This window comes from Paenibacillus sp. NEAU-GSW1, assembly GCF_009737085.1.
GTDB lineage: Bacteria > Bacillota > Bacilli > Paenibacillales > Paenibacillaceae > Pristimantibacillus.
This window is the reverse complement of sequence record NZ_WOVL01000003.1, coordinates 57672-115342: the sequence shown is the minus strand read 5'-3', so window position 1 is coordinate 115342 and position 57671 is coordinate 57672. Positions and strand designations below refer to the sequence as shown.

The window sequence follows — 57671 nt, the reverse complement described above, 5'->3', positions numbered from 1 at the left end:
TCGCGCCATTGCGAGGCGGATTTGCTCTATAGTAAGATGTGGGGGCAGGACCTTCCGGCAGAGGGACAGCTATTATGTTGGCATCCGGATTGTTCAGCTTTAGGCTGTCCAGCGGCCAGTAACGCATCCAGTGAGGGCCAACGATAACACCGGCTTTACCTTGTGAGAATAAGGTAGCTGCCATTTCCTCATCCTGCCACATGGCCTCATCGGCAAAATATCCGGCAGATTTCCACTTTGTGAGTGTCATTAATCCTTGTTTCGCTTGCTCTTGAACGGAACCGTAGGACAGGTGTCCGCGTTCCACTTTGTTCCACTGGGAAGGAAGTGTCCCGTACATGCCGAAAACCCAGCTAATATCCGACATCCATGTATTGAATGAATGCTGCAAACTTACGGCGAGACCATAGGTGTCGTTCTTGCCGTTCCGGTCAGGGTCGCGATTCGTAAATGCGTCGAGGACTTCTTCAATTTCAGGCAAGGTTTTAGGAACGTCCAATCCTACATTTTTGAGCCAATCCTCCCTGATCCACATGATGGTATCGGAATTGTAATTATAATCGAGGATAGGGATTGCATAACGTTTCCCGTTGCGTATATAGGGATACCAGACGGAAGGGTCCTCTTGGAGGGCATCTTTCCACACCGGAGAGGCGTATTGGTCGATTAGTTCATCGACAGCCATAAACTGTCCGGAATCGATTAAGTCATGCACAATATCGGTTCTGACAGGGACGATATCGGGCATTTTCTTGCCGTTCAAGAGATGAAGCTTGAGTTTAGTCGTAAATGTGCTGTCAGGGGCTGTCCATAAATAATGGATATCGATTCCGAGATGTTCCCGCACCCACCGGAGATGCACGTTGTCTTCAATACGCTCCCCGTTCTTGAATTGAAGTGAAGGACTCAAACTGAATACGGTCGTCAATGCAGGTACCTGCGGTTGGTCCGATGGACGATTGCTGCTGGACAAGCGAGAATAAGAATAAGAGATAACTAACGTAAGTAGTACGGCAGCTATGAGTGTGATCGTGAGCTTGACCAAATTTCTTTTCATATATAGCCCCCCCTACTATTGTAGCATGGGCTACACAGGTATTGTATGTACTTTTATAAACATCTAAGTTTGACTCAACCTCATAATTCCTTCCGAGTCATGTTCATGATATGCTAGGGGACGAATAATAAAAAGAGGCGGGATTTCCATGCAAACTTTCGTTATGCTCGGCAGTATTATGATGGCTTTGGCTGTCGCCTTCGGCGCGTTCGGCGCACATGCGCTCAAAAGCAAGCTTGCCCCTGACAAGCTAAAGGTGTACGAGGTCGGCGTACTCTATCACATCGTGCATGCGCTAGGCTTGATTCTCATCGGGTTGCTTTCCAATAATTACCCGGGAGAACAGCTTATCCTAACAGCAGGCTGGTTTTTGGCAGCGGGAATTATTTTGTTCTCCGGCAGCTTGTATGTTCTGAGCCTTGTAAGAGCGCGATTTCTTGGTCCCATAACACCGCTAGGCGGACTGTCCTTCATGATCGGATGGGTGCTCGTCGTTATTGGCGTATTGTAGTTCCTAATATATTGGGGGTGTCCCATAAGTCATTAAAATGACGATGGGATCCCCCCTGTTTTATTTAGGTTAAACAGCAAACTGCACATTTCGTATTATTAGGTCAACCAGAATGTTCTGGTTGGCCTTTCTTTATGGCCGTTATACGATGGCGGTAGCCGTGAGAACGTCTGCACATTTGGGGCTATACCCCGTCATTTAAACTGTTCTCCCATTGCTACCATTGATCATGTTTGAGCTGGTAAAGGCAACGACCTCGCATCACAAGCGAAGCTATGGGTTTGGAACCATCGTGGGATTACGGCTAACCGAGGATTCCGCCGGTTTCTGCTTCGAGGCTTGCCGAAAGTCGGCCTAGAGGTCGGGTGGCTTTCATTTGCCCATCATTTGCTGAAGAAAGCTGCAAAGGATAACAATCTAAAAATAGCGTTGCAGGTCCGCAACGCTATTTTTATGAAATTCAACTTTTTTAATTTACTGATGCGAGCCATTTCTCAAGCGAGCGAACCTCTTTTGAGACGGCCCCTTTGGGTATTTTACGACGCCATTATTGTGATAGTTCCTTCTGGGGCATTGCACGACGAGCGCGATTTCTCAATAAAACGATAGCACAAGCGCCCGCGATCAAACTGGCAATGCCGACGAGATAAAACGATTGTTCAAACCCTTGGAGGAACATATCCGGCGCTATTTCGGGATTAGAGGCGCTGCTGCTGTGTTGAGAGACCAATGTGCCCGACAAGGCAACGCTGAAAACCGCGCTTAACTGCCGAAATGTGTTCGTGACGCCATATGCGGCGCCAACGCGTTCGGGCGGAACTGCCTCAATTAGTGCGATGGTCGATGCCGCTCCGATCAACGAAACGCCGATGCCGATGAGTGCAAGAGCCCAGCCGTACGTAAGGTAACTGCTCCCTTCTTTTAGTGCCGTAAGGGCGATAGCCCCGACTCCTACCATGAAGGTCCCCCAAATAATGAGCTTTAAATATCCGAATCGGGAAGCGATCATACTCCCTGCGAACGAAGCGACCATAATGCTGACCGTTAGAGGCAAAAACCGAATGCCTGTCTCCAGGGCAGAATAATGATTGATCGTTTGAAGGTATAGCGTCAATAGAAAGATGACGGTGTACATTCCGAAAAAGCCAAAGTAATTAACGGCGCATGCGACATTGAAAATTCGATTTCGAAAAAAATCGAGCGGGATTAACGGTTCCTTGCACCTAAGCTCCCAAAGCACAAAAAGACACAAGCAAATGATAAACGACCCAATAGCGAGCAAAATAGGAGGAGAGCTCCAGCCTAATGAGTTGCCCTCAATGCAGGCATAAGTGATCGCGGCGATTCCGGCAATAAACAGAATTTGCCCAGGGATATCCTGCTTCTGCTTTCGTTTCGTTCCCGTTTCTTTTAGGGAAAGAAACAAGACAATTGCGGCCAAACATCCAAACGGTATGTTGATCCAAAAAATACTTTGCCAGCCGAAATGCTCGACCAGGAACCCTCCTGCGACAGGGCCCGCCGCTAAGGCGAGTCCGCCAACGCCTGCCCAAATTCCAATTGCCTTTGCTCTTGCGGCAGGCTCGTGATAAATCCCTCTAATGATAGCCAATGAGACGGGAATCATCATCGATCCTGTTATGCCTTGCAGAGCTCTTCCTAGCCATAGAATGCCAATCGAAGGCGCAAACACGCAGAGCAGTGAAGCGAAAGTAAACCCTATTAAACCGGTAACGAACACTTTTTTATGACCGTAACTGTCACCGAGGTTCCCGGCTGTCAGGATAAGACAGGCAAACGTAATAGTATAGGCGTCAATTACCCACTGCAAACTGGATATGCCGACTTGCAAATCATCGCTTATGGAGGGAAGAGCGACATTGACGATCATCGAATCCAAATAAACCATAAAGATGCCAAAGCAAATAAAAAGCAATATGATGCTCCGGTTGTGAACCGGAGCTTGTGCCGCCTTCATGCCGATCATCCTTTCTTACAGCCATTATTTCTGATCCGGCAGCAATCGTGTTGCTATTCCAATGCGATTCCAGCTATTAATGGTGTTAATGGCCATAATCAGCACCATGAATTGCCGTTCATCAAATTGTTTCCTTACCTGCTCATACACTTCATCCGGCACTCCTGCTTCGGCTATAAGCGTCACAGCCTCGGTTAATGCCAGCACAGCACGCTCTTTCTCGCTGTAGAAGGGGACTTCTCTCCATACGGATAGCAAATAGAGACGCTGATCGGATTCGCCTAATTTCATTAAGTCTCTTGTATGGGAGTCCATGCAGTAAGAACAGCCGTTTATCTGGGACGACCGTAATTTGATCAATTCATATAGCGTTTTATCCAGTCCGCTTCCTTTTATAAACTCTTCTAGCTTTAACATCGTTTCGGTCGCTTCTGGGCAGGCTTTGTAATAATCAAATCGTTTATTCATGTTAATCTCCTCGTTTCGCATCATTTTTGGTCAATCATCTTTGAGACAATTCATGGCAGAATTTTGTGACAAAAATGACCGATTTGAAAAAAATAATACTGCCATCAGAAATGACGATTATATATAAAACACCACATCCGCCCGCGAATGTGGTGTTGTTCGTTTGTTATTTAGTGAGAGACAGGAAGTCACTTGGTTGACTAAAGGGTGCTGCAATCTCTTGATTAATCATGTTGAGCCGGTTTTGCTAGTCCGTTCAATTTTCCGCTCTTTATCTTTTCAACATCCACCATTCTTCCATTAAGCACAACGGAAGGAATGGACTGAATGCCGTATGATCTCGCTATATCTTTGAGCTCGGCAGTAACATTGCTTTGAGTTAGATCATACACGACAACTTCACATTTGGAACAAGCAAGTTCCTTTACCTGCTTGAGTAAATCTTCACATAAATAAGTGTCTGCAGTGAAAACTTCGATCTTAGCCATTTTTCACTCTCCATTGGATAAGGTTTGGATAATGAGGCAGTCGTTTTTTGAGGGATCGCGATCTGAATGAGATCGATCGACCACCAGCTCTAAAATGGATTTGAACTTGTTCAGTTGTTCGATTTTTTCTTCAATTCTGTGGATTTTATCAATAGCGAAGCATTGCATTTCCTCTATTGGGAAGTAGTCGGTTCTCTTGTAAATGGATAGAAGTTTCTTGATTTCTTCAAGGGTAAATCCTAAATCTTGCGCTCGTTTAATAAAGCCAATGTCGTTTACAGTTTCAGCAGAAAATATTCTGTATCCCGATTCGGTTCTTGAAGCTTCTGGCAGCAGTCCTCTCCTTTCGTAATAACGAATGGTTTCGTTATGAACGCCTGCTTTTTTGGCTACTTGGCCTATCGTGAAGCCACTCATTTTTTTCCTCCTCAGTTGTTAGTATGAACCCTTTACTTAGGTACAAAGTCAAGCGGATTTTTCGTTTTGTGATGAAAGCAACTGATCGAAATGCTTGCCCCCTTTGAGTTTCTATGTGTACTTATGATTCATTATATCTGCTGCAAATTCCTCTGCCTGCCTAGGGCAACATTATTGGCCATGGCTTCTTGACGAACAAGTCATGGAGAATTGCGGTATAAAATAGAAGTTTGCTATTTTCATCGAAGCAGCAGTTTCGTACAATCTATGTGGAGAACGCTGGCAGAGTCAGCAGGAACAAGGAGGGATTTTGTAATGAGTGACAACAATAATGGAGCGTCAGACAGAAGCCAAAGCGAAAGCTTTCCTCGTCCTGCAGCAACGGTTATGCTCCAAGGAACGGCGTCCGACGTCGGAAAAAGCTTGCTGACAGCGGCTTTTTGCCGGATTTTTAAGCAGGATGGCAAGCGTGTCGCTCCGTTCAAATCACAGAATATGTCGCTCAACTCCTATGTAACGCCGGATGGCAAGGAGATCGGCAGAGCGCAAGGAATGCAGGCTGACGCTTGCGGAATCGCGGCGACGACCGATATGAATCCGATCTTGCTGAAACCGAAGAAGGATATGGTGTCGCAGGTTGTCGTGCACGGCAAGCCGTTGGCCGATTTTGATGCGAGAGAATACAGGGAACGCTATTTGCCTGTGGCAGGGGCTATTGTTCGGGAGGCGTTTGCCCGTCTTCGGGATGCTAATGACGTCGTGGTGCTGGAAGGAGCGGGCAGTCCGGCAGAAGTGAATTTGAAGGATAAAGATATCGTCAATATGCGGCTTGCCGGATGGGTCGATGCTCCTGTGCTGCTTGTTGCTGACATTGATCGGGGCGGCGTGTTTGCTTCGGTCGTCGGTACGATGGAGATTTTGGAGCCGGAAGAGCGGGAACGGGTTAAAGGCATTATTATTAATAAATTTCGCGGGGACGTCTCTTTGCTGACGTCGGGGCTGGATTGGCTGGAGCAGCGGATCGGCAAGCCGGTGCTGGGTGTTGTGCCGTATTTGGAAGGGCTGCGGTTGGAGGATGAGGACGGCGCATCGCTGGATGCTAAAGGCTACCGTACGCGCGAGGCGGCGGAGGATGAGCTGGATATTGCCGTTATCCGGCTGCCGCGCATCTCAAACTTTACCGATTTTGACCCGCTGCAACAGGAGCCCGGGGTTGTTCTCCGTTACGTGCGCGATGTGCGCGAGTGGGGGGAGCCGGATGTCGTGCTTATACCCGGCAGCAAAAACACAGTGGAAGATTTGCTGTTCCTTAGGGAATCGGGACTTGAGTCATTGCTTCTTAAGCATATTCAAAAAGGCGGCAGAGCAGCGGGTATTTGTGCAGGCTATCAGATGATGGGCGATCGGCTGCTGGACCCGGACGGCGTGGAATCAGACCTGCCGGAGCTTGCCGGACTGGGCTTATTTCCGATGGAGACGGTATTTGCGAAGGACAAAACGACGGAGCGGGTGACGGGGAGCGTCACAATAGGCTTTGATGGAGCTGAAGCAGCAGTGGAAGGCTATGAAATCCATATGGGAAGAACAACTTTTACGCAGCCTGTTACGCAGCCGTTTCGCATCCGGCCGAGCCGACTGGAAGATGAGCCGGAGATGTATCACTCGGATGGGGCTATATCGGAGGACGGCCGGGTGTGGGGCACGTATATGCACCATATTTTTCATAACGACCGCTTTCGTCACAATTGGCTGAACGGGGTTCGGCGAAGCAAAGGATTGCCTTTATCCGAGTCCGAAACGCCGTTCGGCCTATTGCGTGAGCAAAGCTTCGACCGGCTCGCCGACCATGTCCGCAAGCATGTCGATATGGCTGCTATTTATAAAATGCTGCAAAGATGAATGCTTGCTTCTTCTTGCTTCTGTATCGAACAACCTCAACCGGATGCGGTTGCGTTAGCGAACCTCCTTCGCCATATAACGAAGGCAAATTCGCTATATTAGCTAGTTTGGTGCGGCCTTCAACCGGCAACGAACCGAGTTGCGCTATTCGTGAACGCAGATTCGCTGTTAGCGCAATTGGGTTCGTTATTGATTAGAACGGCGACTAGACTCACCCAATTAGCGCATTTGCATTCGCTAAACTGCGAACCTGCTTCGCTTTTTGCAGGAGCCATGGCAGGAGGCGCCGAAAGATGCATGAGCAGGAGGCATGGAAGGATGCCGTGGCAGGGCGTTGATGGATGTGTGGAAGAGTGCGTCGCGGAAGACGCAGTGAAACCCCGATAACTTCCCGCACAAACAAAGCCCGGCCTCACGAGGCCGGGCTCTTATTCATTTAAGGCAGATTGCTACTTTGCATTCACATCAGGCTGATGAATCCCGAACACATTGCCTTCGGTGTCCATGTAATACCCTTGCCAAGCCATACCGGGCAGCGCATGCTTAGGCAGTGCGACAACGCCGCCGAGCTTTAAAATTTTGGCTTCGACAGCATCGTAGTCTTCGATCCCCATCGTGCAGACGAAGCCATTCATAGCTTGTCCTGATTGCGGGGAGGCACCCATCCGTTTCATTAAAGCGCCGTTGATTCCAGGCTCATTTGCATCGCCGGTCACTGCGCCGAAGTAGGGTACTCCCGCATACTCGCTCCAATCTTCAAAGGTCCAGTCAAATACGTCGCCATAAAACTTTTTCGCGCGCTCCATGTCGTCTACGTGAACCTCAAAATGGATGATTCTTCCCATTACAACCTCCGATGGTTCGTCTTCTCTATTACTTTCTTTCAATAGGTTTGCCTTTCCTGCCCGGAAATAACCGTTGTGGGTCGGAGAAATGTTTGTTAGCTTCCGCGAATTATACTTGTTTAAGCGTCTCTTTTTTCTTGCGCCGCCTGTAAAAGAAAACGATCGCTGCATAGATTGCCGGGAATAGAAAGCTGCAAGGAGCTAATAAATGGTAAATGAAATATAGATGATCGAACATTTTCGGATACAGATACATGACGCCTCCAAAGCTCAGACCGAGTATGCACACACAGAGGAAGAAGATCCCGCCATACAACATCCATACGGACAGCTCTATCACAACGACAATCATGAAATGCCACATGAACCCTTTAGACTTGCTTGCTTTGATTTCCAAATGAAGAGCCTCCCATGCATGTTTCAAGTTCACGCTGCAACTAGTAAATAATTTACTATAATGAAACGATATGTCAACCTGTAATTGACTACATTCATCGTTTCAGCGGAGAATGCAACCGTTTTTTGTTCGAAAAGTGAGAACGAAAACCGTACCATAAAATGTAAAATAATCAAAGGAATTCACATCCTCTAATCGAATAGTAAATACGGAAATACAAAAAGCGTTAGGAGGTGAATAAAAAGCAGCAACAAGAATGACAGCGCTTACTTTATAGTAAGATACCAACAAATGATGGGGTGAATGGATTGAAAACAGTAAACAAGAAGTCCAGGTTGTCCATTTTTCTAATCGCAACGCTGCTGGTTGCGCTTTTCTCAACCTCGATGAGCGCCGCTGCGAAAGGGAATGAGAGCAACGGACCGGAGCGCGGCAATCATAGCGGGGGCAGTCAGCAAACGATGCAACAGTATGCAGAAGCGATGCAGCCTGGCTGGAATCTCGGCAATACGCTGGATGCGACAGGCGAAGATGAAACCTCCTGGGGCAATCCGCGAGTGACGAAGGAGCTCATTCATCAGATCGCCGCTCAAGGCTATAAGAGTATCCGGATTCCGATCACATGGCAGCAGCGCATGGGAAATGCTCCTGCCTATAAGATCGACCCGGCATTCATGGACCGTGTCGAGGAAGTCGTTGATTGGTCGCTGGATGAAGGCTTGTACGTCATGATCAATATGCATCACGATTCATGGCTGTGGGTGAAAACGATGGGAACGGATCATGACGGGGTGCTTGCCCGTTATAATGCCGGATGGACGCAAATTGCCGAGCGGTTCAAAAACCATTCCAATAAGCTGATGTTCGAGAGCATTAATGAGCCGCGCTTCAACGACGGCTGGGGCGATGCGACAACGGCGGACTTTGCGCTGCTGGACGAGCTTAACACTTCGATGCACCAAATCGTACGCGATTCCGGCGCGAATAATGCCGAGCGGCCGATTGTGCTGCCGACGTATGCAACATCCGGGACACAAGCGGGCCTGGACGAGCTTTACAAAACGATTACCAAGCTGAACGATCCGAATCTGATTGCAACGATTCATTACTACGGCTACTGGCCATTTAGCGTCAACGTTGCCGGCGGAACGCGTTTTGACGACAATGCGAAGAACGATCTGACACAAACCTTCGACCGAGCCTACAATACGCTTGTCGCAAAAGGCATCCCTGTCGTGCTTGGCGAATTCGGCCTGCTGGGCTTCGATAAAAATATCGGCACGATTGAACAAGGCGAAAAACTGAAGTATTTCGAGTTCCTCACTTCTTATTTGAAAGAAAAGAAAATTACCCAAATGCTGTGGGACAACGGACAGCATTTCAACCGAACGACTTATAAATGGTCGGATACGGAGCTGTTCAATATTTTGAATATGGGCTTGAAGGGCCGTTCCTCCACCGCTGCATCCGATCTTATCTATGTCAAGAAAGACGAAGCGGTTCAGGATACGTCTGTTGCGCTGAATTTGAACGGCAACCAGTTAACCGGCATCGAATCGAACGGCAAAAAGCTGAACAAAGGCGATGACTATACGCTGGACGGCGATGTGCTGACATTTAAAGCAAGCTTCCTTTCCAAAGTGACGGATTCAGGACAGCTTGGCGAGAACGCTGTGTTGACCGCGCAGTTCAATAAAGGACCGGATTGGCGCTTCCATGTGCTGCGCTACAATACGCCAGTATTGTACAGCTATAACGGCATTGCAAGCACATTCTCCATTCCGACTTCGTTCAATGGCGATCGTCTCGCGACAATGGAAGCGGAATATACAACTGGCGGCTATGCCGGACCGCAGAGCTGGACAGCATTCAAGGAATTCGGCTACGCCTTTACGCCATCCTACGATACGAACGAAATAAAATTGCTGCCGGCCTTCTTTAATGAAGTGAACGATGGCCAAGTGAATTTGAAATTTCATTTCTGGAGCGGCAATGTCATTACGTACACCATTACGAAAAGCGGAACGAGCATTACGGGTATTGCTTCCTAATATTTTTAGTAAAAGAAATGCGCAGCCTTCGCGGGCTGCGCATTTTTCCTTTTTTAATTAGCCCCTTTTACGGTTCGAAAGCGGGGGTGTTCCGGAAGCATGGATTGTAAAAGCATTTGCACGCTTGGGTGCTGCAGCTGCATGAATTGCTCTTTATCTTCACTATAGACGGCCAGCTTGCCTTGCTCCATGACCGCTAACGCATCGGAAATGTGGTATGCGGCCTTTATGTCGTGAGTAATAAACAAATAGGACATGCCGAAATTCCTTCTTAAATCGCTTAATAAAGCGAGAACAGCCGATTGGTTAACCATATCCAGACTGCTTACAGCTTCGTCAAGCACGATCAGCTTCGGCTTCAACGCAATCGCCCTCGCAATATTGATCCTTTGCAGTTGCCCGCCGCTGAACTGGTGGGGATGCTTTTTGCGATCCTCCGGCTTTAGACCGACGATTTCCAGGAGCTCTTCCACCCGGCGTATCTGCTCCTGCCTCGTTAACTTCTCATAGTTTTGAAGCGGCTCTCCGATGATTTGCTCCGCATTCATTTTCGGATTGACGGAGGAGTAGCAATCTTGAAACACAACCTGCAAATCACGGCGAAGCCTTTTGCGTTCTGAAGCACTTGAAGCATACAGATCGATGCCTTGAAACAAAATTTGTCCCTTTTGCGGCTTTTCCAAACCAAGAATGACCCTGCCCAGCGTGCTCTTGCCCGCACCGCTCGTTCCAAGCAGACCGAGGCATTGGCCAGGCTCGATTGAGAGGGAGACGTCGGAAAGCACGGTTGCTCCTTTTTCTTTTCTGAATAAATTGGCTGACGTATACCTGTGCGTAACTTGGTTTACTTGAAGCAGACTCATCATCTAACCCCCAATCTTCGATAACTGAAAAGCAGCAGCAGAGCCGCCCCGCCAATCCCGATACAGCTTGAAAACATCGCATCATAGGAGTACGCATTCGCCAACAGGCTTAACGTCCAGATACCGACTGAAGCACCAAAGTCGGCCGCTGCAATAAATAATCCGATTCCTTGCCCTCTATACTTTTCAGGCACAATAAACGACACATAGGTAAGCAAAGTTGGATACAGCATCGATAATGCGATCCCGTTGCAGACAGCGGCAAGCAGAACGACCGTCAGCGAGTCGGCTATCCGAAGCAATCCAACGGCGGCTGTCATCAGAAAGAGGAGCAGAACGACGATTTTGAAAGGGAACCGGGTTTCCGTTGGAATCAGCTTTCTCCCGAAAAATCGAAGAACGATCAGAACGGCGGTTTCCGTTAGAAAATAGAAGCCGGCATAGGGCAATCCGCGCTTCTCCAAATAGAGCGGAAGAAACGCGGCTATTGTGCCGATAACGGCCGATGCAAGCAGCATAAGGACGGAAGAGAACAGCAGCTTTCGGTCACGCCATCCCTTATAGCTCTCATCCAAAGCCGCGTCTTCCTGCATATGATTATGGTTTTGAAGCTCAGGCAACCGGACATTTAAGCCAATGATAAGCGTTGCCAGACCGAGAGGGATGAGTGCCAGAAATATGTCCGTTGTCGGCACTTTATCAATGAAAAAGAGGACGAGAAACGGACCGTACGTGTAAGGCAGCATAGACGATAGCGAAAACAGGGACAGGCCCTGTCCGCGCGCGTCTTCCGGCAGCGCCTCAATAATCATAAGATGCGATACCATGGAAAAAAAGGAAAGGACTGCGCCTTGCACAATCCGCAGCCCGGCAAAAAGCCATAGCTCTTGAAACGAATATAACGACAATACAACCGCATTCAGGATTAGCGTTGCGATGAAGATCCGTTTCGTACCCAGCTTGTCGACGATTTTGCCGGCAATCGGCCGCAAAAACATCGAAGTGAACATATAGGCTCCCATAATTAAGCCGATCTGCGCCGGCGTTGCTCCCAGCTTATTTGAGCTAAGCGGCAGCAGAATAAGCAATAGATGGCTGGTTGTATAAAACAGTACCGCCATACTATAAATTTGAATGGCTTTTAGCCCGAAGGGATGATTGTTCCCCTTTGCGACCGCAGCTCCCGTTTTCTCGGATGCATTCTTTACATTCATGCCAATATAAACTCCTCAGCTTGCCGGTTAATGGAGAACGAAAGCCGCGCGTTCAGCAGCTGTTGCGTATACTCATGCTGAGGATGATCGAACAACTGAAAGACGTCCGCTTTCTCGACGATTCTCCCTTGCTGCATAACGGCAACCTCGTCGGCCATTTCCGCAATGACACCCAAATCGTGGGTTATTAGCAGAATAGAAGTGCCGTATTCTGCGCGGATATGCTCGAGCTGACGCAATATCCGCAACTGATTGTGCACATCCAGCGCGGTAGTCGGCTCGTCGGCAATAATAACCGAGGGGCGAAGGGAGATGGCTGTCGCAATCATGACCCTTTGCAGCATTCCTCCGCTCAGTTGAAATGGATATTGTTTCATAATGCCCGCAGGATCAGACAAATTCACGCCATGCAGTGAAGAGACTGCCAACTCATAAGCGTGCTTTTTGGAAAGCGACGTATGGGTGCGGATCGTTTCGATTAATTGATTGCCGATGGTCAGTACAGGACTGAAAGCATTCATCGGATTTTGCATAATAAGCGCAATTTCTTTCCCGCGAATCGCTCGCATCGCTTCCGGGCGAATCCCGTTTAGTTCGCGTCCATTCAACCGAATGCTGCCTTCGACATTCGTCGTTTTCCGATCTAGCAGCTGCAGTATAGACATGCTTGTTATCGTTTTGCCGCATCCGCTTTCGCCAATCAGGCCAAGCACGCGGCCGGGCTGCAGCTCAAAATCGACAGCATGCACAAGAGGCGTTTCACCTTGAGCGGTTTTCGCCGTTACTCGCAGGCCGTTAACCTGCAATATTGCGTTAGGTTGTGCTGTCACTTGGCCTCATCCTTTCAAAAACGTCGTTTTACGCCGAATCGCTCCGACAAAGCTTCCCCTAAAATATTAAATGCCATGACAATGATGAGAATCATAGCGCCCGGATAAAGCATAAGCTCAGGATTGCTGCGGATATATGATTTGCCTTCGTGAATCATCGATCCCCATTCCGGTGAAGGAGGCTGAATGCCGAGTCCGAGAAACGACATAGCGGCGATATCCATAATAGCCCATCCGATTTCAAGCGTTCCCATAACGACGATAGGAGGGAGTACATTCGGGATCATATGGCGCCTAATGATCGTCCACTGGGAGGAACCGCTTATTTTTGCTGCTGTAATGAAATTACGCTCTCTTAGAGTGATCACCATGCCGCGGAACATACGGGCGTAATAGACCCACTGCACCATGACCATTGCCAGGATTACTTGCGGCAGGCCAGGACCCAAAATTCCCACTAGCCCGAGTACAAGCACTAGCGTAGGAAATGCCATGACGCCTTCGCACAATCGCATCAATACTTGATCAATCATTCCGCCTTTATATCCGGAGAACGTTCCGATTATCAAACCAATCAGGAGCGAGGAGATAAAAATCAAAGAAGCGAAACCAAGTGAAATACGCGATCCGTACAACAGGCGGGACAGATTGCATCGCCCGAGCTGGTCTGTGCCAAGCGGGTAGTCCCATGAAGGGGATTGCAGTTTGAGCGCTAAATTAACATGTATCGGGTCATGCGGAGCGATCCAAGGAGCCAAGATTGAAAGCAGAAAAAGGATAGCCAGAATAACCGAGCAAATCGCTGCGGTCTTCTGGCTCATGAGGCCTTTACGTATACTCGCTATCACTGGTCGGTTCTTCCTTTCCAAGAAACTCGCGGATCCAAATACATTTGCAGAAGATCGACGATCAGGTTGCAAATAATAAACAGAAAAGCGGAAATGAGTACATATGCCTGAATGACCGGTATGTCCCGATTAAATATCGCTTCGATAAAATAACGGCCAAAGCCCGGCCAAGAGAAGATCTCTTCCGCGATTATCGTTCCTGCGAGAAGCTTCCCTAAGTTCATGCCAAGGCCAGTAAGCATCGGTGAAATAGCGATTTTCAGCACATGCTTGCTTAGTATGATTTTTTCCTTGATCCCTCTTGTTCGAGCATACAGGACATACGGCTCCTGCAGTTGCTCTAGAACGCTGGTGCGCAGCAACCGGGAATAAATAGCGATCAGACCGAGCGCGAGCGTAATGGATGGCAGCACAAGATGCGCTATTGAGCCTTTTCCCTGCACTGGAAACAAGTCCAGCTTGACTGAAAAGAAATAGATTAATAAATAGCCGAGCCAAAATTGCGGAATCGATGCGCCGAAATAGGCAAGAAGCCGGCTAAGATGATCAAATAAGCTATTTTTGTATATAGCCGCCAAAAAACCGATCGGTATGCTGACAAGTATAGCCAGCGCAATGCTGCTAAAGGCAAGCTGAAGTGTTGATGGCAATCGAAGAACAATTTCGTGCCAAACGGGCTCGTTCGAAACATAAGATGTGCCGAAATCGAGTCGGCACATCTTCATTAAGGATTGGGCGTATTGAACGAGCAGCGGCTGATCCAAGCCGAACTCATGTCTTTTTTGTTCCAGCAGCTCCTCGGTCGGTTGAATATGTGCCGCCGTCAAATAGGCTTCGGCGGGATCGACCGGGGAGAGATAGATTAGTAAGAACGTGAGAAGCGTGGCAAATAGGAAAATGGGGATGACGGTCAGAAGCCGTTTTCCGATAAAGCTGCCCATAATGCTCCTCCTAGTTTACGGATTTAACTCGATGCTGGAGAACGGGTTGTCGTCTCGGCTTCCAGGGAATTCAAAGCCGCTAATTTTTTTGTTAAGAACAACTGTCTTTTTGATATAGGAGATTGGCACAAGAGCGCCTTCTTCATGCAATGTCGTCTGAATAGCTGCATACAATTGTTTGCGTTTATTCTCATCAGTTGTGGTGAGCGCTTCTTGTACCTGTTTGTCGAGTTCATTCTTCACCGGCAGGTTAGCGAGAGCCTCTGCAATACCGAAGCTTTTTTCCGCTACGATATGAATGAACGAGCTTGGATCGTACGGTGCGCCGTAGTTGCTGAAGAAGTACAAATCGAATTGCCCTGCACGGAAACGTTTGATTTGCTCTGTAAGCTCAAGGCCCGAAATATTCAACTTCACGCCGATAGCCGCCCATTCTGCTTGAAGCGTTTCGGCCATTGGCTTAATAACTTGATCCGATTTTTCGTAAATCAATTCCACTTCCAATGGTTTTCCGTCTTTTTCGCGAACCGACTTGCCTTCCGGCAATACCCAGCCCGCCTCGTCCAAAAGGGCTTTCGCTTTCTCGACATCGTAGCCGAGCGGAGCGGAATTTGTCTGCGCATATGGGAAGTTGGAAGACAATAAGCTGTCCGCAGTCTCTTCCAATCCGGAAGTGATGCCTTGTACCATCGCATCTTTGTTAAAGCCTTGCTGCAACGCCAAACGAACTTTTTTATCCGAAAGCGCAGCGTTGGTCGTGTTCATAACCAGCTGTCTTGTCGCAACCGGGCTGGAAATTTGCGTTGTATAGTTGTCGTTAGCCTGGAGCTGCATAAATGCGTCCATGCTGATCGCGCCTTCGCCGTAGATCAAGTCCAGTTCGCCTTTTTCGAAGGCAAGAACGCGCGTGTCGCCATCCGGAATGATTTTAAATACAACTTTATCGATTTTCGGCTGCTCGCCCCAATAATTAGGATTGCGTGTAAATTCCGCATACTCGTCTGTTTTATAATCTGTGAGCATCCACGGACCGGTTCCGACAGGCTGCTTCACGCCTTTCGAGGTATCGCCGTCATCCGGGAAGCCGGCTTCGCCAAGGAAGCGCACCGGACGAATGACCGACAGTTCTTGCAAAGTTGGGGAATAGGCTTGTTTCAACACAATATTGAACGTATATTCGTCAACCGCTTCGGTTTTGTCCAGTAAGCTGATAAAACCGAGCCAGCTGTGGTTTTCGGTGTGCTTCATGACAGCATCGAAATTTTTCTTGGCAACGGCTGCGTTAAACGTCGTTCCGTCCGAAAATTTAACGTTCTGGCGAAGTTTGAACGAATACGTTTTGCCGTCCTCGGAAATCGTCCACGATTCGGCCAAGAAAGGCACCACTTCACCGCCCTCGTTATAATTGACTAGCGGCTCGTAGATCATCGACTGCGCAATGAGCTGGGATGGATTGTAAACGTGAGGGTTCATTGGGCCGACATCGCGCGGCCACGATACTGTAATCGTTTTGCTCGCAGGCGTTGCCGATTCTGTATTATTTGCAGAAGCGTTGCTTCCGGCATTATTGTTGTTCGTGCTGGAACAGGCTGCAAGTGTAATTGACAATAGCAGCAGCATGAGCAGCAGTGCTTTCGATTGTTGTTTAAACATGTGGTAGTGCTCCTCTCGACCCCTATAAATTTATTGATAATGATTATCATTTTCTCATTGCATAGTATAATAATTGAAAGGTGCTGTCAATGACTAAATATTGTTGGCTTCGTATCGCTATAACAGCTTGGATGTACGAACGGATGCGCTTGTGCTAGACTTTGGTTTATCATTTTCCGCGGCTCGGACCGGAGAAGGAAGAAAGCGGAAGGGAGATTTGCCTGTTTGAACGAAAATCGTCCATTATTTTTGAGAATGCTCCCGTTATTTGTATTAACGGTTCTCTTTTTTACATCCAATTCGATTTTAACCGTATTATTGCCTCTGCAAAGTGAAAAATCGGGGATGGATCATGCGGAGATCGGGACTATGATGGGTGCATATATGTTTGTCTGTATGCTGTTTCGTCCGTTCGCCGGCCAATTGATCGGTCGCTTTGGTCCGCATATGATTATGCGGCTGTTGTTGATTGCGCATGCTGCTTGCATGCTCCTTTATACGGTTGCCAGCGCTGACAGTTATATTCTGCTTCGCGCTTGGCAGGGCGCTGTCACTGCTTTTTTCTCCATGGCTTTGCAGGCGGGAATTGTGGAAGGGCTGGCGGAACGCGATCGAGGGCAAGGGATGACGCTCTACAGCTTGTCTTCAATGGTGCCTTCTTTGTTTGGCCCAGTTGCAGCGATGCAAATATGGGCCAGCGAGTCTGGTATATGGTATGTCGCCGTACTTATCGGGCTGGCGGCAGCGCCGCTTCTTATCGGCTTCAATACCCCGCTTGCTAAAGGTGCCGGCACCGGCTCCAGAGAGGGCAAACCTTTTGCATTGTCCGACATCGGCAAGTCGTTAGCAGGTATAGGAAAAAACCGTCCACTGCTCGTTAGCATGACGGTCATGCTGTGCGTTTCCTGCATATTCGGCGCCACGGCGACTTTTGTTCCTTTATTTATCGTAAAAGGAAATTCCGGTCATGCGGGATTATATTTAATGCTGCAAGGAATTGTCGTCATAGGCTGCCGGTTTATTCTCCGGAAGAAGATACCTTCAGACGGCCAGTGGCATACCGGTTTTATTTCGGCAACCTTGCTGTCGGCCTTGGTTGGATCGCTGCTGCTCGCTTTCGCGCAGCAATTCAGCAGTGTGCTGTATCTGGCAGCTATTTTTAACGGTTTTGCCATGGCGCTGCTATACCCTACGTTGACGACCTATTTGTCATTTATACTGCCTGTCCAATCTAAATACGCTTGGATGGGGCTGTTCATGTGTTCTTATGACCTTGGATACTCGTTAGGCGGACTGGTCTTGGGGCTTGTCGTTGAAAACTTCTCGTACTCCATTATGTTTATTTGCTGCGCTGCGCTTGCCGTCATGGCCTGGATTGTTATGTTGGCCAATAGGCGGCGTATGCATCATGTCCCGTTAGCCGCTAACAATTGAAACGTGCAGTAATAAAAAAAATAGAGCAGCATTCAAACCGTTTGTCCCTTTCATTCGTTACCTCTGATGGAGAGCCATTTATCGATTAGGAGGCAAACGTATGAAAACAAAGAAATATGGCGTTTTTATCTTTATCGCATTCTTGATTACAGGACTTCTGTCATCCATTGTCGAGGTTTCGGCGGCTGAGGAGCCGAACATTGCGTCCGATGCGGACACAGCCGCAGAGCTCGGATTGCTGATCGGCGACGGAAACGGCGTCAACGCAAATTATCTATCCAAGAAAACGACGCGCATGCAAGCCGCTATCATATCGCTGCGCCTTAACGGGCATTTGAAAGAAGCATTGTCTTTTGCCGGAACCGCTAATTTTTCCGATGCGGACAAAGCGGGCAAAGCCAATCAGCCTGTGCTCGCTTATTTAAAGAGCCATCCTGAATACGGCTGGTCCGGAAACGGCGACGGCTCCTTCAAGCCTGGCGAGGCCGTCAGCTCGCAGCAGCTGTATAAGGTGCTTCTCGAAAATATCGGTTACCGCTCCGGCAAGGACTTTGCCTATAAGGCGACAGAATCGTTCGCAGCCGCAAAAGGGCTAAGCCAAATCGCAGGAAACTCCGCTTTGACAAACGCCCATCTCGCGACTGCGCTCGTCGAGACGTTAACGGCAAGCACGCCGAACGGACAAACCTTTTTCGCCGCGCTTCAATCGAAGGGCGTTATTGCATCAAACGCTTCGCTCCCGCAAGGGGAACGGATCCAATTGCGGAGCGACGCTGCGGTCGGTACATATATGGCCGATAAGAGCGGCATGACCTTATATTATTTTACGAAGGATGCGGAAGATTTGAATGCCTGCCAGGATCAATGTCTGGTCAACTGGCCGGTTTACGATTCCAAGCAATTGCAAATCCCCGCTTTCTTGAACAAGGCGGATTTCACGAAGCTGTCGCGTCCTGACGGAACCGAACAATGGATGTATAGAGGGTACCCGTTATATTATTTCATCCAGGACAAACAACCGGGCGATATTAAAGGACAAAATGTCGGCAGTGTCTGGTACGTGATCGACCCTGCCAGCTTCAAAGGGAAAACCGAAGCAAATGTTAAAACCTATCATGTTGACATTAAGGAATTTTCGTTTGGCACCGAGCCTTTGACGGTTGAAGCAGGCTCCAAGATCGTCTTCACCAACTACGATGATATGAAGCATAATGCAGTCGCGGTGGACGGAAGCTTCTCCACCCCTCTCCTCGCCAAAGGCGAATCTTATACGATAACGCTGGATAAAACCGGAACGCACAACTATTTCTGCGAGCCGCACAAAAGCTTTATGACCGGCCAGATTATTGTAAAGTGAGGGTGAACGGATGAGGCTTACACAACTACGGATATTTCAACTGCTGTTCTTATTGTTATGCGTGATGGTCATTTCCGCTTGCAGCTCGAAGGATACCGCGTCTCCGTCGCAAGCGAGCCCTTCGCAAGCAGCGGAGACGCCGCAGGAAACAGCGGCATCGGCGGAACCCGCCATGACAAACAGCCCGGAGCCGACTTCATCTTCGACTCCGTCTCCATCTCCGGTGACTACGGATAAGCCAACCAAAGATTCCGGCCACATGCATGAGGATGCGCATGCTGCCGGCAGCAGCGCTCCATCCGGCAAAAGCGGCGGCAAGAACACGGAAAGCACGCCCACCGCAAAAGAAACAACGAAACCGGCCGTTCAAGCGACGTCAACGCCAAAAGCAACGCCGACAAATACACCTGTTGCCGAGTCCGTCGGCAAAGTGCATGTCGTCGAAATTAAAAACTTCGCCTTCTCGCCAAGCAAGCTTGAGATCAAGGCGGGAGACAGCGTGAAATTTATCAATAAAGACGAAGTTCGGCATACCGCGACCGCCGATGACGATTCCTTCGACACCGGACTGTTCGGTCAAGACGAAGAAAAGGTCGTTGTTTTCTCCGAGGAAGGGGAGTTCGCTTATTACTGCGCGCCCCATCCGGCCATGCTGGGAACGATAACCGTCTCAGCCAAATAATCATATTCTTTATTTAGGGGATTACCGTTCACGGCTATCCCCTTTATTGATAATATAGAGCTATCTTATACCTGTCCTGGAGGTCACCTTCGTATGCGGGATCTTTCCGACTATCATCTTATGCTGCTTGTCAAAAACAAGCAAAGCGAGGCGCTCTCTATTTTATACGACCGGTATGCGTCTATCGTTTATTCCTTTGCCTGGAAAGCGTTGAAGGAGGAACCGGGAGCCAGAGAAATCGTGCAATCCGTATTTCTGCGCTTATGGACAACCGGGGCTTCCTATAATCCGGAACAAGGCCGCTTTTCTAGCTGGCTGTTGACGATTACCCGCAACCTAACGACGGACTGGCTTCGCAAGAAGCGGCTCGAATCAACGGCGTATATTCCGTTCGAAGCGGAGCATTGGGACCGCATTCCCGACGAATCCGCCGCATCACCGGAAGACAGCGCTTTGAGCAAATCGCTGAAGGAACAAGTTCGCGGCGTATACCGTCATTTATCCCGTCAGCAAATTCATTTGCTGGAGCATTTTTATTGGCAAGGCTATAGCTTAAGCGAGCTGGCCTCCATTTATAATCAACCGATCGGCACGGTTAAAAACCGTCTGCATCAAACGTTAAAAATATTGCGCAGACATCTTGTGACGGAAGGAGACGGATTATGAGACAACAAAACGGACACTCTTCGCTATGCGACCTCTGCCTGGATTATATTTCAGGCGTATGCACAGATGAAGAAACAGTCGCTTTCGAACGTCATCTTCCCGGCTGTGCCGACTGTCAGGCTGAAATCGATGAATTGCGTCTCGTATGGGAGGAGCTTCCGTCTGTTATGGAACGAATCGAACCGCCGGCAGATTTGAAGAAGCAAGTTATGGATGCCGCAATGGCTGAAGAAGCGAAAGCCGACGCCGTTCGGCAGGCCAAAAAAACGGATACCGGCAGGAGACGGCGGAAATTTTGGGCCATTGCCGCGGCCGCGCTCGTTGTGTTCGTCGCCGGCACGGGGTGGAATTACCAGCTTTACCGCGAACGTACGGCTGCGCCTGTCATTCCGCTGGAACAGGCCTTATCCGTTTCCGCAGCCCGGATTGAACAGCTCGTCACTTTGAAGCCGCAGTCGGAAAAATACATGGAATCGTATGCGGTCGCTTGCATTGTCGACAACGGTTACAACAAGCAATTTGTCGTTTATGTATTCGGCGCGAAATCGACGGTAGACGATTCGGTCTATCAAGTTTGGCTTAATGATGGCGCCGGCCGGCAAAGCGCAGGAACGTTCCGCGTCAATGACAGAGGAATCGGCGTGCTCGCCATGCCGGTCTCCGCGGACAAACTTGTTTTCGATTCCATCCTGATTACGCTCGAGCCTGACGAAAGCGGCAGCTTTCCGCGCGGCGAGGAAATATACGGTTCCGCTTAAGGCGGCGTATGCATCATGTCCCGTTAGCCGCTAACAATTCAACGAGAGACTACTTCGAGCACTATACTCTAGCATTGAGCCGAGTTTGCCGATAATTATAATAGAGAGGGATTCCTCAATAGGAAAAATAGGTTAATGTTGGTTTATATCGAATTTCATGAAAGAGAAGTGATCGAATGTCTGTCAATCAGCTTGAACTGCATAAGAAAAACAAACTCATGGTGTGGCTGTTAATTGGAACGCTGCTCCTTGGAATCGCCCTTTCGGACGCTGTCATCCAGAAAACGCTGTCGGTGGTTGGGGTTCCATTTTGCTTGCTTTGCATAGGGTTAACTTGGAAGCGAATCGCCGTTCCATACATTATGTATCTGGTGTCGGTCGGGCTTGCCGTTATCGCCTTTTTCTTTATTAAGGCGGGGACGACCTACGACAGCCTGTATCTGTTATATTTTGCGATGGCGATTATTTCGATCTATCATAATTATCGTCCGCTCGTATTAAGCGGCGTGCTGTCGATTGCGATGACCGTTTATTTTACCCAGACGAAAGAGATCTTCGCAGACGTTAATACGGTGGACATAGCCGCGTATCAGGTCGTTACTTTAGCGGCTCTAATTGCATCAAGCGTACTCGGATCCAAGGCGTTGAAGAAAGCGGAAATCAGCGCGGCAGAATCGGCGGAAGCCAAGACTCGTACGGAAGAAGTTTTGGGCGGGGACAGACATTCCGTTCAAGTATTAGGGACCTCTATACATAGCTTGCAAAAAAATGCGGCGCAAACCGGCGAAATTACAAAGCAAGTCGTTGCGGCTTTTCAAGAAATCGCAAGCGGCATCGATACGCAGTCGAACAGCGTTTCGGATATCTCGAACGCTATTGGCCACGTGAACGACAGCATCAGCACGTCGACCGACGCATCGGTCGCGATGAACGAGAAGTCGAATGCAACGGCACAATATACGATTCAAGGGAAATCGAAAATGGAAGAGCTTTCGATTCATATGAATGAAATCGATCGGGTCGTGGCGAGCACTTCCGTTGTAATGAGCGAAGTAAACGAGGAAAATGAGAAAATCGGCAATATCGTTACGACCATTAGCGATATTGCGACGCAGACCAATCTTCTTTCACTCAATGCCTCGATCGAGGCCGCAAGAGCAGGAGAGCATGGCAGAGGATTTTCGGTCGTTGCGTCCGAAATTCGCAAGCTTGCGCAGCATTCCGAGGCGGCATCGACCGAAATTGCAACCATTCTGGAGTCCATTCAACGAAAAATAGAGCAAGCTGGCCAATTGGTGCAGCAGGGCCAAAGCATCGTTGAAACGGGCAAGGGCTCGGCCGGCAGCGTGGCGGAGCTATTCACAGGCATCCAGTCCAACGCGATGGAGCTGCAAACGCAGGCAGGACATGTTCACGAGCTGAATGCGAAGTTAAATACCGCTTCCGAGACGGTCGTGCAAGAGGTGGAGACGGTAGCGGCCTTTACTGAGCAATCCGCTGCTTCCGTAGAAGAGGTGCTGGCAAGCTCGCTTGAGCAGCAGCGTTTTGTCGAGGATATTGTCACTTCAATTGTTCAGCTGCAGGAGCTCATGAACAAGCTCGAACAAACGCTGGAGCAGTAATTAGACCCCGCTTGTTAGATCGAATCTAACAGGCGGGGTATTTTTTTTAATTATAGGAAAGCATTTAGTTTTCTCCATACTTGACCTATAATTCTCGGAATGAAACGCGTTACGCAGCCAACGGACGGCGACAGCCGTTTCACCTTGGAGGATGTTGTGTTGACTCAGAGATATGATGTTTAGTAATATGGAAAATAAGGAAAACGTAATGGTTTATTTGTTTTCCGTGAATTTAATCTGCTATTCAAGGAGAGTCGCCTTATGAGCAAAACTTTAAAGACGCTGATGCTGTTGACCGATGTTGGATTTTTCGTGTACTGGACTATCGTATTATTTGAATTAATCCCCAAACAATATCAATATCAGGATTATAATAATGAATGGCTGGTCGCGTGGAACTTATCGTTTATTCCTTTGGACTTGTTTATTTCATTTACGGGATTGATGAGTATTTACTGCTTCAACAAAGGGAAAGCGATAGGTCTGCCTTTATGTATCATGTCTTTGAGCTTGACGTTCTGTTCTGGACTGCAAGCAATTGCCTACTGGGGAGCCAAAGGCGATTTTGATCTGTTTTGGTGGGCACCGAACTTATTTCTTATGATCTATCCTCTCTTTTTCCTCCCGGCCCTCATCAAGAAAACAACCTTAGCATACGTAAGCAAAACCTAATGAAGCGGAGTATTTAGGATGAAAGATATGAAAGACAGAATTATTGAAGCTGCTGTATATGAAATTTTGCATAACGGATTAAAGTTTTCTATCAGAGAAGTATCCGCTCGCGCTGGAATCAGCACGAAGACGTTGTATCAATACTTTGAATCTAAAGAGCAAATCATTAATGAAATGGTTGAGCAGTCCATTGTCGAGATGAAAGAGAAGGAAAGAGCATTGCTGAGCGGCTCATCGCTTACGATTAGGCAAAAACTGAAAGACGCTCTAGTCGTTCTGCCAGGAGGGTTTGCTTTCGGCGATATTCGTATCTTGAATGATCTTAAAAAGCGATATCCATCTCAATGGGCAAAGATCGACAATTATCTTAATGAAGGATGGGACAACATCCGTTTGCTGGTCAGCGAGGGTGTTTCAGAAGGAGAAATTCGTTCATTTGATATGGAGTTATTTATTCAAGTATATGTGGGAGCTTTGTATCATTTAATGGAAAATCAAATGGCGGGCCGATCTGGGCGCACGCTGGAGGAGTCGCTTGCGAGTATGGTTGAACTGTTGCTTGAAGGAATTTAAGAACCTCGAATAAAGTGTAGTCAAAAGGAAGAGCTGCCGGTTTCGCGGCAGCTCTTCCTTTTGCTCCTTAACGTTTGACCTTGATCTCGATTTTCGCCGTCGTTTTATTGCCTGCTTTGTCTACAGCTTCATATACGATCGTGTAGATTCGGCCATTCCCGTTGCCGGAACGTTCCGCGCGAACACTAATTTCTTTGTCGGCTGTACCGATGCTTGCGCCTTGAATGTCGTTAGAAGTATTCCCGTCGCCTGTTCCGTTGTCTGGTTCATTGCTTGTAACGGATACCAGCTTGACGGAGGCGATGCCCGAAGCGTCATCGGCTTCCCATGACAGATGGATCGGAACCATTTTATGATTCGATACGTTGAGTACCGTCGGGTCGGCGGAAAGCTTCAATGCCGGTGCCGTTTTATCGATATTTGCCACTGTCGCCGTAACGGAGCCTGTGTTTCCAGACGCGTCGGCAAACTCGAAGGTGAAGCTGCCGTTCGCTGTGAACGTGTAGCTCGCTGAGCCGCCGTTGTTCGTAATGGTAACGGGCTCACTTGCTGTAATTGTGGCTGTGACGTTCCCGTTCGTCAGCTCTGTATTGCTGTAGCTTACCGTTGCGGTTGGCGGGACAGCATCTTTGCCTTCGAGCGTCAGCACGCCGTAAACGGAAGTGTCCATATAACCGGTGCCGGTTGTGTCATTCCATGCGGCAACGCTTTGGCGAGCGCCGTCCTTGGCATCGTTGATCTGTACATCAAAGCCAAGCTTCGTGCCGTTAGCCGGAGTGACTGCCGTTAACGGGATTTTCACTTCCACCGCGTAGTTGGTTCCGTTAATTTGTGTGGCCGACACCACACCGTTCGCAACGCTTGTCGGATTAAATGAGGTTTCGTTGTCGAAGTTGATCCGGTATTGTCCGTCATCCTCTTGGTAGAACGATGTTTTCCCATTGTTCTGGTCCACGAAAATTTCGACAGAATCTTCTTCCCATACGTTTGCGCTTGCTTTATCAAGCTGCGCGTCGCTGACTTGGATCAGTAAATACAGATTTTCATTGTCCCACAGCGCTTTAGCGGTTCCGTTTGCGCCTTGCCAAGCCATTTGATACCGGTTGACCGGCATTGCAGCCGCCTGGCTCCAAACCGCATCCACCGTTCCATCAACGGTTGGCGTTGCGAATTTAGCGGAAGCCTGGTTCGCTTCCGATACGTCAGGCGTATGCTCTTCTATGAACGTAACCGGGTCGATAACGCCATAGTAAGCCGGTTTAGCCTGCAGGTTTTTGTCAAACAATAACGGATTGGAGGAGGCTCTCCAGCTTGTGTTGTCATCCAAGCCCCAGAAGGTAACGCGGGCGATATGTTCCGCATTGGCCTTGAACAGCTCGAACAGCTGCGCGTACAAATAGCCTTGTGCGTCCGCAAGCTTCTCGGAAAGCTGATAGTTGCTTCCGGCCTGAATGTCCAGCTCGGTAATGCTCACTTCAACACCTAAGGAAATAAATTTCTCGAGCGACAGCGCCACATTCGTTGGATTTGTGTTGACACTGTAATGCCCTTGCATGCCGACACCATCGATGAGCAGCTTGCCAGGGTGCGTCAGCGCATACCTGTCATTGATTTCTTTAACCATGCTGTAAATGGCCGTAGCTTTGTTCTGATTGTCTTCGTTGTAATCGTTGTAATACAGCTTAATATCCCAATCCGGATTCTCATCCAGCACTTCTCTTGCTGCCAGGTATGCCTGCTCTAGATAGTCTGGTCCGATCGCTTGATACCACGGGGATTGCCGCAGTGCCGCTTTCCAATTTGTCGGATTCGAAGGATTGTCGTTCATCGCTTCATTAACAACGTCCCACGAGATAACTTTATCGCCAAAGTGCTCCATGACCGTTCGGATATGGGTTCTTAAATTGGCGAGCGCTTCATCACGTCCCAATGGAACCGTGTTGTTTGCCGCATCAGTTGTCGTATTCATCCAAACAGGCGATTGCTGATGCCATACCAGCACATGCCCGTGCATCTGCATGCCCTCATCCAGCACTTTATCGACAAGCGCATCCGCCGCAGTAAAGGTGAAGTTGCCTTTCGTCGGCTGCAGCGCATCCGGCTTCATCGCATTGCCTGCCGTAGCGACATCATGGTGCATTTTCAGAAGGTCCATTCTGACGCCATCCAGATCCTCGGAAGAAATGGCGCTGCCGATCAGGAAATCGTCCTGATATACAGTCTTAATTGGAATGAGATCTTTCTGGATGGAGACCGGTCCTGAGCCCGTGCGCTCAAAGCTGATATCGTCGATATAGAAGGATGCGTCAGCATTGTTAGAGCTCTCCACATAGATCGTTAAGTATTCGCTGCTTACGTTGTTATAACGGTATGTTCCCTCGAAAAGAACCCAGCCGTCGCTTGTGCTGATTGTTTTCGGGGAGAGGGCGACGTAATTTGCGCCGCTGTCGTTGGCGACCTGCGTGGACAGCTGAAGCTGGGAGCTTGCAGGCGAGATCAGCTTGACCCAGGCTGAAACGGTATATTCATAGCCTTTGTCCACATATTTCTCTACGCGCAAGGACGGCCCGTGCCACGTCGAGGTTCTGCCTTCGACCTTCAGGGCGTACTGACCGCTGGACGTATGGTTATCCTCATTGGTTACGGTCAGCGTTTCATTGCCGGAACGGCCGGTGAAGCCGCCGGCGGTTTGATCCTCGAAGGTGATCGTGTCGAAGTCTAATGCTGGCGGTCTAGTCGGATCCGTACCGCCGCCCGTATCGGCCTGCTCGGTAATCAACACATCTCCGATGTAGAACGGAACCGTTTTTCCGGTATCGTTGGATTGAACGCGCAATTTCGTATCCTTGCTCGTATCCACCGTAAATTCCTTCGTCAACGTAACCGCGCCGCCCGCTGTATAATTCGCGTTCGCCAGCAGAGCATAGCTGTCTATGGCTTGCAGATAAGCTTGCGCGCCGCTAGGCACCGCGACATCAGCGTCAACATAGAGAGATATGGTTGCGGTGTAGGTTTTGCCATTCTCTAAGCCAATGTCTGCAAAATTGAAATCGGCGGCGTCCCAGTTGTTTGTTCTGTTGCTTACATATAATGCTGCTCCGTCCGCATTGCCTTCGAACACTTTGCCGGTGACCGGCGTCAAGCTTGCGCCGCCCGATTGCGCGGCAGCTCCTTTGCCTGCTGCAAACGCTTCGTGATAAACGACGGCCGTTGCCGGGTCCGCAGCTTCCGCAACCGGAGCATGCCAGCCTGACGGAATAAGCAAAGCTGCTGCGAGTAGGATCGAGACGAATCTTGCGAGTGTTCTGCTCATTTATGAAATTCCCCTCCAACTAAAATTGATGATTCGATAAAGCGCTTACATTTTTTTGTAAAGCAAGCCTCCTTTCCTAGCTAGAGTATATCGGCTGCCCTAAATGTTTTAACTATACAAATTAAACAATATACTCTGGTTTTTTTATGCTTTTCATGGAAAATCAGACTGTAGAGGGGGGGAGTGACAATTGTTCGATAGTCTTAGCGAGTCCGAAAGCGGAATACTGATGTCTGCGACGCTCAAGGATATGAAGCAATCCGGCGCCCTATTAACGGATTATCACAATACAGTTTACCATTAAGCTCTCTTTAATTGTTGTGCTGTACGGAGCTATGGTTGCACTGGCTTATGCCGTATCCATGATCGCTGCTAATCGGATAAGAACAATTACGCCGAACGGACTGATTACGGAGTAGCGAAAGGCAAGTCAAACGCCCTGACCTATTAAGGACAGGGTGTTTTGGTTATATCCCTGCTTACGGACAAGTAGTCCCAGCCTGGCGTTGGAATGTTCGAGGCGGCTCTCCAATGATCAAACCTCTCTTGCAAAGCGTCTATCTCTGTCTGATCTCCGGTCATGAGCTTGTGGATCGGCAATGTGTAGTACATTTTAAAAAGCGTATAAGCCAACCGTTTGCGCTCTCTCGCCAGCTTGGTCTGATTCTCGGGAATAGCTGGATAGCCGGCCGCTTCCAGTACGCGGAAACCTTCGTCCATCGCGTCAATCATCCTGCGAAGCAGCTCGCGGTCCTTAGCGACGGCATTCGCCTTGCCTCCGTGTACACGGCTAGCCGCGTTCATGGCAATAATGGGGATAATGTGGCTTTTCAGCCATGCATCAATGTCCTCTCCCATATCCGTTAGACGAAATCCCGTCGCGGAGAATGCTTGTTCGAGAAATGGCTTAAAGCCAAGCTCTCCGCTTAAACTGCCGTACACCATTTGCGCTTGGCCGCGAATGCTGAGCATGCGATGCTTTTCCCTTCGCCCGCCGCTCAATTGAAAGCCAAATGCGACTTCTTTGGGGACGCTGCTTTGCGTTAGGATTTCTTGCTCCATGCGCTCGGCATCGACGTTATTTCCTATCAGCACGATGCGGTGGCTTTCGTTTTTTGCAAGGAACGGCAATATAGCGGGCATATCGTTATATTTCATCACGGTAAAAATAAAATCGTACTTGTCTTGCGGCATCAGCGTCTCTATGACGCGTACACAATCTTTTGTTGTTTTTAACTGAAACACATGCCGGATCACGATGCCGTTCCGCTTCAATTCCTCTGCCCGCTGTCCCCGCGCCAACACTGTTACCTCATGCCCGCCGCGGATTAATGAATGAGCCATGAAACTGCCTAGAATCCCTGCTCCGTAAATTAAAATTCTCATAGTTCTCCTCTTTAATGAACAGTTGTTGATTTTTAAACGTGTGTCTAATAAGCTTAGCTTAATTGCGGGTATTTGAAGCTGCAATCGTTAAAAACTCAGCTTTTGTTGATTTGTGAACAAAAACATAGAAATTGTTGAATAACGATGTACAGGAGGAACTATGGATCGTCGGATACAGAAAACCCGCGAAGCCATTATGAGCGCTTTTGTAGCTTTGCTGGAGGAGAAAGGGTTTGAGCAAATTACGCTGAACGAAATCGCTCAACAGGCCAATGTTAACAGGGGAACGATTTATTTGCATTATTTGGACAAATACGATTTGTTGGATAAATGTATTGAGACCTATCTCAACCTGCATGACTGCATGCCGCAAAATCTGTCCCGGCTTTCGATTCGCAAGTCGCTGCTCAACACGTTCCAGCATTTGGAGAACAATGCGTTCATCTACACGGTACTGATGAAGAGCAAAGGGATCCCGACATTCCGAAGCCGCCTGCTGACCGGTGTTCACAAAGGTCTCGCGCTGCAGCTGGAAATGAACGGACCGAATACGCATATGAAAAAAACGATTATGGTGCAGTTCCTCGTTTCGGCGATTGCCGGACTTGTCGAATGGTGGATTCTGGAGGGCAGACCTTACCCGCCAGAGGAGATGGTGGAGCATGTAATGGAGCTTCTTGAGCGGCAGCATGTGTTAGTGTAGCCGATTTGTGCCGGTCTATCGGGGCCGGCAATTTTTTTTTTGCGCACAACAAAGGTTTTTGTCATTTTTTGTTGAATTACGTGTTAGATAACATAACAGGACAACGGCGTCCTAATTTAAATTTCAATTTAATTTAATTAGGGGGATACGAATGAACATTTTTTGGTTGTCCGAGCAGTTGATCCGAAGGTTGAGGTATGTCTATAAGTTTCTTTTAATCGGCTTGCTTATCTTTATTCCGATGGTCGTTATGTCTTACATGTATCAACGCCAGTCCAGCGACCTGATTACGTTCAACACGAAGGAGAGCCTGGGCGTTGAATATATCGGTCCGCTGCAGCTGCTGATTACGGAAATGCAGGAAAACCGGGGGTTATACAGCGTCTATTTGTCCGGCAACGATGCCGCGGTAAAAGAAAAGATCGCCGCGAACAATGCCGAAATCGAGCAGGCATTTCAGAAAACGTTTACAGTGGATGAAAAGCTGGGCCAGCAATTAAAGGTCGAAGGCATGCTGAAGGAAATCTATGACAGCTGGAAAGCAATCGGCGAGTCCAGTCCGGCCGACAGCCATACAGCAATCATTGACAGCAGCATCAAACTGATCGCGAAGGTCGGCGATTCATCGAACTTGATTCTGGATCCGGACCTGGACAGCTACTACTTAATGGACGGAGTCATTAACAAGATCCCGTTCGCAACGGAAAAGCTTGCGCAAATTCGCGATGCGGGGTCGGACTATTTACTCGCTAAGTCCATGACCGAGGAGCAGCGCGACGAGCTGCTGTCGCTGAACGCTTTGCTTAGCGCCTCCACGAACGATATTATAAACGGCATCAACGTGGTTATGGAACAAAATCCGGCTTTAAGCGCGGAGCTTGAACCGTCCCGGCTCAAGCTGGAAGAAGTGCGCAATCAATTTACCGAGTTGACAAATAACGAACTGCTGCATACCTCAACGCTGAGGCTGCCGGTGGAACAATATTTGCAAGTTTCGGAGGAAGCGCTGCAGCATAATTCGGGTCTCTATCAGTTGGAACTCCGGCTGCTGGATGGGCTGATCCAAGACAGGGTTGACGCATACGAGTCGAAGGCGCTTGTTTTTAATATTGCGGTAGCGATTGGCTTCATCATTCTGCTCTATATCTTTATCGGGTTCTATATGTCGGTCAAGAAGTCGATCCACTATATCAACACGTCTCTCATTCATGTCAGCCAAGGCGATCTGTCGCAAAGCCTTGTGCCGTATTCGAAAGATGAGATCGGGGACATCGTGAAGCCGATTAATACAGTGATCGGCGAATTCAAGAAGATTATCAGCGCAAGCAAAGCTTCGAGCAGCAAGGTCACTGTATCCTCTTCTTCGTTAACAAAGGCGATCACAGAATCGGTTGAAGAGATGGAAGACATCAATGGCAAGATGGCTGAGTTAAGCGGCGGAACGCAAACGCAGTTTATCAATTCCGAGGAAAGCTCGAGGGCGATGAACGATATCGCGGAGCATATTCAGCATATCGCGGAGTATGCGCAGGATGCGCTTCATGAATCATCGCACTCTTACCAGCAAGCGATTCAAGGCAAGTTGGCTGTGGACGGAGCGTTCACGCAGATGGATACAATCAACGCTTCTGTGAAAAGCTCCGGCCAGCTCGTCGAGTTTCTGACGAGCCAATCGCAGCAGGTGCAGAGCATTGTAGCAACGATCGCACAAATCTCGGCGCATACGAATATTCTTGCGCTTAACGCATCTATCGAGGCGGCTCGCGCCGGGGAACACGGCAAAGGGTTCGCGGTCGTTGCCTCTGAAATTCAAAAGCTGGCGAATCAGTCAAAGCTGTCTACAGACGATATTACGGAGAAATTGGCGGCTATTTCGGACAAAATCAACAGCTTGGGCGATTCCATGCACAATGAAATGGCCGAGACGGATAAGGGCTTGGAGGCTATCCGAAATGCCAGCGATATTTTTGGCCATATTCTGCAGTCCTCTGAACGGCTGTTTGACCGTGTGCAGCAGGTATCCAGCTTAACGGAGCATATTTCGGCCAGCTCGGAGCAAGTGACGGCTTCGGTTCAAGAGGTTGCCGGAATCGCGAAACAATCGGCGGAGAAGACGAATTACGCATCGAAGTCGATGACGAAGCAGGCGCGAGTGATGAAATCGCTGCTGGATTCTGCAGATGAATTGCTGCAGATGACGCGAATGTCGAAAGAACAGCTTAGCCATTTCAAAATGTAATCGGATCGAATTTTAAACCGATGTAATGAACGAAAAAGAGAGCTTGCTGCCGTCGCGGAGACGACGGCGAAGCTCTCTTTTTATCATTCGTTGGCAACATTAGCTGCTAAAGCTGCTGTACTTCTTCTTGTAATGGCCGTGTCCGTAATGCGGATTTTGCGGCGGGTAGTAGGTACCCTTCTTATAATCGCTGCTGCTGAAATGACCGTGGCCGTATGGCGGATGCTGCGGCGGGTAATGGTTTCCTTTTTTGTAGTCGCTGCTGCTATAATGTCCGTGACCGTATGGGCGGTGACCGTAATGCTTGCTGTTGGAAAGGGAACCGAGAAGTCGGTTGAGCAAATGTTTAAGCATGTGCGAGCCTCCTAAATCTATTTTCTTTATTTTCATTTCCTATTCTTATTCAATAATACGCAAGGCTCTGAATCAGGTTTCGCCGGCAACCGCCTTTTTAAGCGATATGCCGAGCGGAACCTAATAGCGGCGGGCGCCGTATGTGAGGGAAGGGAGTGATTTCGGATGCTGGGCGCGTGGTTCAAGCAAGTTTGGCGCAATTGGATGGACTATCCGTTGCGGCCGGGTCAAATATGGGCGGGAAAATACCGCGTGGAGCATTTTCTTGGCATGGGCAGCTATGGCCAAGCGTATCGCGCTGTCGATCTGGCAACGGGCGGCGTTGTCTTAATGAAGAGAGCGAAGCCGAGCAAAGGGAAAAGCGCGCGAAAGATGCTGGGGCGGGAGAGCGAAATGATGCAGAGGCTGGACCATCCGCAAATTCCGCAGCGGCTGGAGGACGCTGCGCATCGGGGCGAGAAAGCGCTCGTTATGGCATTTGCGGAAGGTGAAACGCTGGAAGATTCAATATTGGGCTTGAGACGGGCCTTTACGCAGCAAGAAGCGCTGCGGATCGTACGCGAGCTGCTGCGTCCGCTGCGGCATTTGCATGAAGCCGGTTATGTGCATCGCGATGTGCGTACCCCGAACGTGATTGAATGCGGCGAGCGCGTGTTTCTGATCGATTTCGGCCTAGCTTGCCGGATTGGCGAGCTTCCAAGCGATGAGCGAAAAACAGTAGACGAACGGGAGCCGAGCGGCTTCGCGGACAGCTGGGGGCCGGTCAAAAAACGGATGCGCGATCCTTACCCGACGAGCGATCTTTACGGGCTCGGCCATCTGTTTCTGTTTATGATGTATGCGGGCTATACCCCCTATGAGGGGCAGGAAGAGCGCGGCTGGGAAGAGGAGCTGGAGCTTGAACCCGAGGTGAAGCGCTTCGTGCAGGGCTTGCTGGAGTCGAGATGGATGACCGCTGCCGAATGTGAGGCGGAGCTGGAGGTGCTGTTGTCCAGAATCAAACTTGGCGCAGAAAATGATGAAGTAGATGCAGCTTCTCAGCTCTAACAACGGACGTGAGCGACGCTATTATGAACGCTCCGTTCACGAGGGGTGCTTTTGTCGAATCTATCATTATGCCACCAGCTTTCCAATTCAGGTAGGATTGCACATTTATTTTATATGATTTTTTTTACGCTGACCAAGATTTTTGCAAACATGCGGAGGAAGCAGGAAATTTGGATATTTTTGTCGAACTGCATAGGAAAAATCGTTCTTAATGTAGAATGATAATTGAAAAATAAGGGTCAGAAGGGGCATTGACATCATGTCAGGATTCAGAAGTCGGTTGGTCTTCAAGCTGTCTATCATTATTTTGGCTATTCTTATCATCTTATCCGGCACCCTTATCTACATGCAGCTTCAGAATACGAAGAAGGCCAGCGAAGAAGCGATCGGCAACTTCAATATTCATCTTGCTGAAGCCTATGCAGCGCTGTTTGATGTGAAATCTTATGAAAGCTTCTTGCAGGAACAGAAGGAAACCGAGCTCTATTGGAGCATCCGCGAGGAAATGAATCGTTACCGTGAACGGATCGGCGCCTTGTATGTGTATACTGTCCAAATTGATGGCCAGGGGCAGCCAATTCTGTTGATTGACGGCCAGCCGAAAGATTCGGATTCCGCCTCGCCGATCGGCGAAGTGACCGACATGCCGAAGGATGCGATCGAAGCCGTGCTGAAAGGGCAGGCTGCCAAAAGCGGCATAATCGAAAATCCTGAATATGGAGACTATATTTCCTCCTATGCGCCGCTTCATGATTCGGCCGGCAAAGTAATTGGCGTTATGGGGATTGATACGGACGTTTCGGTATCGCAAGCGATTTATCGCGACGTCATTAAGCAAAGCATCCCGCTCTTTGTGATGATGGGCGCGCTGACGTTAATGTTTTTCGCGTTTTTAGTATGGTTCATGTTCCGCGCTTTGCGTCCGCTTGGCAAAATCGTCAAAGGGGCGGAAGCTATTGCCGGCGGTGACATTGCTGCCGCTAAAGTCCATTTGGGCGAGATTCGGACAGGCTCGAAGGATGAAATCGGGCAAGCCTATTCCGCTATGATCAAAATGATTGAACGGCTGGGCGCTACGCTCGGATCGGTCATTCAAGATATGAAGGCGACAACAAACAACCTCGTTCTTTCCACCGGCGAGTTCGGCGCGGAAGCCGACCAGCTGGTGAAGGTGAATGTGGAGCTCGAGCAATCGATCGCGATGCTTGCGGACGGTGCGCAGCATCAGCGTCTTGGCGCTGAGGAAAGCGCAAAGTCGATGGAGGATATTACGTCGGCGATCCAGCGTGTTTCCGAGGCTTCCGCGCACGTATCCGGCGCATCGGGCGAGGCGCTGGAGCTCGCCGAGCAAGGACAGCGCTCGATCCATGAGCTGAAAGCGCAAGTAGCGTCGATCTCCGAGGTTACGATGCAGACGGCAAATTCGGTTCAGCTGCTCAATTCGTATATGGGCGAAATTGAGCCGGTTCTGCAGTCGATTACGAGCATTGCCGATCAGACCAAACTGCTCGCCCTCAACGCTTCCATCGAAGCTGCGCGGGCAGGCGAGCACGGTTCCGGTTTTGCGGTCGTAGCAGGTGAGGTACGCAAGCTTGCGGAAGCAGCTTCAATTTCCGTACAGCATATTACGTCGCTGCTGCAGCAAATTTCGCAGGAGTCGATGCAAATCGGCGAGCGTATGCAAACGGGCAGCGAGGAGATGCGCAAAGGCACGGCGCTTTCGAATGAAGCGGAGACGCTGTTCGATCAGACGCTGGACCGTTTTGTGCTCGTGAACAGTCAGATTCAAGAGATTTCGGCTGCGGCGCAGGAGGTGCTGGCAGGCTCCGAGGAGGTTGCCGCTTCGGTCGAGCAAATCTCTCAAATATCAGTCGCCGCGGCGGACAATACCGCTGCCATCCAGAACATGTCGGCGCATCAGCTGGAGGCTGCGAAACGAATTGCCGACACGACCGAGCAATTGAAGCAAAGAAGCGCAAGCTTGGAAGAAGCAGTATTGAAGTTCAAGCTGTAAGCGGCTTGAAGGCGATTGCTTGAGAAACGGTTCCCATGGGAACCGTTTTTTCTTTGAAGCGAGCCAATCACAGACCGCCTACTAATCTAATCTAGTCCAGTCCGATCGAATATCACGTCCTCCTCTATTTGCCCGCATCCACCAAGTCCGTCCGGCTAGCCCCATCCAACCACCGCGGCCACCTTCCAGGCACCCTCCGAAAATGTCGCCTATCGCCGTCTACCTCACTCACCTCGTCCATCGCCATATAACCCATTGCCCGTCTACCTCCAGTTACCGTTCGCCTAAGTCACCCCTCCTCAATTAGCGAAGCAGACTCGCAAAATAAAGAAGTAACTTTCGTAAATCCGCCAGTATCCCCCTGTTCTCCAGCAGTTAGTGAATCTACATTCGCTAATAGCGCACTTTGATTCCGCCATAGCGAAAATTGCTTCGTTAATGCCCCGGAACCGCTCTTAAACCGCTCAATATGGCCCGAATTAGCGAAATCCCATTCGTTAATCAGCGAAGCAGCTTCGTTATCCCGGAGAAATGTGATCGCAGAAGATCAAAATTACATTCATGAGGGAGAAACGCAGGTGCATACGAGCACATTCTATTTTCTCTAGCATTTAATATATCGACTAGAATAGAGAGGTGATCCTATGACAGCGAAGAAAGCAACCTATTCCACAGGCATCTTGAGGAAGCCGACAAGAACAAGCTATGCTCTAGTCGATGTCGTTAACTTGAACGCGGACCGAAGCCGCATCGTTGCAGTTCAGGTTTATGACTGGTCCGAACGGTTATCCGGTTCCGCTCAAGGTTCAGCCATGCGGAACGAGAACATGCATCCTCAAGTTAGGGCCGAGCAAATCGGTATTTTTCTACGCGGATTTGTCTAAAGTGAAATTCAAGTACGAGGTCCGTATCATCCAGGCGGCGGATCGTAAGCTGATTACGAACGTTACGGGCGTAACGAAGGCTGTTTTTACTCCGCAAGAGGGAGATACGGTTTTGCAAAGCAATCTGATCCGCATCAAATAAGCGTAAAGCGGACAAAATCGAGCTGGCGGGTGTGGCTGCGCCAGCGTTTTTACTATTTCACTCGACCCTCTATTGGTGTTAACATATATGGAAAGCAACAAGATGAGCGGCATGGAAGGAGGGGATCGGCATGAAAATCAAGCTCGGTTACGTCGGCGTGGAGGACACGATGGCATTTGTAACGGAGATCGTGCGGCAGAGCGCGGAATTCGAATGCCTGCCCTTTAAGCACGAACGATTTGAAGACGTCGGGCAAATAATAAGAGAGCACTCCGGGAAGGTCGATATGTGGCTGTTCTCGGGGCCGCTTCCCTATCAGGCGGCAAAGGAGCAAGCGCCGGAAATCCGACAGCCGATGTTTTATATTTCGTACAGCGGAACAGGTTTATATCGGACGCTGTGCCAGCTGTTTTATCGCGAACGAATAGATATCACAAGGCTGAGCTTTGATATGTATACGGATGAGGAGCTTGCCAAGGCTGCGCAGGAATTGAATTTGGAAGGCGTCCGGCTGAAGGGCAAGCCGTTCGATGGCTCCTATCAAGGGCTGATCGATTATCATGCCGAGCTGTGGAAGCGCGGCGAAACCGACTACGCGGTCACCTGCGTCTGGTATGTGCAGGACAAGCTGAAGGCGATGGGCGTTCCGGTGCTTCGCGTCATACCGACGGAATTGTCTGTGCAGGAAGCGCTGACGGATGCGTCCCGGAGATGGGAGACTATGCGGTATATGGACGCCCAAATCGCGGTGCAAATCGTCGAGCTCGACCTGTATGCGGGGGTGTCCAAAGATACATACGGCTCGGATGAGCTGTTTCGGATGGAGCTTGCCGCCAGCGAGTCGCTGCTCGACTATTCGAAACGAGTGCTCGGGTCGATGAAGACGATATCTCCGGGTCGATACGCTATTTTTACGACGCGGGGCATTATGAGAGATATTACGCATGAATTTACGCAAATTCCAGACTGCCCGGAGCTTCGCGACTGGGGCAATGAGCTGACGTGCGGCATCGGCATCGGCCGTACCGCATATGAGGCGGAGCTTATGGCTGGACATGCGCTGCGGCAGACGAGGCATTACGGCAAAGGCTCGTGGATGGTCGTTTTTGACGATAAATCGGTAATTGGACCGCTTGGCCGCGCAGAGAGGCTGGCTTATTCCTATTCGGTGGACGGTCTGCAAGAAATCAGCGAACAAACCGGATTGAGCGCAGTGACGCTGGGGAAAATCGAAGCCATTCTGAAAAAGCTGCAGACGGAAACTATTCACTCGAATCAGCTGGCGCAGCAGATGATGATTATGCCGCGGAGCGCAAGACGCATCTTGATCCAGCTGGAATCGAGCGGCTACGCCGAGGTCATCGGCGAGGAAACGACGAACGTCAGAGGACGGCCGCTGAAATTGTATCGGGTTGACTTGAAAAGAGAATAGAAACAAGTGCAAGAGGGGGCGGATTAACCGGCTCCTCTTTTTATTGATATATAATTTTGATTTTTTATGTCAGATTAGTTGACATCATTAAATATTTTTATTAATATACGGTCATAGCCTTTAATGAGCCGTAATTTATTCTCGAACGATGATTGGCGATAAAGCAGTCCGAGCGATTGCAGCCGCGATTTCCAGAAGGGAGTGAGTTCGGGTGAACATTATCGCGTTGAAGCATTTTTCTTTTGATGACGAGAGCGCTATCGCGGCTTGGGCGGTCAGGCAGGGCCATTCCTTGAACGTAATCGTTCCATATGAAATAGCGGAATATCCAGCGATAGCATCATTTGATATGCTTGTCATTTTAGGTGGCCCGATGAGCGTTTACCAAGATGAGCAGTATCCTTGGCTGGTCGAGGAGAAGCGATTCGTTCGGACATGCATCGATCAAGGAAAGCTTGTGCTTGGCATTTGCCTTGGAGCTCAAATGTTGTCCGAGGTGCTCGGAGGCAAAGTGTACCGCAATGAGTTTAAGGAAATCGGCTGGTATGAAGTGCAGCGGACTGAGGAGCGCCATCCATGCTTCGAAGGCGTGCCGCAGTCTTTCGCCAGCTTTCAGTGGCATGGCGATACGTTCACGCTGCCGGATGGCGCGAAGCGTCTGGCTTATTCGGAAGCTTGCGGCAATCAGGCGTTTGCTTACGGCGATTCCGTAGTGGCGCTGCAATTCCATTTGGAAACGACGCCGGCCTGCGCCGCGACGATGCTGGATGTTTGGACGCATGAGCTTGTTGAAGCGCCGTTCATTCAGAAGGCGGATCGAGTTGCTGCAGGGATGGAAGAGCGGAGCGCACGCTCGCACGAGCTGTTAGGCGGTATTTTGGACCGAATGGCAGCTTTGAAGCAGATTTCTCATTAATAGATATGAACAGAAGGGGTTGTACAGAATGGAACTTGGACTCAACGGCATTTGGACGATGCTTGGCGCAATTTTAGTTCTTTTTATGCAATGCGGATTTATTATGCTGGAAGCGGGCTCGACCCGGATGAAAAATGCCGGCCATATCGCCGGTAAGACTGTATTTACAGTCGGCATTGTGTCAATCGTATTTTGGGCGGTGGGCTATGCGTTTATTTTCGGCTCCGGCGGCAACGGGCTGTTGGGCTGGGGCGATTATTTCGGATTTGACGCAATGACCGTGTCGGAAGGCGCCGTAGTAGCGCCGACGGTTATGTTTATCTTTCAGCTTTCGTTTGCGGCTATCTCGATGTCCGTCGCTTGGGGCGGTTTTGCGGAAAGGGCGAAGCTGTCGGTTTATCTGATTTTTGCAGTACTGTTCTCGGCGATTATCTATCCGGTTGTCGCGCACTGGATTTGGGGCGGCGGTTGGCTGGCGGAACACGGCAAGCAAGACTTTGCGGGCTCGACAGTCGTTCACTTGACCGGCGCAATGGCGGCGCTTGCGGCAACTCTGCTGCTGAAGCCGCGTCTTGGCAAATATAATGCAAACGGTACGGCTAACTATATGCCGGGCCACAATCAGGTTTTCTCGACGCTTGGCGTTATGCTGCTTTGGATCGGCTGGTTCGGATTCAATGCAGGCAGCACCATTACGGCAGGAGACGGCAGCTTCTTCGGTTTTGTAGCGCTTAATACGCAGCTTGGAGCTGCAGGCGGCGCAATCGCGGCTCTTATTCTTAGCTGGATGGTGCTCGGCAAGTCCGACATCGGTGCGATGCTGAACGGCGCGCTGGCTGGTCTCGTTGCCATTACGGCGTCTTGCGCGTTTGTTGAATCGTGGGCGGCTATCGTTATCGGCGTGGTTGCGGGTATTGTTGTCGTACTGAGCATGCAGTTTTTCGAAAAAATGCGGATCGACGATCCGATCTATGCATTGTCCGCGCACGGCGCAGCTGGCGTGTGGGGTACGCTGTCCAACGGCTTGTTCGCGACTCCTGAGCTTGCGGAGAAAGTTGGCGTCGGCAAAGCCGGCCTGTTTTACGGCGGCGGATTTGAACAGCTTGGCGTTCAAGCGCTCGGCATTGTCGCATGCGGCGCATTCGCTTTCGCCGTATCGTATGGCATTTTGTACGTGCTGAAGAAAACGATTGGCATTCGCGTCTCGGAAGAGCAAGAAATCGTCGGTCTCGATATGAGCGAGCACGGCTCCTACGGCTATCCGGAACAAATGAAAGTAAAATCGATGTAAAAAAATAAGGCTGTCCCAAATAGGGAGAGCCTTATTTTTAGGTGTGTAACGCTGTAGGGCGGCGCTATTTCCTCGATTGTGCGCTTGTGTGATGAGATAACGCTGTGTGACAGCGTTATTTGCCGAAATCGGGGCCTTCTCTGTCTTTTTCGATGGAATAACGCTGTGAGGCAGCGCTATTTCCCCGATTTTGCCCCCGTGCGATCAAATAACGCTGTGAGGCAGCACTATTTGCCGAAAATCGAGTCCTTCTCGGTCTTTTTCGATGGAATAACGCTGTGGGACAGCGCTATGTAATCAATTGTGCGCCCGTGCGATCAATAACGCTGTGATGCAGCAATCAAGCATGCGCTGCACGCTGCGAAGGATGACCCCGTTAAAGGCGGATCGTAATGCGATGCTCTTGCTTATCGTCCTTCAGCTCGATATAAGCTTCCGGTCCGGCTTGCAGCTGCCCTGATGATTCGCGCGTGAATTCCAATTGGTACTTCGTATCGCCAAAGCGGTAGGTCGCCTTGAAGCCGGGCCAATCGGACGGCACGCGCGGATCGAGATAGAGCCGGTCTCCGCGTTTGCGAAGGCCGAGTATCCATTCGATGCCGCTTTGGTACATCCAGCCCGAAGCGCCGGTATACCAGGTCCAGCCGGCATGTCCGAGATGGGGCTCGGAGGTGTATACGTCCGCGGCCATGACATAAGGCTCGCCGAAATATTGCCGCACCTCTTGGTCGGTGCGCGTATGGTTGACCGGATTGAGCATCCGGAACAGCTCAAACGCTTTGTCGCCGTTGCCGAGCTTGCTCCAGGCGATGATGCTCCAGATGACGCCATGCGTATATTGTGCGCCATTCTCGCGAATGCCCGGCGGATAGCCTTGGATGTAGCCGGGGCTTGGCTCGGTCCGGTCGAACGGAGGCGTCAGCAGCCTCGCAACCGACAGGTCGCGATCGACGAGCTCGCGGTCGAACGACTGCATCGCCTGGACGGCGCGATCTTTAGGAGCGGCTCCCGAGATGATCGACCACGACTGGGCAATTGAATCGATGCGGCACTCCTCGTTATAGAGCGAGCCGAGCCAGGTGCCCGCATCGGTAAAAGCCCTGCGGTACCATTGGCCGTCCCAGGCATGCGCATTATTGGCTTCAGCCAGTTTCTCGCGAGCCTGCTTATAGCGCTCTGCGCGCTCACCCTCGCCCCGTTCCGCGCATATCGGCCCGAATCGCTGCAGCACCTCGTACAGGAACCAGCCGAGCCAGACGCTCTCGCCGCGGCCTTTCTCGCCGACAAGGTTCATCCCGTCGTTCCAGTCGCCTACGCCAAAGAGCGGAATGCCGTGCTCGCCGATCCGCGACAGCGCTTTGTCGATGGCCCGGTTGCAGTGCTCATAGATCGTGCCGGTTTGCTCGGAAACGATCGTTTCCTCATAGCGTTCATATTCGCCTTCCTGCAGCGTATGGCTCTTAATGTACGCCACACGATCTTCCAGCACGGAGCTGTCCCCCGTATGCTCGATATAGCGGGAGGTTGAATACGGGAGCCAGAGCAGGTCATCGGAAAATAGCGTTCGGATGCCGCGTTCTGTCTCCTCATGCCACCAGTGCTGCACATCGCCTTCCTCGTATTGATGCGAAGCGTTCAGCGCAATTTGCTTCCTCGTCAACTCAGGCTTGGAGTGAAGCAGCGCAAGCGAATCCTGCAGCTGATCGCGGAAGCCGAATGCGCCGCCCGCTTGATAGAAGGCGGAACGCGCCCACATCCGGCAGGCGAGCGATTGATACAGCAGCCAGCCGTTCAGCATAATATCGGTGTCAGGGGACGGCGTCTCGACCACGATCTGGCCAAGCGTTTCCTCCCAATAAGCGGCCGTTTTCATCCACGCGGCGTCGCAGGCTGCAGCATCGGCATATCTGCGCGCCAGTTCAGCCGCTTCTTGGCGGGACGGCGCGCAGCCGAGCAAAAGGATAACCTCCGTCTCTTCGCCGGCTTCCAGCACCAGCTTGCGCTGAATGGCGCCGCAGCTGGCGTTGAAGATGCCGTCGCGTCCAGACAGCCGTTCGCGGCTTAACGCCTCGGGGCGCTCCGCGCTGCCGTTCCGTCCGATAAATTCCTGCTGATCGGCGGTCCAGGACAAGCCTTCACGATCGGCGGCTTTCTGCGGAAAAATGCCGAGAAACGGCGTCGCGTCGCGGAACGTTTCCTGATAACGGTTTTGCGCGGTCAATATTTGCGCTTCCTCGTCCCATACGCTGGATATATACGGCGCGTTCGATTGCCGCTGTACGCCAATCACCCACTCAGCATAATAAGTGACGGAAATATGCCGCGTCCTTGAAGAGCGGTTGGTCAGTTTCAGCCGCATAATTTTGACCGCGTCATCGATAGGGACATACATCGTCATCTTGTGGCGGATGTCCTCGGATTCATGCTCGAAGGCGGTAAAGCCGAGGCCGTGCGTGACCTCGTACGGATTGGTGTCTTCGCCTGCGGACGGTGCGGTCGTCCATATTTCGCCGGAAGCCTCGTCGCGCAAAAAGCACAGCTCGCCCGGCGGATCGAGTACTGGATCGTTCGACCATGGCGTCAGCTTGCATTCCCGGCTGTTGCGCCAGAACGAATAGCCGGTGCCAAGCTCGGAAACAAGCGCGCCAAAGTTGGAATTGGCAAGCACGTTAATCCACGGTCCCGGCAAATGCTTGCCGTTTGCAATAAGCAGCTTATATTGCTTGCCGTCCTCCGAAAAACCGCCCCAGCCGTTGAAAAACTGCACATCCTTGCCGCTCCAGGCAGGTGCGTGCGCGCTGTCTTGGCCAACATTCAACGAAACCGAAACGGCCGGCTTTGAGACCGCCGTATCCTGCTGCTGCGCAGGCTCCGATACGGTCTGCAGCGGCTCTGGCCAGGCCGCGTTTTCATCCGGCTTCGGAAGCCGGAGCTGGCCGGCCAGGCTTGGTCCGCCTGCGCGGAGCGTCACACGCGCAACCGCTTTGAGCAAGGCGATATCCTCGGCGGTTAGCCGATTTGTCGGCAGCACATGGATACCCGCTGCGCCTGTGCCGAACCGGTCGACGCCGTGTTCGACCGCGCGGCTCAAAGCATCCTGAAGATTTTGCTGATAGCCGTCGTTCGAATCGTTCAGAAACACGAGATCGAAGCGCAAGCCCAGCCGCCGCAAATATTCATGGCCGGTCAGCAGCTTCATAATAAACGGCATATGGCTTTGATTCTCGATTTGCGCGAGCACAATCGGCTTGTCGCCGGAAATGCCGAACGACCACAGCCCCGGCTGGCTTTTCGTATTGGCCTCGATTTGCAAGGCCCTTTCGCTGCTGAGCGGAGGGGTGTACAAAATTTGACCGGCAAGCTTCTGGAACGATAGGGCTTCGGCCTGATCGAGATGCAGGCTGCGAAGCTCGACCCGGCTGCGCGTCCAAGCGAGCTGGAATGCTCGCTCTACCGCTTGCGCGTGCGCCAGCTTGGAGGTCGATTCGACGGCGTCTTCTCTCGTCTCCGCTACTGATGTGATGGCAAACAGCTGCACTTTCTCGCCGGGTTCGATCTGCACGCGCCGCCGCATCACGAAGGCGGGATCGGCTACCGACCCGGTTTTCGCCTTCAGCCGGCTGCGTATCGAGCTTGGCGCAGACAGCCGGTGTCCGCGCCCGATGAACGATACGCGGTCGGTTTCGAACTCAACCGAGCCGACGGCGCTGCTGTTTGCCGTCAGCGTATGGGTAGCCCACAGCGCCCGGTCCTTCTCCTCCCGCTTGCGCCGGCTGGCGACGAGCAGCTCGCTTCCCGCCTCGTATGCCGTGCGGACGAACAGCTTGCTGAACGCCGGATGCGCATCGTCGGCAATCGGGTTTGCGAGCGCGAGCTCCAGGAAGGAGGTTACTTCAAGCACCTTCTGCGCGTCTCCCCGGTTGGTCAGCGTAATGCGCCGAACCTCCGTATCGGTTTCGGGAGAGACGCATATTTCCATACACGTCTCGACGCCCTCGAACGTCCGGGTGAAGGTCGCTTTATCCGGCTCGAAATAGACTCGCTGATCGAGCGTCTCCGTTCGGCACGGCTGGTAAGAAGGCGACCAGATCCGGTCGGAGAAGACGTCGCGAATATAAATATAGCTGCCCCACGAATCGCGGACAGGCTCTTCTCGCCATCTTGTAACGGAAAGGCCTTCCCAGCTTGCGTGCCCGCTGCCGCTGGCCGTCACCATCGTGGAGAAGCGGCCGTTCGAGAGCAGGCAAGCCTCCGGCGTTGCGGTATGCGGCGACTTGAATTCGCGAATCGGATTATGCTCCGGCTTCGCTTGCTCTCTGCTTCCCGGAGAGCGGTACAAAGCGGGATGCTTGATCCGTTTCGAGCGGCGCGGCACACGTTCCTGAAGCAGCAGCTCAGCGGAGCGAACCTCTTTATTGCGATGGAACCGATCCGTCATCGTAAACGGAGAGAGCAGGTTGGACAAGGTCAGCATGCTCATGCCCTGATGATGGGCCATAAAGCTGCGGATAACTTCGTTCTTCCGGCCGGACTGCATCCGTCGCGGCGTGAAATCCAAAGCTTCATAATAGCCGTATTTTCCGCGCGCGCCCAGCTGCTCCATTTGTCCCAGCGCCTGCAAGCCTTCCTTCGGCGCATAAGGAAGCGCCATTACCGTCGCATAAGGAGCGAGCACCAAATCTTGCTCCAGCCCGCGTTTAAATCCTAGTCCCGGCACGCCGAACGCCCGATACTGATAGTTCATCTGATGATCGAAGGCATAGTAGCCGGATTCGGAAATGCCAAACGGCACATTATGCTGCCTTGCATAATCGATCTGCCGATCGACGACGGCGCGGTAGGTGCTGTCCCAAATGGTATTCCGATACGTTTTCATAAGCAGCCAAGGCATCAAATATTCGAACATCGTGCCGGACCAAGAGAGCAGCAGCGGCCGGTTGCTGGTCTTCGTCAATGTCCGGCCAAGCGCATTCCAATGCGCGACGGACACCTGGCCAAGCGCAATCGCGACGAAGCTGGCTTGCCGCGCTTCCGATGCGAGCAAGTCATAGAGCACATCATCGCGTTTGTTCGAAGTGACATGGTAGCCAAGCGACAACAGATTGGTCTTGCCGTCCAGCAGCGGCCGGAAATCGGTCGCATGAATCAGCTTGTCGATGCGGGATGCCAGACGCTGCCCCCGGGCGTTTAGCGCCGTCCAGTCAACGGCGCCAAGTTCGTCGGAGAAGGCGACTTCGAAGCGGTCTTCCTTTTGCTTTTGCGGCCAAGTCTTACTCGGCAGCGGATCGTCAAGCTCCTGCCCGCTGTCCGCCCGCAGCCACTCCAGCAGCCCTTCCTTAGCGGTCATTAGCGAAGCGACCATGTTGCCCGAGTCGACGGTGGACACATAAATCGGCAGCAACGGAGCGAGAGACTCGGTATCGTACCAGTTGTACAGATGGCCCTCCCATTTTTTCATCCGCTCGATCGTGCCGACTGTTTGCTCCAGACGTTCAACGAGATTTGGCGTATCGATAAAGCCGAAATCTCTTGCAGCCAGCGCGCACGTCACATACATGCCGATGTTCGTCGGCGAGGTGCGGTGCGCAATGCCGCGATCGGGCTCGATTTGCACGTTGTCAGGCGGCAGCCAGTTGTCCTTCTCCGTGACGAAGTCCTCGTAGAAGGCCCAAATGTCGCGAGCGAGCTTCAGCAGCATCTCCTGCTCTTGCTTAGAGAACTGCGCCTCGTCGCGTACCGGCGGTTGATCCAGCCAGCGAATAGCAAGCGGCGCGAAGCTCCATAACAAGCAGATGACGATGCCGGTTATGAACACGGAAACGGAGCCTGTAGTGAAGACGCCCGCGGCCATCAGTACGATCAGTAAGTAACCTATGCCCAAACCGGCCATTGCGGGAGCAGCCTTATCTTTGTTTGTCCGCTCGACCTCGGCTTGGCTCGTCCATTCGAGCAGCCTCCGCTTGGAGATTGCGAGCCGGTATACGGTTCGGACAATGGCTCCAAGGAGCAATGCGCTCTGGAACGGCATCGTCATAAACGAGATTAATCCGTGTCCTAATGTACGCAGCAAACTTGCAGGACGTTGAACCAGCGTGAACGGCGTGAACAGCTGCCGGATTGCCGGCAGAAAATGCGTCAGCAGCACAATCGACAGCCAGCCCCAGAACGGTCCCGGAAGAACGGGAGCGGCCAGCATAAGTACGATAAACAGCGCCGGCTGCAGCAGGCTGCGGCGCAGATTGTCGAAGATTTGCCAGCGCGTCATCAGCGACAAATAAGTGGGCGCCAGCTCGCCGCTTCCGTTGCGGGCCTTTGCCGCAAGCCAAGGGAGCAGCTGCCAGTCGCCGCGAATCCAGCGGTGCAGCCTTTTTTGCATCGACAGAAAGGTTGGCGGGTGATCGTCGATCAGCTCGATATCGGACAGCAGTCCGGCCCGCAGAAAGCCGCCTTCCAGCAAGTCATGGCTGAGCACCCGGTTTTCCGGCAGTCGATTGCCAAGCACATGATAAAAGGCGTCCACGTCGAAAATGCCTTTGCCGGTAAAAATGCCTTGCCCGATCGCATCCTGATAAGGATCCGATACCGCAAAGGCGTAGGGGTCTAGACCGGCTTCGTATGCGTATAGAGAGGTAAGGCGCGATCTTCGCGCGCTTTCGTACGTCATGCCGATTCTCGGCTGAAGCACGCCGTAGCCTTCGACGACGCTCGTCTTGTTTTCATTCAAGCGCGGTCGGTTGAACGGCAAATGGATCGCGCCGATCATTCGTTTCGCGCTCTCAAGCGGCAGCTGCGTGTCGGCATCCAGCGTTATGACGTAGCGGATCGAGCCTAGTGCCGCATGCTTGTCGCCATACACGAAAGAGAAGCTGGTGTCTTTATCGCCTCGCAGCAGCTTTACAAATTCCTCGAGTTTGCCCCGTTTGCGCTCCCAGCCCATCCATGCCTGCTCGGATGCGTTCCATTTCCTGCTGCGGTGGAACAGATGAAACACTTGTCCCGGATAGCTCCGGTTCAGTTTTTCAATTTCCGCTTCGGCTGCGCGCAGTATCGCTTCATCCTCCAGAAGCCGCTCCTGGTCGGCGTCGCGGAAATCGCTTAATATCGCGAAGCGGAGCTTAGGATCGCGATTGGCCAAATAATGCAGTTCCAGCCTTTGAGCCGTTGCCGTAACATCTTCCTTTCGCGACCAGATGACGGGGATGACGACCATCGTGGCGGCATCCTCGGGAATTCCTTTCGAAAAGTCGTAACGAAGCAGGCGGATTGGCTTTGCCACCCGTTCGATCAGCCAATGAATGGCCGTCACGCCCCATTCGCTCGCCGGGATGACGAGCAGCAGCAGCGCTGCGGCCCAGCCGAGCGGGGTGATCGGACCGCTCGCGCCGACAGTAAAAAAGAAGGCGATGAGTGCGGCGACCGTAAAAAGCGCAGACAGCTGGATGTACAACCCGGCTGCCCGGCGTTTAATGCCGGCTTGCGGCAAAGCCCCCGTCTTGCCGCACTGCTTTAACGCTTGCTGAAGCTTTCGCATCCCGCGCGCTTCCAGCAAATAATAAGCTGTATTCCCGGCTCTGGGGGGGAATACAGCGGCTTGTTCCGGCTTCCCTTTCGCAGCTTCGAATACGGCGTTGGCCAATTGCGTAGCTTGGGAAGCGACTAGATTTTCCGTCACCTTCATTCGTCCGGCGAGCTGCTCGACCCGATAGCGCAGCGTATGGCGGCTGGAGCCGTCCAATCGGACATAGTCGCCTGCCTGCTCTCCGCGCAGCGTCTGCTCAATGACGCTGATCTGTTCGAACAAGTCGCTCCAGATCCATCTGGAAAGCGTGCGCAGGCTGCTGATGACGTTGCCGGTGCTTACTTGATAGACCGCTTGCAGGCGATATTCATACGAGAGAATGGCGTCCAAATCATCCGGCGCATTGTCCAGCTTGCAAACGAGCCATTCTCCGATATGAGCGGTATCCTCGGCATGCTCGCGGAGATGTTTGACAAGGTGGACGATCATTGCTCCCGACAGCGGCAGATCCACGTTTGCTTCGTCCAGCGCGAGCTTGAGCCGCTCCGGCGTCAGATCGGAGGCGGCGATACCCGAGAGCATTTGATCCACTTTCTTGCATATTTGCCTCCGTTCCTTTACGGGCTCCATGAGCCCGGCCAATCGGCGGATCATTTCCATCTTCATGAAAAGCGGCGCCGACCAGCATTCGGCGGAGGTCAGTACGGATATTTCCTGATAGGAATTGAAATAGAGGGCGAAAGAGTCTTCCTCAAGCTGTCCGTCAGTATGCTCCAAATAAGCTTCGCAGATCGATGCGATCCGCACTTTCGTATCCTTTCCGTTCGCTTTCATGACAATGGGAAGCTGTTTGGCGCGCAGCCCTTCGAGCTCTATTTGAATGCCGGAAAGCTCCGATTCCAGAAATTCCGAATGGTCGAGGAGCCATTCCTCGGAAGGCTGCTCGCAAGAGCTGCGATCCTCGTGCAGCTGTTTTATAAAATCGCGCAGCCCTTCAACGTCCGCTTCCATTTGCCGCCATAATGCTTTGGGCGAAAATCGCCCGCCGTGCGGCTCATGTTCCAGCGCAAGCTTATGCGCGTGATCCTGCAAATTTTGCCCAAGCATACTCATGCTAGAAGTCCTCCAAAAACTGAAATAGTAAAAAACGACTTTATTACCATTCCACGCTTTTGGCATTTTTATGAATGAAGCTTTATAAAATCGCTTGTTGCCAGCGCGCTGATTCCTCTGGACTTCAGTCGGAGCCATTCTCCATCCGGAGGCTATTGTTTACTCGACGCATTCAACTTACAATAAATAGCATGTTTATACCGTTTGAGATGGAGAGAAGAAAGGTACGGGTGGGGAAATGAAAAAGTCGGCATTTGGCTACACGTTCTGCATGTCCGTGTTGCTCTGCACAATTGCCGCGGGGCTGGTGGCATACAGCTTCGGCAAAGAGCATCCGGCATCTGCGTCGGCTGCCGCAACGCTAACGCAATCGCAATCCGCAGAAATCGATAACTATATGAATCTGGTTTTGGATCGGCTGAACTTGCCCGGCGCGGCAGTTGGCATCGTCGACAAAAACGGGGCATGGGATGGCTAGCAGAGAAGAATACGATCTCGCATAATGGCGGCGTGGAGCATTTTCAAGCCAATATGCATATCGAAGGTGATTATGGCATCGTTATTCTCATTAATCGGAACGTATCGGTGTACGGCATTTTGACAACTGCCATCGTAAATATATTAAATGGCAAGGAGCCGCCGGCGCTGGCTGCCGGAAGCGGGGAGGAATGGCCGCTGCGCGTTATCGGCTTGCTCGTGCTGCTATTTATTGTTCGTTCATTATATGTAGCGCTGCGATGGAAGAAGGTTTTTAAAGTTAAAGGGCTTTCGATTGCGATGCACTTCATATCGGTTGGATTGCTGCACATTGCCGTACCGCTGCTAATTCTTATTGCGGCGCCGCTCGTTCTCCAAATGTCGTGGGCGCCGTTGCTTTCCTTTATGCCGGGCGTAACTCACTTGGCGTTCTGCGCTTCCATAGCGCTGCTTGTTTTAGGTTTATCGCGGATTATTTTGTTGATTCGCTCGCTGCGGCGCAAAAAAATTGACTCTCTATTTGAGAATGGTTATCATAGAATCCAATGACAATCATAAAGATAACAGTAAGTTGCGCTTGATATAGAGGGACGATGGAGGAGCCGGTTATGGAGCAGTTGTTTGATTTCACCATTGTGAAAATGTACTATCATGTGTCGCCGGAAGGTGCGGATCATCCGATTTATGAAGTCGCGGCTGATGAGCTGTTTAACTCGGCTATGCTGCAGGAAGCCTTGCGCATGGGCGGAGCTACGGTACAAGCGACATCGCTTGCTCTCCCGGCATCCTTTGTCGGAACGTCGCTTTGCAAACTGACGTTGATTCAGCTGCTGTTTGCTTCCCAGGTCGACCGGCTCATCGATTTGTCGCCTGATAATCTCATTTTCCAGGTGGAGCTGCATGACGATCATGCCCATCTCGGCTACAAAATCAAAGAGCTTCGTTCGGTTCCGTTGCCGGCGGATGGCGAGGAACATCGGCGAGCGTTTCTGCTCAACCATTGGCGAGAATACTTCTCGAGCTTTATTACGCCCGCTGTCGAGGCTTTGGCGGAAGCGGCCGAATTAAAGCCGGATGCCATCTGGCAGCAATTTGGCGGACAGCTGACCTATTTGAAAGATTTCTTGACGAGCTATCTCGGAGAGGGAGCGATACTGGACAAATTTATTCGCGACAGCGGTCAGCTCATTGAGCTTCTGGAGCCGGAGCTGTTTCGCCGCAGACGGAATCCGTATCAGCACTTGAATCCGCGTTATGTGGAAAATCCGCTGAATCCCGATGAAAAATGGCTCATGCAGTCGTCCTGCTGTCTGTACGACCGCCGCGAGAATGGATCAAAGTGCTATACTTGTCCGCGGCTGACGGCGGAGGAGAGAGAAGCGAGAGCGTGCGAAATGATTGAAATGGCTGCTGCGAAATAGATTGTTTTGCAAGTCGAGAATGTAGAGAAACCCGTGTCCTATTTAATGGCGACGGGTTTCTCTTTTTTAGAATGGGTTGCCCGACACGAGAAAATAGCGGAGGAAAGTTTCGTTATTCGGCAGTGTAAGGGGAGGAAGCTCCCGGCAACCTCCGCCCTTATGGGCGTCTTTTTCATTTGGCAAGGTTTTGTGACATTCGTTTGAACAGATTGCAATTTATTGGAAACGATGCATATAATACAATTATCTAGACGGTACCGTACAGAAAAGGTGGAGAGCGGATATGCCCAAAGTGGTTGTGTCACGGGAGCAGTGGCTTCAGAAGGGAATGGAGATGTTTGCGCAAGGCGGCCAAGAAGCGCTGGTCATTGAGAAGATGGCGGCCGCCTTGCAATGCAGCAAAAGCAGCTTTTATTGGTATTTCAGCAATCGATCGGAGTTTGTGAGACAAATCGTCGAGGAGTGGAGGGCGAGAACGACACATCAGGTCATCCATACGTTGAGCGATGACGCGGAAGCCGACGAGAAAATGTTAGTTTTGCTAAGGCAAATGTTTTCCGTAACGATGCGGGGTGACTTTTTGTTCTATTTGCGCAAGCTGGCGCTGGAGGATGAAGCGTATGCCGCTGTTTTGGAAGAGACAGAGCAGCTGCGGATCGATTTTGCGAGTCGGATTTTTGTGCAAAAAGGCTTTTCCGAAGAGATTGCCCTGCAAAAAGCATGGCTGCTATACCATTATTATTTAGGCTGGTATGAGCGGCACAAACATACGCCTGTAAGCGAGGAACAGTTGGAGAAGCATGTCGGCCTGCTGCGGAAGGAATGGTTCGGAGGGCGCGCGGATTGAATCTATATTAGGAGGTTTTACGATGACGGAGATATTGGCTTGGGTCGTAAGCGGTTTATTGTTTGCGGTAAGCGGCATCCATTTCTATTGGGTTTTTGGCGGCAGAAAAGGGTATCGAGCCGCCATTCCCAGCATCAGCAACGATCAGGAGCCATTATTTCGTCCGACTAAACCCGCTACGGCTGTTGTGGCGATCTTGATGGCGCTTGCGGCTTGGGCGGTGGCGGAGCTCGGAGGCGGAATCGAGCCTGTCCTTTTTTCCGACACGCTGTTACGGTTTGCAGGCTGGGCGCTGGCGATCGTGTTTGTGCTGCGGGCAGTCGGCGACTTTAAGTGGCTGGGTCTGTTCAAAAGCAAGAAGGGCACTGTGTTCGCGAGATGGGACAGCTTGCTTTATTCGCCGCTATGTCTATTGCTTGGCGCAGCTCTGTTCGTTATTATTCTTCAGTAATTATTTAGATTGGGCTAAGGATTGGTTTAGATCCTTATTTACTTGCGGTACCAAAAAAGGATGGTACTAGACGGTTCACCGGTCAGCGCGCATCATGAGGTTAATACCACTGAAGGGTGATGTGCGCAATGACACCTGTTTATTTGACGAGTATCGGGAAGTTTCTGCCCGGGGCGCCGATCGGCAATGAAGAGATGGAACAATATCTTGGCAAAACGGCCGGTAAAAGCTCGAAATCGAAACGCCGCATATTGGAGCAGAACCAGATTCGTTACCGCCATTATGCAATCGATAAAGAGCAGAAGAGCCTATATTCAAACGCGGAAATGGCTGCTCTTGCGATCCGCGACGCGTTGGATCGAAACGCGGAGAAGCTGGATGAGCGGATCGGTTTTTTGGCGGCGGCGACGACGCAGGGCGATCTGCTCGTTCCGGGATTCGCCAGTATGGTTCATGCGGAAACGAAGCTGCCCGTTATGGAAATCGCCACGCATCACGGCGTTTGCGCCAGCGGCATGCACGCGCTCAAAAATGCCTTCCTGCATATTCAGTCCGGAGAGCACGATACCGCGATATCGTGCGCCAGCGAGTTTCCAAGCAGAGCTTTCAAGCATACTCGTTTTGAAGCGCAAGCCGCTTTCAGTGGCGGTCAATTGCCGTTCGATACCGACTTTTTGCGGTTTATGCTGTCTGACGGGGCGGGTGCGGCCGTGCTGCAAAACAAGCCTTCGGCAAAAGGACTGTCGCTGCGCGTCGAATGGATCGATAACCAGTCTTACGCCAATAAATATGACGTTTGCATGTACGCCGGCTTAAACAAAGAGCGCGAGGGCTGCTCTTCATGGCTGGATTACCGTTCCGTCCATGAAGCTGCTGATGACGGGGCCGTCAACTTGAAGCAGGATATCCGGCTCGTTAACGAAATGCCGAAAGTCGGCGTGAACCGTTTTTTCGAGCTGGTGGAGGAAGGAAGAGTTCAACCTTCGGCAATCGATTGGATGGTATGCCACTATTCGTCCCATTTTTTTCGCGATGAAATATTCCGGCTGCTGCAGCTTGGCGGCATGACCATTCCAGAAGATAAATGGTTCACCAATTTATATACAAAAGGCAACACGGGCGCGGCCTCGATTTACATTATGCTGGAGGAACTGCTCCATTCGGGCCGCTTGTCGCCAGGTGAACAGGTGCTGTGCATGGTGCCAGAAAGCGGACGTTTTCAAACCTCATATATGCTGTTAACGGTTGTCGGCGATAAGGCGGGACAGGAGGCAAGCCCGGCGTTTGAGGAACGGGAGCCGGAGGCGCCCCGCCTTCAATACGATTACGGCAATGCGGTACAGGCACAGCTCGTGCGCCAGCTCGTCCAGGTATGGATTGATTTTGAACAAAAGCTTGCCCAGGTGCCTATCATTCATAAGCTTTACCATAACAAATTTACGCTGGACGACTACAAGTCGCTGATGGAAAATATCCGGCAGCAGGTCATCGACGGCTCGCAGTGGATTGCCCGTGCGGCTTCCTATATCGCGATTGAGCATATTGATCTTCGTTCGACCTTTATCGCCCATGCCCGAGACGAGCATAGAGACTTTCAGATTTTGGAACGCAATTATGCGGCGGTCGGAGGAAATTTGGCTGATATTCAATCCGTGGAAAAAAATATCGGCAGCGAGGCGTTGTCCGCCTATCTATTTCAACGGGCGAGCCGCGACAATCCGTATGATTTGATCGGCGCGATGTGGATTATCGAAGGTCTCGGCTGCCGGATGGCCCGCTATTGGGGCGAAATGATTCGCGATCAGCTGTCGCTCAGCGATGAGCAGGTCTCGTTCCTGCTCTATCACAGCGACTCGGACGAAAAACATTTCGAGCGGCTGGAGACGGTTGTGCAGCATCCGATGCTGACGGAAGAAATTGCAGCGCGCATCGTTAAAACGGCGAAGACGACGGCGCGTCTCTATCTGTTGCAGCTTGAGGAGTTGAATGAGCGATGAGCGAAGCCGATTTTTACTATAAAATGCCGCATGACCGAGACGATCCGAACCCGTTTCAAGCGATTTTTCTCGACCAGAGCATTCCGTTCAACGAGGAAGCCAAAGCCGTTTACCTCCGAGATTGCTCAAGCCGGACCCGACAGTTTTTGCTGCCGCTGCTGCGGCCGTTTGCACGGCTGATGATTATTGTGCTGCAAATATACAAAAGCATCGTGCCGAAGGCGTTTACCTCGTCCAAATTACTGCATCGGGTACTTTACTGGGGGATGAAAAATTTCGTCAGCCCAAGCGCCAATTTTATGATTTTACGTCATTTCTATCTCGGCTCCGAGGTGCTGCAATTTATCCGGGATAATGTGCCGGGTGTGCAAATGACGATGAACCCATTGAAGCCGACTAATTTGGAGCCGGTAAAGGATGATCTTTTCCTTATTCACGATCTGAATTTGTACAATTTCATCATTAACTTGAACCGCGAGCTGCAGAGCAAAAAGCTGGAGGTGACGAAACAGGATCGACTCCATTTCGATGCGATAACCTCGACGCGGATTCCGATCGAGCCATTGCCGAAGCGGTGGACCAACTTTCTCGATTTGACGACGGCTATCGAGATTTTCACGCCGATTTATCAGATGTTTTTGACGGACAACGATTTTTGGCGGGCGACTAATTCCTTGCAACTGGATGAGACGGTCGGCTTGTACGCTTCTAAAATTATTGGCAGCAACGATCGGCTGGCGCTCATCAACAACAAGCATCCGATGGTGCCGATGACGACGCTTGGAGCAGGCTTCCGCCTGGTGCTTCACGGCTTAGCTACTGAGCAGCTTCACGCTCTGCTGGTTGAATTGAAGGCGAAGCAGGAGAGTGTTCAAAGGATTCCATCCTAGACTTTGAACGTTTAATCGGCATCAAAGTGGGGCCCCCGTCTAATGACAGACGGGGGTTTTGTTGTCCCCGACAAGCCTTCAAATATAGCTCGATAGCTGCAAGCATTGGCAGGAAAGTTCAAACTGCAAGCATCATATACATATGACATGCGAGGAAGATAACGGCTAACGACTGAATATCCAAGGGGGAAAAATTAAAACAATCGAAAAGGAAGTGGGCCATGAGGAAGTATCAATGGATTAAGTGGCGAAGATTCCTCATTAGGCTCGTTGTCCTCGTCATCATTGGCGTGCTGGTGTGGCAGGGAGGACCGACAACCTGGGGAATTTTGATTAGTCTCGCCGGGTTATTGTTTCAGCTTCTATTCGCCGTGCTTTTCATCATTATTCAGTTTGTCGCACTGTTCTGGTTTCTTGCGCGCGGCCGAACGTATTGGGTGCTTCCCGGGGAGACGGGCGCGACGTGGGATGATTACCGCGGCAATCCCGAGATCGTGGAAAACGCCAAACGTATCGTTACGCTGCTGCGGGGCGTAAAAGAGTTCAAGCAGATGGGCGGCGAAGCGATCCGCGGCTTGCTGCTGTGCGGACCGCCCGGCACCGGCAAATCCTATTTGGCTCAGGTTATTGCGAACGAAGCGCAGGTTCCGTTTGCGTATGCGTCAGCGCCAAGCTTTCAGAACATGTTTTTCGGCGTCGGCAACTTGAAGGTGATGCGGATTTACAAAAAAGCACGCAAGCTTGCCAAAATATACGGCGCCTGCATTATTTTCATCGACGAGGTCGATGCGATTGGGATGAGCCGGCAAGCTGGCGGCGGAATGGGCGGCGGCATGTTCGGGATGGGCGGCGGGTCGGGACTGCTCAACGAGCTGCTGCTGCAAATGGACCCGCCGAACCTGGACGCTACGAAGTTCGCCAAGCTGCTGCGGACGTTAGGCTTGCGGCGCAAGAAAGCGGAACGGCCCGCCGTATTAACAATCGCTGCGACGAACCTGCCGGATGTGCTCGATCAGGCGCTGCTGCGCCCAGGCCGTTTTGACCGGAAGCTGTGGGTCGATTCGCCTGACTACGACGGCCGCGTAGACGTATTCGAGTACTACTTGAAGAAAGTGAAGCGCGAGCCGGAATTGACCCCGGAGAAGGCGGCGCTTGATACGATCGGCTACAGTCCGGCGCAAATCAAGCATATTGTGAACGAAGCGGTCGTTCTTGCCCATCAGCGGGGAGCCCAATTAATCAGCTATGAAGACTTTCGGGCTGCGATGGAGACCTATGAATGGGGTCTTAAGCAGCCGCTGCGCTCGATGAGCCAGGACGAGAAGCGGAATGTCGCGTATCATGAATCCGGCCATGCGGTGGCGCAATATTTACTGAAGCCGCATGAGCGGGTATGGAAAGTGACGATTATTCGGCGCGGAGACGCGCTCGGTCTTGCGGCAACCAAGCCGACGCATGAGCGGTACAACCGGAGCGACAGCGAGATTCTGGCGGCGATTCAGGTTTGCCTTGCAGCGAGGGCGGTGGAAGAGGAGTTTCTCGGCAAGAAGCTCAACGGCGTAACGTCCGATTTGCGGCAGGCGACGGAGATGGCGGGCGCTTACCTCGGCATGGTCGGCATGGGCGACGAGCTGTTCAGCTGGCTGGCTACCGGTTCTAGAGCGGATGCGCTGCGGGCGCTTCGTCCGAAAATCAACGAGCTGTTGAAGGATCAAATGGAGCAGGTGAAAAAGCTCGTCAAGGATCATGGCGATTTCGTTCATGCCATAGCGGAGCAGCTGCTGCTTCGCGGCGACCTGACCGGCGAAGAGATCGATGAGATTTATAAGGGACTGTACGGCCTTGAGCGTCCAGAGCATGTGGCGGTGAAGCCGTTTATGCCGAAAGCGGAAGCGGAAGCGGCAAGTCTCGGCGGTGCGGGCGTTACAGACGCATCCGTTGACGAACTGGAGCGGGAGCAGTCGAAATTGGGGCCAGAAGACGAAGAAGAGAAGAAAGATGAGGAATAGAGTGCAAGTAGAAGGAGCTGACCCTTTCGGGAACAGCTCCTTCATTTGTTTTACGGGCCGCTGCATCCGTTGCTGTAATGATTATCGCTATCCGTGAGGACTAAAAAAGATGACTCCCGTACCATACAGGAATCACCTTTTAAGCGCGGCATGCCAGTGCAGATCGCTGGAGTCCATTTTGTTCGAATGCCTATTAAAAAGCAAATACTATGACTTAGATAGAAAATCGATCACCAATTGGTTGAATTGTGCCGCTTCTTCGACGAAAGGCAGGTGTCCGCAATCTGCTATGACGGTCAAGACGGCGTCTTGTATCCGCTTTTGCAGAAGGTCGGTTGTGGAGCGGTTGTATGGATGGTCGCGGTCGCCAGCGATGAGAAGCGTCGGGCATTTTATTTGCTGCAGCCGCTTGGCTGCCGGGGGCTTCGGCGGCGTAATCAGCTTGGGTGAAATACGGCAAAAATTGTTTGGGTTTCGGACGTTGCTTAAGACCTGCTCCAAAGCGGCTGGCTTGTGCGACTCAGGAAAGAAATATTGCCAAAAGCGGTTTTGAATAAAAGCTTCGATAGCGGCCTCCGCGCCTTTGGAACGAAAAGCGGAGTAGTTTTTGATGCCGTTCCACGTCATCTGCAGCGGATAGGAGCGGCCGCTTACCGAAGGAGCGGCGAGTATGAGGCTTTCGACCCGATGCGGGTAGGCAAGGGTGAAGTCGATAGCGACAGCGCCGCCGGAGGAGGAGCCAATCAGCACGGCTTTTTCTAATTGCAAATGGTTAAAGACCGCTAACAGATCGTCTACATTGGAGTAACCGGCCGAAGGCGTTCCCGAAAACCCGTATCCTCTAAGGTCGTACCGGATGACTTGATAGCTTTGAGCTAAAGCGTTGGCCTGGCTGTCCCAAATGCGGTGGTCATTGAAATTGCCGTGAAGCAGGATCAGCGGACGTCCGCTTCCTGCCACAGAATAATAAAGCTCACAATCTTGCAACTGTAAAAATTGTCC

At 51.1% G+C, this 57671-nt stretch carries 47 protein-coding genes (2 of these 47 cut by a window edge); 28 read left to right on the top strand and 19 right to left on the bottom strand.

Going from position 1 to position 57671, the window contains the following annotated elements:
• Positions 1 to 1057, bottom strand: partial view of an extracellular solute-binding protein gene (locus GOM71_RS02775; RefSeq protein WP_156278236.1) — the 5' portion only. Its footprint begins 509 nt before the window's first position; 1057 of the gene's 1566 nt are visible here — the first part of the coding sequence; its start codon is at positions 1055 to 1057; the stop codon falls past the left edge of the window.
• A gap of 148 nt (positions 1058 to 1205) precedes the next feature.
• Here GOM71_RS02775 and GOM71_RS02770 point away from each other — a divergent pair, with 148 nt between their 5' ends.
• Positions 1206 to 1568, top strand: coding sequence for a DUF423 domain-containing protein (locus GOM71_RS02770; protein WP_156278235.1), 363 nt, complete (start codon positions 1206 to 1208; stop codon positions 1566 to 1568).
• A 547-nt stretch (positions 1569 to 2115) separates the two neighbouring features.
• On the opposite strand, the gene GOM71_RS02765 is transcribed toward GOM71_RS02770, so the two are convergent.
• From GOM71_RS02765 to GOM71_RS02750, 4 genes are all read right to left on the bottom strand, one after another.
• Positions 2116 to 3546: an MFS transporter gene (locus tag GOM71_RS02765; RefSeq protein ID WP_216651696.1), complete on the bottom strand. Its 1431-nt coding sequence runs from the start codon at positions 3544 to 3546 to the stop codon at positions 2116 to 2118.
• 24 nt (positions 3547 to 3570) lie between these two features.
• On the bottom strand, positions 3571 to 4014 hold the full coding sequence (locus tag GOM71_RS02760) for a carboxymuconolactone decarboxylase family protein (RefSeq protein ID WP_156278233.1): 444 nt from the start codon (positions 4012 to 4014) through the stop codon (positions 3571 to 3573).
• A gap of 224 nt (positions 4015 to 4238) precedes the next feature.
• The gene (locus tag GOM71_RS02755; protein WP_156278232.1) at positions 4239 to 4502 is read right to left on the bottom strand and encodes a thioredoxin domain-containing protein; all 264 of its coding nucleotides are present in this window, start codon (positions 4500 to 4502) and stop codon (positions 4239 to 4241) included.
• Positions 4503 to 4505: 3 nt separating this feature from the next.
• Positions 4506 to 4919 (bottom strand): MerR family transcriptional regulator, encoded by a 414-nt coding sequence (locus GOM71_RS02750; protein ID WP_156278231.1) that lies wholly within the window; start codon positions 4917 to 4919, stop codon positions 4506 to 4508.
• A gap of 315 nt (positions 4920 to 5234) precedes the next feature.
• Between GOM71_RS02750 and GOM71_RS02745 the strand changes: the two genes are divergently transcribed.
• The gene (locus tag GOM71_RS02745; protein WP_156278230.1) at positions 5235 to 6818 is read left to right on the top strand and encodes a cobyric acid synthase; all 1584 of its coding nucleotides are present in this window, start codon (positions 5235 to 5237) and stop codon (positions 6816 to 6818) included.
• Between the two features lie 449 nt (positions 6819 to 7267).
• Here the strand turns inward: GOM71_RS02745 and GOM71_RS02740 are convergent, their stop codons facing one another.
• Both GOM71_RS02740 and GOM71_RS02735 read right to left on the bottom strand, forming a co-directional pair.
• Positions 7268 to 7663 carry a VOC family protein gene (locus GOM71_RS02740; protein WP_156278229.1) on the bottom strand — a complete coding sequence of 132 codons (396 nt, stop codon included), beginning with the start codon at positions 7661 to 7663 and terminating at the stop codon, positions 7268 to 7270.
• A 109-nt stretch (positions 7664 to 7772) separates the two neighbouring features.
• Positions 7773 to 8060, bottom strand: a complete 288-nt coding sequence (locus GOM71_RS02735) for a hypothetical protein (RefSeq protein ID WP_156278228.1) — start codon at positions 8058 to 8060, stop codon at positions 7773 to 7775.
• A 308-nt stretch (positions 8061 to 8368) separates the two neighbouring features.
• Here GOM71_RS02735 and GOM71_RS02730 point away from each other — a divergent pair, with 308 nt between their 5' ends.
• Positions 8369 to 10111, top strand: coding sequence for a cellulase family glycosylhydrolase (locus GOM71_RS02730; RefSeq protein ID WP_253944660.1), 1743 nt, complete (start codon positions 8369 to 8371; stop codon positions 10109 to 10111).
• Positions 10112 to 10164: 53 nt separating this feature from the next.
• Here GOM71_RS02730 and nikE read toward each other — a convergent pair whose 3' ends face one another.
• From nikE to nikA, 6 genes are read right to left on the bottom strand one after another with little or no spacing between them, the layout of a single operon-like run.
• Positions 10165 to 10974, bottom strand: coding sequence for a nickel import ATP-binding protein NikE (nikE, locus tag GOM71_RS02725; protein WP_156278227.1), 810 nt, complete (start codon positions 10972 to 10974; stop codon positions 10165 to 10167).
• Complete coding sequence (gene cntE / locus GOM71_RS02720; RefSeq protein WP_156278226.1) at positions 10974 to 12188, bottom strand: staphylopine family metallophore export MFS transporter CntE; 1215 nt, start codon at positions 12186 to 12188, stop codon at positions 10974 to 10976. The genes nikE and cntE (GOM71_RS02720) overlap by 1 nt, the downstream gene beginning before the upstream one ends.
• Positions 12185 to 13018, bottom strand: coding sequence for a nickel import ATP-binding protein NikD (gene nikD, locus GOM71_RS02715; RefSeq protein ID WP_367649440.1), 834 nt, complete (start codon positions 13016 to 13018; stop codon positions 12185 to 12187). Before nikD ends, cntE (GOM71_RS02720) begins: the two co-directional genes overlap by 4 nt.
• 14 nt (positions 13019 to 13032) lie before the next feature.
• Complete coding sequence (gene nikC / locus GOM71_RS02710) at positions 13033 to 13866, bottom strand: nickel ABC transporter permease subunit NikC (RefSeq protein WP_367649439.1); 834 nt, start codon at positions 13864 to 13866, stop codon at positions 13033 to 13035.
• Positions 13863 to 14807: a nickel ABC transporter permease subunit NikB gene (gene nikB / locus GOM71_RS02705; RefSeq protein ID WP_156278225.1), complete on the bottom strand. Its 945-nt coding sequence runs from the start codon at positions 14805 to 14807 to the stop codon at positions 13863 to 13865. The genes nikC and nikB overlap by 4 nt, the downstream gene beginning before the upstream one ends.
• Before the next feature lie 15 nt (positions 14808 to 14822).
• Positions 14823 to 16460 (bottom strand): nickel ABC transporter substrate-binding protein, encoded by a 1638-nt coding sequence (gene nikA / locus GOM71_RS02700; RefSeq protein WP_156278224.1) that lies wholly within the window; start codon positions 16458 to 16460, stop codon positions 14823 to 14825.
• Positions 16461 to 16715: 255 nt separating this feature from the next.
• Between nikA and cntE (GOM71_RS02695) the strand changes: the two genes are divergently transcribed.
• Positions 16716 to 17894 (top strand): staphylopine family metallophore export MFS transporter CntE, encoded by a 1179-nt coding sequence (cntE, locus tag GOM71_RS02695; RefSeq protein ID WP_156278343.1) that lies wholly within the window; start codon positions 16716 to 16718, stop codon positions 17892 to 17894.
• A 100-nt stretch (positions 17895 to 17994) separates the two neighbouring features.
• Positions 17995 to 19251: a plastocyanin/azurin family copper-binding protein gene (locus tag GOM71_RS02690; protein WP_156278223.1), complete on the top strand. Its 1257-nt coding sequence runs from the start codon at positions 17995 to 17997 to the stop codon at positions 19249 to 19251.
• 36 nt (positions 19252 to 19287) lie between these two features.
• Here the strand turns inward: GOM71_RS02690 and GOM71_RS23695 are convergent, their stop codons facing one another.
• A complete protein-coding gene (locus tag GOM71_RS23695; RefSeq protein WP_173275106.1) occupies positions 19288 to 19512 on the bottom strand; it encodes a hypothetical protein in 225 nt (74 codons plus the stop codon).
• Here GOM71_RS23695 and GOM71_RS23690 point away from each other — a divergent pair.
• The 6 genes from GOM71_RS23690 to GOM71_RS02660 all read left to right on the top strand — a co-directional run bounded on the left by GOM71_RS23690 (position 19511) and on the right by GOM71_RS02660 (position 24224).
• On the top strand, positions 19511 to 19933 hold the full coding sequence (locus GOM71_RS23690; protein ID WP_173275103.1) for a plastocyanin/azurin family copper-binding protein: 423 nt from the start codon (positions 19511 to 19513) through the stop codon (positions 19931 to 19933). The genes GOM71_RS23695 and GOM71_RS23690 overlap by 2 nt on opposite strands.
• A gap of 93 nt (positions 19934 to 20026) precedes the next feature.
• Positions 20027 to 20599, top strand: coding sequence for an RNA polymerase sigma factor (locus GOM71_RS02680; RefSeq protein ID WP_156278221.1), 573 nt, complete (start codon positions 20027 to 20029; stop codon positions 20597 to 20599).
• Entirely contained in the window at positions 20596 to 21357 is a 762-nt protein-coding gene (locus tag GOM71_RS02675) for an anti-sigma factor (protein WP_156278220.1), read from the top strand. The genes GOM71_RS02680 and GOM71_RS02675 overlap by 4 nt, the downstream gene beginning before the upstream one ends.
• A 176-nt stretch (positions 21358 to 21533) precedes the next feature.
• Positions 21534 to 22979 carry a methyl-accepting chemotaxis protein gene (locus GOM71_RS02670; protein ID WP_156278219.1) on the top strand — a complete coding sequence of 482 codons (1446 nt, stop codon included), beginning with the start codon at positions 21534 to 21536 and terminating at the stop codon, positions 22977 to 22979.
• A 261-nt stretch (positions 22980 to 23240) separates the two neighbouring features.
• Complete coding sequence (locus GOM71_RS02665; RefSeq protein WP_156278218.1) at positions 23241 to 23651, top strand: DUF5360 family protein; 411 nt, start codon at positions 23241 to 23243, stop codon at positions 23649 to 23651.
• Positions 23652 to 23669: 18 nt separating this feature from the next.
• Positions 23670 to 24224, top strand: a complete 555-nt coding sequence (locus GOM71_RS02660; RefSeq protein WP_253944659.1) for a TetR/AcrR family transcriptional regulator — start codon at positions 23670 to 23672, stop codon at positions 24222 to 24224.
• A 67-nt stretch (positions 24225 to 24291) separates the two neighbouring features.
• Here the strand turns inward: GOM71_RS02660 and GOM71_RS02655 are convergent, their stop codons facing one another.
• On the bottom strand, positions 24292 to 27537 hold the full coding sequence (locus GOM71_RS02655; protein WP_253944658.1) for an endo-1,4-beta-xylanase: 3246 nt from the start codon (positions 27535 to 27537) through the stop codon (positions 24292 to 24294).
• A 447-nt stretch (positions 27538 to 27984) separates the two neighbouring features.
• Complete coding sequence (locus GOM71_RS02650; protein WP_156278217.1) at positions 27985 to 28923, bottom strand: ketopantoate reductase family protein; 939 nt, start codon at positions 28921 to 28923, stop codon at positions 27985 to 27987.
• Between the two features lie 160 nt (positions 28924 to 29083).
• Here GOM71_RS02650 and GOM71_RS02645 point away from each other — a divergent pair, with 160 nt between their 5' ends.
• The gene (locus GOM71_RS02645) at positions 29084 to 29626 is read left to right on the top strand and encodes a TetR/AcrR family transcriptional regulator (protein ID WP_156278216.1); all 543 of its coding nucleotides are present in this window, start codon (positions 29084 to 29086) and stop codon (positions 29624 to 29626) included.
• 151 nt (positions 29627 to 29777) lie between these two features.
• Positions 29778 to 31865 (top strand): methyl-accepting chemotaxis protein, encoded by a 2088-nt coding sequence (locus tag GOM71_RS02640; protein WP_156278215.1) that lies wholly within the window; start codon positions 29778 to 29780, stop codon positions 31863 to 31865.
• Positions 31866 to 31964: 99 nt separating this feature from the next.
• On the opposite strand, the gene GOM71_RS02635 is transcribed toward GOM71_RS02640, so the two are convergent.
• The gene (locus GOM71_RS02635) at positions 31965 to 32219 is read right to left on the bottom strand and encodes a hypothetical protein (RefSeq protein ID WP_156278214.1); all 255 of its coding nucleotides are present in this window, start codon (positions 32217 to 32219) and stop codon (positions 31965 to 31967) included.
• 165 nt (positions 32220 to 32384) lie between these two features.
• Here GOM71_RS02635 and GOM71_RS02630 point away from each other — a divergent pair, with 165 nt between their 5' ends.
• The 7 genes from GOM71_RS02630 to GOM71_RS02605 all read left to right on the top strand — a co-directional run bounded on the left by GOM71_RS02630 (position 32385) and on the right by GOM71_RS02605 (position 39945).
• Positions 32385 to 33266, top strand: a complete 882-nt coding sequence (locus tag GOM71_RS02630; RefSeq protein ID WP_156278213.1) for a serine/threonine protein kinase — start codon at positions 32385 to 32387, stop codon at positions 33264 to 33266.
• A 259-nt stretch (positions 33267 to 33525) separates the two neighbouring features.
• Entirely contained in the window at positions 33526 to 35280 is a 1755-nt protein-coding gene (locus tag GOM71_RS02625; RefSeq protein ID WP_156278212.1) for a methyl-accepting chemotaxis protein, read from the top strand.
• A 644-nt stretch (positions 35281 to 35924) separates the two neighbouring features.
• The gene (locus tag GOM71_RS24250; RefSeq protein ID WP_253944657.1) at positions 35925 to 36164 is read left to right on the top strand and encodes a hypothetical protein; all 240 of its coding nucleotides are present in this window, start codon (positions 35925 to 35927) and stop codon (positions 36162 to 36164) included.
• A complete protein-coding gene (locus tag GOM71_RS24245) occupies positions 36157 to 36306 on the top strand; it encodes a hypothetical protein (protein ID WP_253944655.1) in 150 nt (49 codons plus the stop codon). The genes GOM71_RS24250 and GOM71_RS24245 overlap by 8 nt, the downstream gene beginning before the upstream one ends.
• 130 nt (positions 36307 to 36436) lie before the next feature.
• Positions 36437 to 37738, top strand: coding sequence for an ArsR family transcriptional regulator (locus GOM71_RS02615; RefSeq protein WP_156278211.1), 1302 nt, complete (start codon positions 36437 to 36439; stop codon positions 37736 to 37738).
• 211 nt (positions 37739 to 37949) lie between these two features.
• Positions 37950 to 38654, top strand: a complete 705-nt coding sequence (locus tag GOM71_RS02610; protein ID WP_367649438.1) for a type 1 glutamine amidotransferase — start codon at positions 37950 to 37952, stop codon at positions 38652 to 38654.
• Between the two features lie 28 nt (positions 38655 to 38682).
• On the top strand, positions 38683 to 39945 hold the full coding sequence (locus GOM71_RS02605; protein WP_156278210.1) for an ammonium transporter: 1263 nt from the start codon (positions 38683 to 38685) through the stop codon (positions 39943 to 39945).
• Positions 39946 to 40321: 376 nt separating this feature from the next.
• On the opposite strand, the gene GOM71_RS02600 is transcribed toward GOM71_RS02605, so the two are convergent.
• Positions 40322 to 48577, bottom strand: a complete 8256-nt coding sequence (locus tag GOM71_RS02600; RefSeq protein WP_156278209.1) for a GH36-type glycosyl hydrolase domain-containing protein — start codon at positions 48575 to 48577, stop codon at positions 40322 to 40324.
• Between the two features lie 238 nt (positions 48578 to 48815).
• Here GOM71_RS02600 and GOM71_RS02595 point away from each other — a divergent pair, with 238 nt between their 5' ends.
• The 8 genes from GOM71_RS02595 (at position 48816) to GOM71_RS02560 (ending at position 56669) form a co-directional block, all read left to right on the top strand.
• Positions 48816 to 49055 (top strand): hypothetical protein, encoded by a 240-nt coding sequence (locus tag GOM71_RS02595; protein WP_156278208.1) that lies wholly within the window; start codon positions 48816 to 48818, stop codon positions 49053 to 49055.
• Positions 49043 to 49603, top strand: a complete 561-nt coding sequence (locus GOM71_RS02590; protein ID WP_156278207.1) for a hypothetical protein — start codon at positions 49043 to 49045, stop codon at positions 49601 to 49603. Before GOM71_RS02595 ends, GOM71_RS02590 begins: the two co-directional genes overlap by 13 nt.
• Before the next feature lie 59 nt (positions 49604 to 49662).
• Positions 49663 to 50475 carry a (2Fe-2S)-binding protein gene (locus tag GOM71_RS02585; RefSeq protein WP_173275099.1) on the top strand — a complete coding sequence of 271 codons (813 nt, stop codon included), beginning with the start codon at positions 49663 to 49665 and terminating at the stop codon, positions 50473 to 50475.
• A gap of 283 nt (positions 50476 to 50758) precedes the next feature.
• A complete protein-coding gene (locus tag GOM71_RS02580) occupies positions 50759 to 51322 on the top strand; it encodes a TetR/AcrR family transcriptional regulator (RefSeq protein ID WP_156278205.1) in 564 nt (187 codons plus the stop codon).
• 22 nt (positions 51323 to 51344) lie between these two features.
• Complete coding sequence (locus tag GOM71_RS02575; RefSeq protein WP_156278204.1) at positions 51345 to 51773, top strand: DUF3995 domain-containing protein; 429 nt, start codon at positions 51345 to 51347, stop codon at positions 51771 to 51773.
• Between the two features lie 128 nt (positions 51774 to 51901).
• Positions 51902 to 53770 (top strand): 3-oxoacyl-[acyl-carrier-protein] synthase III C-terminal domain-containing protein, encoded by a 1869-nt coding sequence (locus GOM71_RS02570; protein ID WP_156278203.1) that lies wholly within the window; start codon positions 51902 to 51904, stop codon positions 53768 to 53770.
• Positions 53767 to 54660: a DUF6999 family protein gene (locus tag GOM71_RS02565; protein WP_156278202.1), complete on the top strand. Its 894-nt coding sequence runs from the start codon at positions 53767 to 53769 to the stop codon at positions 54658 to 54660. Before GOM71_RS02570 ends, GOM71_RS02565 begins: the two co-directional genes overlap by 4 nt.
• A 221-nt stretch (positions 54661 to 54881) precedes the next feature.
• The gene (locus GOM71_RS02560) at positions 54882 to 56669 is read left to right on the top strand and encodes an AAA family ATPase (RefSeq protein WP_156278201.1); all 1788 of its coding nucleotides are present in this window, start codon (positions 54882 to 54884) and stop codon (positions 56667 to 56669) included.
• 207 nt (positions 56670 to 56876) lie between these two features.
• Here GOM71_RS02560 and GOM71_RS02555 read toward each other — a convergent pair whose 3' ends face one another.
• A protein-coding gene (locus GOM71_RS02555; RefSeq protein WP_156278200.1) for an alpha/beta fold hydrolase crosses the window boundary here: on the bottom strand, positions 56877 to 57671 show its 3' portion. It continues 6 nt past the right edge of the window; the window shows 795 of its 801 coding nt (coding positions 7-801); its start codon lies off the right edge, out of view; its stop codon occupies positions 56877 to 56879.

Coding starts and splice junctions, on each gene's coding strand:
- GOM71_RS02770 (WP_156278235.1), top strand. CDS start 1,206: ATGCAAACTTTCGTTATGCTCGGCAGTATTATGATGGCTTTGGCTGTC.
- GOM71_RS02765 (WP_216651696.1), bottom strand. CDS start 3,546: ATGAAGGCGGCACAAGCTCCGGTTCACAACCGGAGCATCATATTGCTT.
- GOM71_RS02760 (WP_156278233.1), bottom strand. CDS start 4,014: ATGAATAAACGATTTGATTATTACAAAGCCTGCCCAGAAGCGACCGAA.
- GOM71_RS02755 (WP_156278232.1), bottom strand. CDS start 4,502: ATGGCTAAGATCGAAGTTTTCACTGCAGACACTTATTTATGTGAAGAT.
- GOM71_RS02750 (WP_156278231.1), bottom strand. CDS start 4,919: ATGAGTGGCTTCACGATAGGCCAAGTAGCCAAAAAAGCAGGCGTTCAT.
- GOM71_RS02745 (WP_156278230.1), top strand. CDS start 5,235: ATGAGTGACAACAATAATGGAGCGTCAGACAGAAGCCAAAGCGAAAGC.
- GOM71_RS02740 (WP_156278229.1), bottom strand. CDS start 7,663: ATGGGAAGAATCATCCATTTTGAGGTTCACGTAGACGACATGGAGCGC.
- nikE (WP_156278227.1), bottom strand. CDS start 10,974: ATGAGTCTGCTTCAAGTAAACCAAGTTACGCACAGGTATACGTCAGCC.
- cntE (WP_156278226.1), bottom strand. CDS start 12,188: ATGAATGTAAAGAATGCATCCGAGAAAACGGGAGCTGCGGTCGCAAAG.
- nikB (WP_156278225.1), bottom strand. CDS start 14,807: ATGGGCAGCTTTATCGGAAAACGGCTTCTGACCGTCATCCCCATTTTC.
- nikA (WP_156278224.1), bottom strand. CDS start 16,460: ATGTTTAAACAACAATCGAAAGCACTGCTGCTCATGCTGCTGCTATTG.
- cntE (WP_156278343.1), top strand. CDS start 16,716: ATGCTCCCGTTATTTGTATTAACGGTTCTCTTTTTTACATCCAATTCG.
- GOM71_RS02690 (WP_156278223.1), top strand. CDS start 17,995: ATGAAAACAAAGAAATATGGCGTTTTTATCTTTATCGCATTCTTGATT.
- GOM71_RS23690 (WP_173275103.1), top strand. CDS start 19,511: ATGCATGAGGATGCGCATGCTGCCGGCAGCAGCGCTCCATCCGGCAAA.
- GOM71_RS23695 (WP_173275106.1), bottom strand. CDS start 19,512: ATGTGGCCGGAATCTTTGGTTGGCTTATCCGTAGTCACCGGAGATGGA.
- GOM71_RS02680 (WP_156278221.1), top strand. CDS start 20,027: ATGCGGGATCTTTCCGACTATCATCTTATGCTGCTTGTCAAAAACAAG.
- GOM71_RS02675 (WP_156278220.1), top strand. CDS start 20,596: ATGAGACAACAAAACGGACACTCTTCGCTATGCGACCTCTGCCTGGAT.
- GOM71_RS02670 (WP_156278219.1), top strand. CDS start 21,534: ATGTCTGTCAATCAGCTTGAACTGCATAAGAAAAACAAACTCATGGTG.
- GOM71_RS02665 (WP_156278218.1), top strand. CDS start 23,241: ATGAGCAAAACTTTAAAGACGCTGATGCTGTTGACCGATGTTGGATTT.
- GOM71_RS02660 (WP_253944659.1), top strand. CDS start 23,670: ATGAAAGATATGAAAGACAGAATTATTGAAGCTGCTGTATATGAAATT.
- GOM71_RS02655 (WP_253944658.1), bottom strand. CDS start 27,537: ATGAGCAGAACACTCGCAAGATTCGTCTCGATCCTACTCGCAGCAGCT.
- GOM71_RS02650 (WP_156278217.1), bottom strand. CDS start 28,923: ATGAGAATTTTAATTTACGGAGCAGGGATTCTAGGCAGTTTCATGGCT.
- GOM71_RS02645 (WP_156278216.1), top strand. CDS start 29,084: ATGGATCGTCGGATACAGAAAACCCGCGAAGCCATTATGAGCGCTTTT.
- GOM71_RS02640 (WP_156278215.1), top strand. CDS start 29,778: ATGAACATTTTTTGGTTGTCCGAGCAGTTGATCCGAAGGTTGAGGTAT.
- GOM71_RS02635 (WP_156278214.1), bottom strand. CDS start 32,219: ATGCTTAAACATTTGCTCAACCGACTTCTCGGTTCCCTTTCCAACAGC.
- GOM71_RS02630 (WP_156278213.1), top strand. CDS start 32,385: ATGCTGGGCGCGTGGTTCAAGCAAGTTTGGCGCAATTGGATGGACTAT.
- GOM71_RS02625 (WP_156278212.1), top strand. CDS start 33,526: ATGTCAGGATTCAGAAGTCGGTTGGTCTTCAAGCTGTCTATCATTATT.
- GOM71_RS24250 (WP_253944657.1), top strand. CDS start 35,925: ATGACAGCGAAGAAAGCAACCTATTCCACAGGCATCTTGAGGAAGCCG.
- GOM71_RS02615 (WP_156278211.1), top strand. CDS start 36,437: ATGAAAATCAAGCTCGGTTACGTCGGCGTGGAGGACACGATGGCATTT.
- GOM71_RS02605 (WP_156278210.1), top strand. CDS start 38,683: ATGGAACTTGGACTCAACGGCATTTGGACGATGCTTGGCGCAATTTTA.
- GOM71_RS02600 (WP_156278209.1), bottom strand. CDS start 48,577: ATGAGTATGCTTGGGCAAAATTTGCAGGATCACGCGCATAAGCTTGCG.
- GOM71_RS02595 (WP_156278208.1), top strand. CDS start 48,816: ATGAAAAAGTCGGCATTTGGCTACACGTTCTGCATGTCCGTGTTGCTC.
- GOM71_RS02590 (WP_156278207.1), top strand. CDS start 49,043: ATGGGATGGCTAGCAGAGAAGAATACGATCTCGCATAATGGCGGCGTG.
- GOM71_RS02585 (WP_173275099.1), top strand. CDS start 49,663: ATGGAGCAGTTGTTTGATTTCACCATTGTGAAAATGTACTATCATGTG.
- GOM71_RS02580 (WP_156278205.1), top strand. CDS start 50,759: ATGCCCAAAGTGGTTGTGTCACGGGAGCAGTGGCTTCAGAAGGGAATG.
- GOM71_RS02575 (WP_156278204.1), top strand. CDS start 51,345: ATGACGGAGATATTGGCTTGGGTCGTAAGCGGTTTATTGTTTGCGGTA.
- GOM71_RS02570 (WP_156278203.1), top strand. CDS start 51,902: ATGACACCTGTTTATTTGACGAGTATCGGGAAGTTTCTGCCCGGGGCG.
- GOM71_RS02565 (WP_156278202.1), top strand. CDS start 53,767: ATGAGCGAAGCCGATTTTTACTATAAAATGCCGCATGACCGAGACGAT.
- GOM71_RS02560 (WP_156278201.1), top strand. CDS start 54,882: ATGAGGAAGTATCAATGGATTAAGTGGCGAAGATTCCTCATTAGGCTC.